54 protein-coding genes are annotated in these 56,080 nt (G+C 63.9%); 27 read left to right on the forward strand and 27 right to left on the reverse strand.

Annotated elements, in window-relative coordinates; genetic code table 11:
• Positions 1–312 precede the first annotated feature (312 nt).
• Positions 313–750 carry an FxsA family protein gene (locus tag ACODRW_RS09705; RefSeq protein ID WP_488905644.1) on the forward strand — a complete coding sequence of 146 codons (438 nt, stop codon included), beginning with the start codon at positions 313–315 and terminating at the stop codon, positions 748–750.
• Here ACODRW_RS09705 and ACODRW_RS09710 read toward each other — a convergent pair.
• A complete protein-coding gene (locus tag ACODRW_RS09710; protein ID WP_107797880.1) occupies positions 744–1,040 on the reverse strand; it encodes a DUF167 domain-containing protein in 297 nt (98 codons plus the stop codon). The two genes, ACODRW_RS09705 and ACODRW_RS09710, sit on opposite strands and share 7 nt — an antisense overlap.
• Before the next feature lie 101 nt (positions 1,041–1,141).
• Between ACODRW_RS09710 and ACODRW_RS09715 the strand changes: the two genes are divergently transcribed.
• The 5 genes from ACODRW_RS09715 to ACODRW_RS09735 all read left to right on the forward strand — a co-directional run bounded on the left by ACODRW_RS09715 (position 1,142) and on the right by ACODRW_RS09735 (position 4,024).
• Positions 1,142–1,609, forward strand: a complete 468-nt coding sequence (locus ACODRW_RS09715) for a Dps family protein (protein WP_107797879.1) — start codon at positions 1,142–1,144, stop codon at positions 1,607–1,609.
• A 140-nt stretch (positions 1,610–1,749) separates the two neighbouring features.
• Positions 1,750–2,610, forward strand: a complete 861-nt coding sequence (locus ACODRW_RS09720; protein ID WP_486636411.1) for an energy transducer TonB — start codon at positions 1,750–1,752, stop codon at positions 2,608–2,610.
• 20 nt (positions 2,611–2,630) lie between these two features.
• The gene (locus tag ACODRW_RS09725) at positions 2,631–2,999 is read left to right on the forward strand and encodes a VacJ (protein WP_107797877.1); all 369 of its coding nucleotides are present in this window, start codon (positions 2,631–2,633) and stop codon (positions 2,997–2,999) included.
• 70 nt (positions 3,000–3,069) lie between these two features.
• On the forward strand, positions 3,070–3,483 hold the full coding sequence (locus tag ACODRW_RS09730; RefSeq protein ID WP_253313577.1) for an acyl-CoA thioesterase: 414 nt from the start codon (positions 3,070–3,072) through the stop codon (positions 3,481–3,483).
• A gap of 55 nt (positions 3,484–3,538) precedes the next feature.
• On the forward strand, positions 3,539–4,024 hold the full coding sequence (locus tag ACODRW_RS09735) for a TlpA disulfide reductase family protein (protein ID WP_107797876.1): 486 nt from the start codon (positions 3,539–3,541) through the stop codon (positions 4,022–4,024).
• A gap of 49 nt (positions 4,025–4,073) precedes the next feature.
• Here the strand turns inward: ACODRW_RS09735 and ACODRW_RS09740 are convergent, their stop codons facing one another.
• The 8 genes from ACODRW_RS09740 to def form a co-directional block, all read right to left on the reverse strand.
• Entirely contained in the window at positions 4,074–4,829 is a 756-nt protein-coding gene (locus ACODRW_RS09740) for a HesA/MoeB/ThiF family protein (RefSeq protein ID WP_488905645.1), read from the reverse strand.
• Between the two features lie 227 nt (positions 4,830–5,056).
• Positions 5,057–6,325, reverse strand: coding sequence for a sigma-54-dependent transcriptional regulator (locus ACODRW_RS09745; RefSeq protein ID WP_019100015.1), 1,269 nt, complete (start codon positions 6,323–6,325; stop codon positions 5,057–5,059).
• On the reverse strand, positions 6,325–8,433 hold the full coding sequence (locus ACODRW_RS09750; protein WP_107797874.1) for a sensor histidine kinase: 2,109 nt from the start codon (positions 8,431–8,433) through the stop codon (positions 6,325–6,327). The genes ACODRW_RS09745 and ACODRW_RS09750 overlap by 1 nt, the downstream gene beginning before the upstream one ends.
• Positions 8,433–9,005 (reverse strand): DUF4390 domain-containing protein, encoded by a 573-nt coding sequence (locus tag ACODRW_RS09755; protein WP_233246632.1) that lies wholly within the window; start codon positions 9,003–9,005, stop codon positions 8,433–8,435. Before ACODRW_RS09755 ends, ACODRW_RS09750 begins: the two co-directional genes overlap by 1 nt.
• Positions 8,992–10,242 (reverse strand): 16S rRNA (cytosine(967)-C(5))-methyltransferase RsmB, encoded by a 1,251-nt coding sequence (rsmB, locus tag ACODRW_RS09760; protein ID WP_227106520.1) that lies wholly within the window; start codon positions 10,240–10,242, stop codon positions 8,992–8,994. The genes ACODRW_RS09755 and rsmB overlap by 14 nt, the downstream gene beginning before the upstream one ends.
• A 95-nt stretch (positions 10,243–10,337) precedes the next feature.
• Entirely contained in the window at positions 10,338–11,195 is an 858-nt protein-coding gene (gene htpX / locus ACODRW_RS09765; RefSeq protein WP_227106518.1) for a zinc metalloprotease HtpX, read from the reverse strand.
• A gap of 35 nt (positions 11,196–11,230) precedes the next feature.
• The gene (gene fmt, locus ACODRW_RS09770; protein WP_486636407.1) at positions 11,231–12,151 is read right to left on the reverse strand and encodes a methionyl-tRNA formyltransferase; all 921 of its coding nucleotides are present in this window, start codon (positions 12,149–12,151) and stop codon (positions 11,231–11,233) included.
• 37 nt (positions 12,152–12,188) lie between these two features.
• Positions 12,189–12,692, reverse strand: coding sequence for a peptide deformylase (gene def / locus ACODRW_RS09775; protein ID WP_107797869.1), 504 nt, complete (start codon positions 12,690–12,692; stop codon positions 12,189–12,191).
• A gap of 149 nt (positions 12,693–12,841) precedes the next feature.
• On the opposite strand from def, the gene ACODRW_RS09780 reads away from it, so the two are divergent.
• The 4 genes from ACODRW_RS09780 (at position 12,842) to topA (ending at position 18,011) form a co-directional block, all read left to right on the forward strand.
• Positions 12,842–13,876, forward strand: coding sequence for a LysM peptidoglycan-binding domain-containing protein (locus tag ACODRW_RS09780; protein WP_488905646.1), 1,035 nt, complete (start codon positions 12,842–12,844; stop codon positions 13,874–13,876).
• Complete coding sequence (gene dprA / locus ACODRW_RS09785) at positions 13,873–14,952, forward strand: DNA-processing protein DprA (RefSeq protein ID WP_486636406.1); 1,080 nt, start codon at positions 13,873–13,875, stop codon at positions 14,950–14,952. Before ACODRW_RS09780 ends, dprA begins: the two co-directional genes overlap by 4 nt.
• 34 nt (positions 14,953–14,986) lie before the next feature.
• Positions 14,987–15,445, forward strand: a complete 459-nt coding sequence (locus ACODRW_RS09790; protein WP_048413521.1) for a Smg family protein — start codon at positions 14,987–14,989, stop codon at positions 15,443–15,445.
• Between the two features lie 265 nt (positions 15,446–15,710).
• The gene (gene topA, locus ACODRW_RS09795) at positions 15,711–18,011 is read left to right on the forward strand and encodes a type I DNA topoisomerase (RefSeq protein WP_253313495.1); all 2,301 of its coding nucleotides are present in this window, start codon (positions 15,711–15,713) and stop codon (positions 18,009–18,011) included.
• A 68-nt stretch (positions 18,012–18,079) separates the two neighbouring features.
• On the opposite strand, the gene ACODRW_RS09800 is transcribed toward topA, so the two are convergent.
• The 7 genes from ACODRW_RS09800 to ACODRW_RS09830 all read right to left on the reverse strand — a co-directional run bounded on the left by ACODRW_RS09800 (position 18,080) and on the right by ACODRW_RS09830 (position 24,520).
• Positions 18,080–19,366, reverse strand: a complete 1,287-nt coding sequence (locus tag ACODRW_RS09800; protein WP_235084902.1) for a hypothetical protein — start codon at positions 19,364–19,366, stop codon at positions 18,080–18,082.
• A gap of 262 nt (positions 19,367–19,628) precedes the next feature.
• A complete protein-coding gene (locus ACODRW_RS09805; RefSeq protein ID WP_235084904.1) occupies positions 19,629–20,009 on the reverse strand; it encodes a DUF1622 domain-containing protein in 381 nt (126 codons plus the stop codon).
• 44 nt (positions 20,010–20,053) lie between these two features.
• Positions 20,054–20,425, reverse strand: a complete 372-nt coding sequence (locus ACODRW_RS09810; RefSeq protein ID WP_043635597.1) for a diacylglycerol kinase — start codon at positions 20,423–20,425, stop codon at positions 20,054–20,056.
• A 142-nt stretch (positions 20,426–20,567) separates the two neighbouring features.
• Positions 20,568–21,527 carry a glutathione synthase gene (gene gshB / locus ACODRW_RS09815; RefSeq protein ID WP_107797863.1) on the reverse strand — a complete coding sequence of 320 codons (960 nt, stop codon included), beginning with the start codon at positions 21,525–21,527 and terminating at the stop codon, positions 20,568–20,570.
• A gap of 2 nt (positions 21,528–21,529) precedes the next feature.
• Entirely contained in the window at positions 21,530–22,150 is a 621-nt protein-coding gene (locus tag ACODRW_RS09820) for a hypothetical protein (RefSeq protein WP_107797862.1), read from the reverse strand.
• Positions 22,147–23,436: a glutamate--cysteine ligase gene (gene gshA / locus ACODRW_RS09825; RefSeq protein WP_107797861.1), complete on the reverse strand. Its 1,290-nt coding sequence runs from the start codon at positions 23,434–23,436 to the stop codon at positions 22,147–22,149. The genes ACODRW_RS09820 and gshA overlap by 4 nt, the downstream gene beginning before the upstream one ends.
• A 139-nt stretch (positions 23,437–23,575) precedes the next feature.
• Positions 23,576–24,520, reverse strand: coding sequence for a carbohydrate kinase family protein (locus ACODRW_RS09830; protein ID WP_488905647.1), 945 nt, complete (start codon positions 24,518–24,520; stop codon positions 23,576–23,578).
• Between the two features lie 122 nt (positions 24,521–24,642).
• On the opposite strand from ACODRW_RS09830, the gene ACODRW_RS09835 reads away from it, so the two are divergent.
• Positions 24,643–25,119 carry a TlpA family protein disulfide reductase gene (locus ACODRW_RS09835; RefSeq protein WP_107801581.1) on the forward strand — a complete coding sequence of 159 codons (477 nt, stop codon included), beginning with the start codon at positions 24,643–24,645 and terminating at the stop codon, positions 25,117–25,119.
• A 45-nt stretch (positions 25,120–25,164) separates the two neighbouring features.
• Here ACODRW_RS09835 and ACODRW_RS09840 read toward each other — a convergent pair whose 3' ends face one another.
• A complete protein-coding gene (locus tag ACODRW_RS09840) occupies positions 25,165–25,689 on the reverse strand; it encodes a DUF2087 domain-containing protein (RefSeq protein WP_107797859.1) in 525 nt (174 codons plus the stop codon).
• A 247-nt stretch (positions 25,690–25,936) separates the two neighbouring features.
• On the reverse strand, positions 25,937–28,648 hold the full coding sequence (gene secA / locus ACODRW_RS09845) for a preprotein translocase subunit SecA (RefSeq protein ID WP_227106503.1): 2,712 nt from the start codon (positions 28,646–28,648) through the stop codon (positions 25,937–25,939).
• 436 nt (positions 28,649–29,084) lie between these two features.
• Here secA and ACODRW_RS09850 point away from each other — a divergent pair, with 436 nt between their 5' ends.
• The 5 genes from ACODRW_RS09850 to ACODRW_RS09870 all read left to right on the forward strand — a co-directional run bounded on the left by ACODRW_RS09850 (position 29,085) and on the right by ACODRW_RS09870 (position 35,516).
• A complete protein-coding gene (locus ACODRW_RS09850) occupies positions 29,085–31,124 on the forward strand; it encodes an alkaline phosphatase D family protein (protein ID WP_488905648.1) in 2,040 nt (679 codons plus the stop codon).
• 357 nt (positions 31,125–31,481) lie between these two features.
• Complete coding sequence (locus tag ACODRW_RS09855; protein ID WP_235084911.1) at positions 31,482–33,221, forward strand: ABC transporter permease; 1,740 nt, start codon at positions 31,482–31,484, stop codon at positions 33,219–33,221.
• 10 nt (positions 33,222–33,231) lie between these two features.
• Positions 33,232–34,545 (forward strand): ABC transporter ATP-binding protein, encoded by a 1,314-nt coding sequence (locus tag ACODRW_RS09860; RefSeq protein WP_253313501.1) that lies wholly within the window; start codon positions 33,232–33,234, stop codon positions 34,543–34,545.
• 83 nt (positions 34,546–34,628) lie between these two features.
• The gene (locus ACODRW_RS09865; RefSeq protein WP_048413534.1) at positions 34,629–35,054 is read left to right on the forward strand and encodes a DciA family protein; all 426 of its coding nucleotides are present in this window, start codon (positions 34,629–34,631) and stop codon (positions 35,052–35,054) included.
• A 57-nt stretch (positions 35,055–35,111) separates the two neighbouring features.
• Complete coding sequence (locus ACODRW_RS09870) at positions 35,112–35,516, forward strand: hypothetical protein (protein WP_107797854.1); 405 nt, start codon at positions 35,112–35,114, stop codon at positions 35,514–35,516.
• Between the two features lie 2 nt (positions 35,517–35,518).
• Here ACODRW_RS09870 and ACODRW_RS09875 read toward each other — a convergent pair whose 3' ends face one another.
• Positions 35,519–37,129 (reverse strand): FMN-binding glutamate synthase family protein, encoded by a 1,611-nt coding sequence (locus tag ACODRW_RS09875; RefSeq protein ID WP_486636403.1) that lies wholly within the window; start codon positions 37,127–37,129, stop codon positions 35,519–35,521.
• Positions 37,130–37,367: 238 nt separating this feature from the next.
• Between ACODRW_RS09875 and ACODRW_RS09880 the strand changes: the two genes are divergently transcribed.
• From ACODRW_RS09880 to ACODRW_RS09890, 3 genes are all read left to right on the forward strand, one after another.
• Positions 37,368–38,255 (forward strand): phytanoyl-CoA dioxygenase family protein, encoded by an 888-nt coding sequence (locus tag ACODRW_RS09880; RefSeq protein ID WP_488905649.1) that lies wholly within the window; start codon positions 37,368–37,370, stop codon positions 38,253–38,255.
• 72 nt (positions 38,256–38,327) lie between these two features.
• A complete protein-coding gene (locus ACODRW_RS09885; protein WP_488905650.1) occupies positions 38,328–39,989 on the forward strand; it encodes an acid phosphatase in 1,662 nt (553 codons plus the stop codon).
• Between the two features lie 562 nt (positions 39,990–40,551).
• The gene (locus tag ACODRW_RS09890; RefSeq protein WP_227106494.1) at positions 40,552–40,986 is read left to right on the forward strand and encodes a hypothetical protein; all 435 of its coding nucleotides are present in this window, start codon (positions 40,552–40,554) and stop codon (positions 40,984–40,986) included.
• A gap of 107 nt (positions 40,987–41,093) precedes the next feature.
• Here the strand turns inward: ACODRW_RS09890 and ACODRW_RS09895 are convergent, their stop codons facing one another.
• The 6 genes from ACODRW_RS09895 to ACODRW_RS09920 all read right to left on the reverse strand — a co-directional run bounded on the left by ACODRW_RS09895 (position 41,094) and on the right by ACODRW_RS09920 (position 45,862).
• Positions 41,094–41,381, reverse strand: a complete 288-nt coding sequence (locus ACODRW_RS09895; protein WP_081546910.1) for an XRE family transcriptional regulator — start codon at positions 41,379–41,381, stop codon at positions 41,094–41,096.
• Positions 41,381–41,725, reverse strand: a complete 345-nt coding sequence (locus ACODRW_RS09900; protein ID WP_107797849.1) for a type II toxin-antitoxin system RelE/ParE family toxin — start codon at positions 41,723–41,725, stop codon at positions 41,381–41,383. The genes ACODRW_RS09895 and ACODRW_RS09900 overlap by 1 nt, the downstream gene beginning before the upstream one ends.
• A 311-nt stretch (positions 41,726–42,036) precedes the next feature.
• Complete coding sequence (locus ACODRW_RS09905; protein ID WP_486636399.1) at positions 42,037–43,113, reverse strand: sulfate/molybdate ABC transporter ATP-binding protein; 1,077 nt, start codon at positions 43,111–43,113, stop codon at positions 42,037–42,039.
• Positions 43,110–44,006 carry a sulfate ABC transporter permease subunit CysW gene (gene cysW / locus ACODRW_RS09910; protein ID WP_048408326.1) on the reverse strand — a complete coding sequence of 299 codons (897 nt, stop codon included), beginning with the start codon at positions 44,004–44,006 and terminating at the stop codon, positions 43,110–43,112. Before cysW ends, ACODRW_RS09905 begins: the two co-directional genes overlap by 4 nt.
• 1 nt (position 44,007) lies before the next feature.
• Positions 44,008–44,862 carry a sulfate ABC transporter permease subunit CysT gene (cysT, locus tag ACODRW_RS09915; RefSeq protein WP_048408327.1) on the reverse strand — a complete coding sequence of 285 codons (855 nt, stop codon included), beginning with the start codon at positions 44,860–44,862 and terminating at the stop codon, positions 44,008–44,010.
• 7 nt (positions 44,863–44,869) lie between these two features.
• Positions 44,870–45,862, reverse strand: coding sequence for a sulfate ABC transporter substrate-binding protein (locus ACODRW_RS09920; RefSeq protein ID WP_488905651.1), 993 nt, complete (start codon positions 45,860–45,862; stop codon positions 44,870–44,872).
• 244 nt (positions 45,863–46,106) lie between these two features.
• Here ACODRW_RS09920 and ACODRW_RS09925 point away from each other — a divergent pair, with 244 nt between their 5' ends.
• From ACODRW_RS09925 to ACODRW_RS09955, 7 genes are all read left to right on the forward strand, one after another.
• Complete coding sequence (locus tag ACODRW_RS09925; RefSeq protein ID WP_107797846.1) at positions 46,107–47,366, forward strand: glutamate-5-semialdehyde dehydrogenase; 1,260 nt, start codon at positions 46,107–46,109, stop codon at positions 47,364–47,366.
• A gap of 112 nt (positions 47,367–47,478) precedes the next feature.
• On the forward strand, positions 47,479–47,955 hold the full coding sequence (locus ACODRW_RS09930) for a WbuC family cupin fold metalloprotein (protein ID WP_488905652.1): 477 nt from the start codon (positions 47,479–47,481) through the stop codon (positions 47,953–47,955).
• A 95-nt stretch (positions 47,956–48,050) separates the two neighbouring features.
• The gene (locus tag ACODRW_RS09935; RefSeq protein ID WP_235084933.1) at positions 48,051–48,473 is read left to right on the forward strand and encodes a DUF2214 family protein; all 423 of its coding nucleotides are present in this window, start codon (positions 48,051–48,053) and stop codon (positions 48,471–48,473) included.
• Positions 48,474–48,600: 127 nt separating this feature from the next.
• Positions 48,601–48,984, forward strand: coding sequence for a hypothetical protein (locus tag ACODRW_RS09940; RefSeq protein WP_227106488.1), 384 nt, complete (start codon positions 48,601–48,603; stop codon positions 48,982–48,984).
• A 304-nt stretch (positions 48,985–49,288) separates the two neighbouring features.
• A complete protein-coding gene (locus ACODRW_RS09945) occupies positions 49,289–50,680 on the forward strand; it encodes a DUF2252 domain-containing protein (RefSeq protein WP_107797842.1) in 1,392 nt (463 codons plus the stop codon).
• A 188-nt stretch (positions 50,681–50,868) separates the two neighbouring features.
• Positions 50,869–52,476 (forward strand): methyl-accepting chemotaxis protein, encoded by a 1,608-nt coding sequence (locus tag ACODRW_RS09950; RefSeq protein WP_107797841.1) that lies wholly within the window; start codon positions 50,869–50,871, stop codon positions 52,474–52,476.
• 303 nt (positions 52,477–52,779) lie between these two features.
• Positions 52,780–54,129 carry a glutamine synthetase family protein gene (locus ACODRW_RS09955; protein ID WP_488905653.1) on the forward strand — a complete coding sequence of 450 codons (1,350 nt, stop codon included), beginning with the start codon at positions 52,780–52,782 and terminating at the stop codon, positions 54,127–54,129.
• Positions 54,130–54,197: 68 nt separating this feature from the next.
• Here the strand turns inward: ACODRW_RS09955 and ACODRW_RS09960 are convergent, their stop codons facing one another.
• Positions 54,198–54,518 (reverse strand): hypothetical protein, encoded by a 321-nt coding sequence (locus ACODRW_RS09960; RefSeq protein WP_146176546.1) that lies wholly within the window; start codon positions 54,516–54,518, stop codon positions 54,198–54,200.
• Between the two features lie 169 nt (positions 54,519–54,687).
• Here ACODRW_RS09960 and ACODRW_RS09965 point away from each other — a divergent pair, with 169 nt between their 5' ends.
• Positions 54,688–55,164 (forward strand): universal stress protein, encoded by a 477-nt coding sequence (locus ACODRW_RS09965; RefSeq protein ID WP_107797838.1) that lies wholly within the window; start codon positions 54,688–54,690, stop codon positions 55,162–55,164.
• Between the two features lie 60 nt (positions 55,165–55,224).
• On the opposite strand, the gene ACODRW_RS09970 is transcribed toward ACODRW_RS09965, so the two are convergent.
• Positions 55,225–55,971: a TlyA family RNA methyltransferase gene (locus ACODRW_RS09970; protein ID WP_488905654.1), complete on the reverse strand. Its 747-nt coding sequence runs from the start codon at positions 55,969–55,971 to the stop codon at positions 55,225–55,227.
• Positions 55,972–56,080 lie beyond the last annotated feature (109 nt).

Here is a 56,080-nt window from a genome sequence, read left to right on the forward strand (position 1 = left end):
AACCTGCGACCAACGGATTAAAAGTCCGCTGCTCTACCAGCTGAGCTAACGACCCAAGAGAGAGCGCAACTATAATGAAACAGTTCAGGGTCGTCAACGGGTTTTTGCATTTTTTTTCATGACAATGACAGCGGCACGGACGGAAAAGCCCGCTTGAAACGGGAACCGAAGCGCCGCGATATCATCTAAGCCCGAACGATAATTCCAGACCGGCCTTGAAAGCCGCCAAGCCATACCCATGTGTACAACAAGGGATCAGGTTTACGCGTCCGCCGCCTGATCGCGAAACCCACTTACCGGATTCAGTTGCCCATGCGCACCTTCCTCATCCTGCTGTTGCTGTACCCCTTCGCTGAAATCGCCGCCCTGGTGGCGCTGGCGGACCACTTCGGCGGGCTCGCCGTCTTCGTTTTCGTCGTGCTGTCTTCGCTGCTGGGCTTGTGGATGTTGCGCAACCAGCAGATCGGCGCCTTGTTCACCCTGGGCAGCGTGATGCGCCAGGGCGACCGCGTATCGCTGTATTCCTTGCTCTGGCCGCTGCGTTATTTGCTGGCCGGCGTGCTGTTCCTGATACCAGGCGTCATCAGCGACCTGGCCGCCGTACTATTGCTGCTGCCTTTCAAAGGCCCCAGCATTGCCGTCAACGCTCGCGCGGCGACCGGACCCGGATCCGCCGCCGACCCCGACATCATCGATGGAGAATATACCCGGGTGGACAAAACCACGCCGCCCGACCGGCGCCTTCACTGAAAGTCCAGCCGCCGCAGCGCGTCTTCCTCGGTGATCTCGCACTGAAGCAAGACCACCTTGTGCCGGCTCTTGTCGCCGGACAGCAGTTGAACGTCGCGCTTGGCCACGGCGAAGCGCTGCGCCAGCCAGGCCAACAGCGCGGCATTGGCCTTGCCGTCCACCGGCGGCGCCGCCAAACGTATTTTCAGGCAGTCGCCGTGTTCGCCCGCCGCCTCGGTTTTCCTGGCGCCGGGCTGCACATGCAGCGTCAGACGGACAGCGCCGTTGCGGCAGTCCAGCCAAGGTTTCATGATTTTTTCCCGCAAAACGGGAGAGTGTAGTCCAAAAGCCGCCGCGCCGGCGTCAGCCGACGGGAGGCTTCCGCTCTCCCTTCACTTATGAGGATATCGCGATGGATATTGGAATCAACGAACAAGACCGCCAGGAAATCGCTCATGGCTTGTCCCGCCTGCTGGCCGACACCTACACCCTGTATCTGAAAACCCACAACTTCCACTGGAACGTCACCGGGCCGATGTTCAACACCCTGCACCTGATGTTCGAAACCCAGTACAACGAACTGGCGCTGGCGGTGGACGCCGTGGCTGAACGCATCCGCGCGCTGGGCCACCACGCGCCGGGCAGTTATGCCGACTACGCCAAGCTGACCGCGATCCAGGAAGCCGCCGGCGCCCCGCCCAAGGCCGAGGAGATGATCCGCCAGCTGGTGGACGGCCATGAAACCGTATGTCGCACCGCGCGCAGCATTTTCGCCGTGGTGGAACGCGCCGCCGACGAGCCCAGCGCCGACCTGCTGACCCAGCGTCTGCAAGTTCACGAGAAAACCGCCTGGATGCTGCGCAGCCTGCTGGAAAAATAATACGCCCGCACGCTTGATGCATCGCCACGCCGCGCTCAGCGCGGCGTTTTTACTGGCCGCCGTGCTACACTTTCAGCTGCGCCCGGTTCCGCCTGCGGCGAACTCCGCTTACCCGGTGAAAGCCAACACAACAGCCATCCATGTCCACTAGTCCGCTCTCGCCCTCGACTTCCAGCGCCACCATGCTGCCGCTGGGCTTGACGCTGCTCGCTTCGCTGCTGGTCCATGCGCTGTTGTTCAGCCTGGAGATTCGTCCACGCTCCAGCCCGCCCGCGCCCGTCTCCGCCCAGATCATCAATGTGCAGTTGAACCAGACGCCCAGCCGCCAGACGCCCAAAACCCGCCGGCTGGCGGAGCAGAACAATCTGGGGGCCGGCAATAGCGCTCAGACCGACAAGCTGGCCAGCCATCGCGCGAAGCCGGTCGCCGCGCCGGCGGAGCCCGGCACGCCCGAACCCGCCGACGCATCGCCGCGGCAACAAACCATGGCCCGGCCGCCTGACGCCGGCAAAAAACCGGCGCTGCCGGCCGCGCAGTCCGGCACGGTCGGACATGTCAGCGCCGGCAGCCTGCTGGCCCAGGTCGGCGACTTGAGCCGGCAGCTGGGCGACAGCGGCCTGACCGACAAGGAGCAGGAAAGCGGTGGCAAACAGGGCAAGCTGGCCGAAAGCGCCCGCGGCTACCCCTGGGCCCGCTACCAGGAAGACTGGCGGCTGAAAGTGGAGCGCATCGGCAACCTCAATTACCCGGAAGCCGCCCGCCGCCAGAACATTCACGGCGCCGTGACGCTGGAAGTGCTGATTGCAGCCGACGGCGGCCTGCGCGACGTGCGCGTGCTGCGCAGCTCCGGCTTCGACGTGCTGGACGAAGCCGCCCGCCGCATCGTGGAACTGGCCGCGCCCTACGCGCCGTTCCCGGCCTCGCTCGCGGAGCAATCCAGCTCGCAACGCATCCGCCAGAAATTCGTTTTCACTCGCGACAATCAACTGTCCAGTCGCTGACACATCATCAAGGAATCTCCATGTACGAAGTCAATCGCAGCATCGCCCTGATCCGCCCCCTCGCCCCCTTCCACGCCTGGCTGCAATCCTTGCCCGGCGGCTTGGACGAGGAAATCTCGCTGCAGCACCTGGGCCAGGACTGCAACGCGCTGCTGATCCCGGCGGCGGAAGATTACGCCGACGCCCAAGCCTTTGTTTTCGAGCGTTACCAGCAATTATTCGCAGCCGAGCTGTCCGACTGGTGCGACGACGACAGCCTGTGGCCGGAAGAGCTGTCGCTGGAACTGTTCCAGCAATGGTTCTCGCTGGAAATCCATTCCATCGTCACCGACCTGGTGGACGAGGCGCTGGAGCGCGAGGCCTTCGTGCCGCTGGAACTGGGCGAATAACATGGGCGCCGCGGCGTCGCCGTCCATGGCGGCGCAGCGCGCCATCACGAGCAAAGGGGAAAACACCATCATGCAGCACAATACCAAGATCAAAGTGCGCGGCTATCATCTGGACCTGTACGGCCATGTCAACAACGCCCGCTATCTGGAGTTTCTGGAGGAGGCGCGCTGGAACTACTTCGAGAGCCGCGGCGACCTGCCTTGGTTCCTGCAGTCCGGCCTGGCGCTGGTGGTCGTCAACATCAATATCGATTACCGCTACCCGGCCACCATGGGCGACGAGCTGCAAATCGACACCGGCGTCAAATCGATAGGCACCCGCAGCGCGGTGATGCATCAACGCGTCACCCTGGTCGGCAACGGCAAGCTGGTGGCCGAGGCCGACGTCACTTTCGCAGTGTTTGACGCCAAACAAGGCAAGGCGGTGGCGCTGGACGGCAAGCTGAAGGAACTACTGGAACAAATGCTGGCCGAACAGGCTTGATCGCCATGGCATGAACCGTCCGGGCCGCGCCCGGACCTTACCGCAGGATAAGGAAATGAAGAAAGGTCTGCTCGCGCTGCTGGGCATCGCGCTGGTCGCCGTCGTCGCCTATATGACGCTGTTCGCCGGCTCGCCGGCACCCCAGGTCAACTACACCTCGCTCAGCGGCCAGACCGCCAGCACCGAATCGCTGAAGGGCAAGGTGGTGCTGGTCAATTTCTGGGCCACCAGCTGCCCGGGCTGCGTTGAGGAAATGCCGGAAATCAAGAAAATGCATCAGGAGTTCGCCGGCAAGGGCTATGAAACCATCGCGGTGGCGCTGAGCTACGATCCGCCCAATTACGTGAAGAGCTTCGTGGACAAATACCAGCTGCCCTTCTTCGTCGCGCTGGACGGCAATGGCGAGATCGCCAAGGCCTTCGGCGACATCCAATTGGCGCCGACCACCTTCCTGATCGACAAACAGGGCAAGATCATCAAGCGCTACGTCGGCGTAATGGACTTCAAGGAAGTACGCAAGCTGGTGCAGCAGCATCTGTGATGCCCGCTCGCCCCGGCAAAACCAACGCCCCGGTCAAACGGGGCGTTTTTCATCCTGCGGCGCACACCGCGCAAGCGGGATCCCGCGGCACCTTGATCTGGCGGAACTCTCCGCTCAGCCCGTCGTACAGAGTCAGCCGGCCCAAACGCGGCGCAATGCCGGCCAAGAGCTTGACCGCCTCCACTGCCTGCAAGCTGCCTATCACCCCCACCAGCGGCGACAGCACGCCGAAAGTCGCGCACGGCCCGTCCCCGGCCTCGCCCTCGTCCGGAAACAGACAGTGATAGCAGGGCGACGCGGCATCGCGCGGATCGAACACCACCAGCTGGCCGGCGAAACGCACCGCGGCGCCGGACACCAGCGGTGTGCCGGCGGTGACGCAGGCGCGGTTCACCGCGTGGCGGGTGGCGAAATTGTCGCTGCAGTCCAGCACCAGATCATGGTCGGCCGCCAATCCCTCAAGGGCCGCCTGGTCCAGCCGCCGCGCCAGCGGCCGCGCATCCACCTCCGGGTTGATGCGGCGCATTCTCTCGACGGCGGACTCGGCCTTCAAATGCCCCAGGCTATCGCTGTCGTGAACGATCTGACGCTGCAGATTGGACAGCTCCACCACATCGTCGTCGGCGATGCTGATATGCCCTACTCCGGCGCTGGCCAGGTACAGCGCCACCGGCGAGCCCAATCCGCCGGCGCCGACGATCAGCGCGCGCGCCCGGTTTAGCCGCTGTTGGCCGGCAATGTCGATTTCCGGCAGCAGAATGTGCCGGCTATAGCGCAATAGCGCCTCGTCGTTGAGTTCAATCATGATTGCTAGCCTAATCCGAACGCCGCCGCCGCGCCATCGCCCAAAGCATAAGGCCAGCCGTATCCGGGCTGGCCTTATGCTCAAAGTCTGCTGCGCTTCAGCTATACGGCGTTGAAAATACCTTCAGAATGCTCATGTACCGTATGTACATTCCGCTACTTCAGCCATTTTCGCCTTGTCTCGCTCTTGCTCGCGAGACTTTGAACGGTTCTAACGGAAACGCGGACTTATTCTTCCACCGTCTTGCGGGCGAACTTGATGCCCAGTTGCTTGAGCTTGCGGTACAGATGGGTGCGCTCCAGGCCCACCTTCTGCGCTACCCGGCTCATATTGCCGTTCTCCAGCGAGATATGGTACTCGAAGTAGCGCCGCTCCAACTGCTCGCGCAGTTCGCGCAGCGGCATATTGAAGTCGAAACCGGACTCCTCCACCGGCTTCTCATGGCGGAACTGCGCCAGCACTTTGTTGACCTCGCCCGCGTCCACCTCGTCCGACTCCGACGTCAGCGCCAGGCTCTTGATGATGCTGCGCAGCTGCTCCAGATTACCCGGCCAATCGTACTGCCTCAAGGCGTTGAGCGCCGCCGTGGTCAGCTTGCGGGCCGGCACCTGCTTGGACTCCACCAGCTCGGTCAGGATCTGCTCGGCGATGAAGATGATGTCTTCGGAATGCTCGCGCAGCGGCGGAATCGGCACAATCACGCTGGACAAGGCCGTCAGCAGGCGGTTGTCGCACTCGGGATCCACCAGCAGTTCCTGCAACGGGCGGCTGCAGGAACACAGCAGCCGCACATTGAAGCGGTCCAGCTTGGACAGCAGGAACAGCAGCCCTTGTTGCACGCGGCGGCCGTACTGGCCGATCTCCGGCAGGAACAAGACGCCGTTATTGGCTTTTTGCAGCAGCTCCAGCGGGGCGTCCGCCAATTGCTCCTGCTTGGCCGGCGTCACCCACGGGGTGTTGCCCTGATGGAAGAAGCGCGCCACCAGTTCGAAGCCGGAGCCCGGTTCGCCGGTCAGCAGCACCGGCGACTTGACCTTGGCCACGCGTTCCAGCTGCCGCTTCAGCTCCTGGATCGGCTCGCTGCGGCCGAGCTTGTCCAGATTGAGCGAGGTGTTGGCCTGCATATCGCCGTATTTCAGCGCCCGCTGCACCGTGGTCAGCAGCTTTTGCAGCGCGATCGGCTTCTCCAGGAAGTCGAAAGCGCCGATGCGAGTCGCCTCTACCGCGGTGTCTATGCTGGCGTGACCGGACATCATCACCACCGGCATGTTCAGCTGACCGGACTTGGCCCATTCCTTGAGCAAAGTCACGCCGTCGCAATCCGGCATCCAAATGTCCAGCAACACCAACGCCGGACGCGTCTGGTTGCGCAACTGTCTGGCTACCTCGGCGTTTTCCGCCAGCGCGACGGTGTACCCCTCATCCTGCAGTATCTCGGAGAGCAATTCACGGATACCGATCTCGTCGTCAACAATCAAAATATCGCTGCTACGCATTAGGCCTCCAGCAATGGCAGGGAGAGAAGGATGCGCGCGCCATTCGGTTCGAGATTACCCACTTTGATCTGCCCGTGATGGTCTTCAAGAATCTTCTTGACCACCGCCAGGCCAAGACCGGTACCTTTGGTCTTGCTGGTCACATAGGGTTCGAACACGCGTTGCAGGATCTCCGGAGCAAAGCCCGGACCGTTATCCTCCACGCAAACGAGCGCATAGCCTTCTTCTTTTCGGCTGCTAATTTGAATCATCGGGATGTCAACGTCAAGGACCGCATCTTGCGCGTTCTGAATCAGGTTATGTAAAACCTGCCGCAACAATGCCGCATCCGCCATGATCATCAACGGCCTTTCATCAAGCGCCATCTTAACAGCAGAGTTGGATTCGTAAAGAGCCATCACCTCCCGCACCACTTGATTCAGGTCCAATTCGGTCAACTTGGTGCGCGGTGCGCGCGCGTAATCGCGGAAGGCGTCCACCATGGCCTTGAGCGCGCCCACCTGCTTGATGATAGTGTCGGTGGAGCGTCGCAGCATGTCGGCGTCGGCGCCGGCCAGCTTGTCCTGCAGCTTCATCGCCAGCCGTTCCGCCGATAGCTGGATAGGCGTCAACGGGTTGCGGATCTCATGCGCCAGCCGCTTGGCCACCTCGCCCCAGGCCGCGTCGCGCTGGGCGCGCGCCAGTTCGGTGATATCGTCGAACACCACCACATAGCCCACCGCAGACGCCTCAGGCAGATGGGCGCCGCGCACCAGCAAGGTGCGCTCGCCCTGCACCGTCAAATAGTTAAGCTGGGTTTTCCAGTCGCTGTCGCTGTTCTTGGACGCGTACTCCAGCACGCACTCCACCAGCGGCGCCACCGCTGGAATCGAGGTGGCCCAGTGCGGGAAATCCTGATCCGACACCTCGGCGAAATCCACGCCCAGAATGCGCGAGGCGCTGGTATTGGCGGCGCGCAGCTGCCAATCGGCGCCGAAGGCGATCACCCCGGCGCTCAGGTTGGCCAGAATGCTTTCCAGGTAAAGTTTGCTGCTTTCCAGTTCGCTGCGGCTGAGGTCCGCGGCGTGGCGCGCGTCCTCAAGCTGCTGCGTCATCCGGTTGAACAAGGTGGTCAGCATGCCCAGCTCGTCGCGCCGGTATACCGGGTGGCGCTTGGAAAAGTCGCCCTGCGCCACGGCCCGGGTGCCGGCGGCCAGCTCGGACAAGGGCGCCGACAGGCGCTCTGACAGGAATAAGGCGAAGGCCAGCGCCGCGGTCAGCGCCAGCAGCGCGGACAGCGCCAGCGTCAGCATGTAGAAGGTGGTCAGGCCCTCGCGGCCCAAGAGCAGCTGGCGGTACTCCGCGCGCGCGGTCTCGATCTGCTCCGCGTCCTGGGCGATGCGGCCGGGAGCGGATTGCAGGGCCTGCAACACGCGTTGCTGGCTGTCCAGATTGCGGTAAATCAGCAGCGACTTCAGCACCAGACCGCTGCCGCCGTCGTTCTCGAAGCTGTCCAGCGTCTGGCGCGGTTTGAGCTTGCCTATGCTCTCGCGCGACAGCGGAGGAGGCACTCGCTCGCTGAGTCCGCCGGCGAAGGCCAGCAGCTGACCGCTGCGGCTATAGACAGCAAGCTCGCGCAATCCCAGTTGCTCGCGCAAGCGCTCCAGCCGCGCCGGCAGCAGGCCTTCCGGCAAGGACTCGATATCGTCCTGCACCGAACGCGTGCGGCGCCCCAGGTCTTCCTGCACGTACTGCAGCGAGTTGCGCGCCAAGCCCAGGCTGCGGTCCAGCGCCGACTCGACGCGGACGTCGAACCAGCTTTCGATGCTGCGGGTCAGGAACTGGGCGGAAACGGTGAACACCAGGATGCCCGGCACCAGGGCCACCACCGCGAACATCATCACCAGCTTCTGGGTCAGCTTGGCGCCGAACACCCGTTGCCGCACCCGCTGACGCAGGCGCAGCAGTTGCCGCGCCACCACGCCCAGCAGCGTGGCGAGCAGGAGGCCGTTCAGGCCGAACACCCACCAGTAGTATTCGTTGAGTTTGGATGCGTTGCCGGTGGCCAAAGCCAGCAGATAAAGCAGGATGGCGCCCAGCGTCGCCAGCGCAATCACCGCGTAACGCATCAGCCGCCGTCCTTCACGTCCAGCTTGACCCAGTCGGACGACAGCGACCAGTCCGACGAGCCCAGCGCGTTCAATTGAAAGGGCTTGGGCAGTTCGCCGATGTCCAGCAACAGCCGCACCTGGCCGGCCACGCGCCCCGAGGCCCGCGGGTCCAGGGTGCCGGAATTGAGCACGCGCCAGCCCTGGATCGCGCCCACCGCGCCAAGCGCTTCGCGCAGGGTGGGGTAGTAGTTGGAGAGATTGCCGATGGTGACGCGGTAGCGATTGGTCAAGGACTGATAGGACAGCTTGAAGCCCAACTGGGCGTGCGGATCGAACCACTCGCTGAAATTCAGATAGTAAGCGGTCAAACGCGGCTTGGTCAGCTGGAACTCCAGCCGGAACGGCAGCACCACGCCCTGTTCCAGCGCATCGCTGAGACTGGGCGTCAAGCGCGTCTGAAAGCGGGTGCTGACGGACAACTGGCCGTCCGCCGTCACCTCGGCCTCAGCCCGACGCGAGCTGATGGTTTCGGCCTGCGCCGCCATGGCGAGACCGGCCAGCAAGCACAGCAGCAGGCTAACGTTTTTCAAGCAACGCGTAATAAAAGCCGTCATGACGCTCACAAGGAAGCAACTGCTCCTGTCTCAGGCACGCGGCATCCGCATGGCGATTCAGAAAGGAGTCTAGCTGTTGCTGATTCTCTTCGGGGAAAATGGAGCACGTAGCGTAAAGCATTTTGCCGCCCGAGGCGAGCAAAGGCCACAGCGCGTCGGCCATGGCGGCCTGCTGCACGCCCAGCGCGGCGAAATCGCCGGGGCGGCGCAGCCACTTGATGTCCGGATGGCGACGCACCACGCCGCTGGCGGAACAGGGCACGTCGGCGAGGATGCGGTCGAAGGGCCGGCCGTCCCACCAGCCGTCCGGCTGGCCGGCGTCGGCCGCATGCAGCCGCGCGGTCGCGCCGATGCGTTCCAGATTGTCGGCCACGCGCTGCAGCCGCTGTTCGTCGATGTCCAGCGCGGTCACTTCGACATCGGCGCTCTCCAGGATATGGCCGGTCTTGCCGCCCGGCGCCGCGCAAGCGTCCAGCACCCTTTGGCCGGCGCGCAGGTCCAGCCAGTGCGCGGCCTGCTGCGCGCCCCAATCCTGCACCGAGACTTCGCCGTCGGCGAAGCCCGGCAAGTCTCGCACATTGACCGGCCGCGCCAGCGTGATCGAGCCGCCGTCCAAAGCCTCGCCGTCCAGCCCGGCGGCTCGCAGCCGCTCCAGATAGGCCGCGGCGTCGCCATGGCGGCGATTGACGCGCAAAGTCATCGGCGGATGGCCGTTGTCGGCGTCCAGCACGGCTTGCCAGGCGTCCGGATAGGCGCGCTGCAAGCCCTTGATCCACCATAGCGGGTGGTTGAAGCTGGCCTCGATGTCCTTTTCCGCCGCGCGTTCCAAGGCGGCGCGCTGGCGCAGGAAGTTGCGCAGCACCCCGTTGACCAGGCCCTTGAAATTGCCCTTGGCCAGCCGGCTGGCCAGGGTCACCGCCTCGTTCACCACCGCGTACTCGGCGGCGCGGGTGTGCGAGAGCTGATAGAAGGCCACGATCAGCACCCGCTCCAGCACCGGCTCGGGCAAGGGCTTGGCCACCAGTTGGCGCAAGTAGAAACGCAGCCGCGCCAAGTGGCGCAGGCTGCCGTAGGCCAGATCCTGCAAAGCGCCGCGCTCGGACGGCGTCAACTCCGGCGCCTTGCGTTGAGCCTCGGCCAAGGCCTCGGTCAGATTGGTTCCGGATTCGACGCGCAACAGAATATTGGCGGCCAATTGCTGAATATGATGCATGGGTGCTTTCTATCAAACCATAACAAACAGGCCAATGCCCTCCGGCATTGGCCTTGCGCGATCAAGGCGGCGCGCGGCCGCCCGACGCTCTTCAATTAATATACGCCGCGCGCCATCGCTTGCAGCCGTTCGATGCGGTCCGCGGTCTGCGGATGGGTGCGGAACAGATCGCCCATCCCGCCGCCGCCGGACAAGGGATTGATGATCATCATCTGCGCGGTTTCCGGGTGCGCCTCGGCGGTGGGCATCACAATGCCCTGCGCATAGTACTCGATCTTCTGCAAGGCGGAGGCCAAGGCCAGCGGGTCGCCGGAAATCTCGGCGCCGCCGCGGTCGGCCTCGAATTCACGCGCGCGGGAAATCGCCATCTGTATCAGGCTGGCCGCCAGCGGCGCTAGCAGGGCGATGGCCAGACGCGGCAGCCAGCCCACCGGCTGGCCGTTTTCGTCGCGGCCGCCAAAGAACATGGCGAAGTTGGCCAGCGCGGATATCGCGCCGGCCATGGTGGCGGAAATAGTGGAGATCAAGGTGTCGCGGTGCTGGACGTGGGCCAGTTCGTGCGCCATCACCCCGCGCAGCTCGCGATAGTCCAGCATGCGCATGATGCCGCTGGTGGCGGCCACCGCCGCGTGCTCGGGACTACGGCCGGTGGCGAAGGCGTTGGGCTGCTCTTCGTGAATCACGTAGACGCGCGGCATAGGCAGGCCGGCGCGCTGCGCCAGTTCCGCCACCATGCCGTAGAATTCCGGCGCGCTCTGGGCGTCCACCTCCTGCGCGTTGTACATGCGCAGCACCATCTGGTCGGAATTCCACCAAGCGTACACATTCATCGCCCCGCCGAACAGCAAGGCCAGAATCATGCCGCTTTTGCCGCCTATCATGCCGCCGATCACGGCGAACAGCGCCAGAATCGCCGCCATCAGCAAGGTGGTCTTGAACCAGTTGTCCGTCATTGCAGCCCCCTTTCCTCTCGCCTCAGTCTATCCGCTCACACGCCCAGCCGCGTGCCCGCCAGCTGGCTCCTGCCGGCGACGAAGTCCCGCGCGGCCAGCCGCTTGCCGCCGGCCGCCTGCAGCACGCTCAAGCGCACCAGGCCGGAGCCGCAGCCCACCAGCACGCCGTCCGCGTCCGCGGCGACGATCACGCCCGGCTCGGCCTGACCGGCTTCCGCGCCGGCCATCCACAGTTTCAGCGCTTCGCCGGCCAGCAAGGTATGCGCACCCGGCGCCGGGTTGTAGGCGCGGATGGCCCGGGCCACTTCTTCCGCCGGCAGGCTCCAGTCCACCAAGGCCTCGGCCTTGCTTAGCTTCTGCGCGTAAGTGACGCCCGCTTCCGGCTGCTTGAGCGGGGCGATCCCGTCCAGTCCGGCCAGCGTGGAGACGATGGCGCGCGCGCCTTCCACGGCCAGCTTGTCGTGCAGCGTGGCGGCGGTTTCGTCGTCGGCGATGGCCACAGGATGGATGGACAGCATGTCGCCGGTGTCCAGGCCCACGTCCATCTGCATGATGGTGATGCCGGTTTCGGCGTCGCCGGCCAGGATGGCGCGCTGTATCGGCGCCGCGCCGCGCCAGCGCGGCAGCAGCGAGGCGTGGATGTTCAGACAGCCGCGCGCCGGGATATCCAGCACCGCCTGCGGCAGGATCAGCCCGTAGGCGGCCACCACCATCAAGTCGGCGCCGATGTCGCGCAGCATCTGCTGCGCTTCGTCGTTGCGCAAGGATGCCGGCTGCTCCACACGCAGGCCGTGCTCCAGCGCGACCGCCTTGACCGGGCTGGGCTTCAATTTCATGCCGCGGCCGGCCGGACGGTCCGGCTGGGTCAGCACCAGGGCGATTTCATGGCCGGCGGCGATCAACTCGCGCAGCGCGGCGGCGGCAAACTCCGGCGTACCGGCAAAGATCAATTTCATTCAAACCATTCCGGACGGGGCGCCCACGGCGCCACGGTCACATATTCTGTTTTTCACGCTTTTTCAGCTTGGTCTTGATGCGGGTCTGCTTCATCTGCGACAGGTATTCAACGAATACCTTGCCGTCCAGATGGTCGATCTCGTGCTGGATGCAGATCGCCAGCAGGCCGTCGGCCTCCAGTTCGAACGGCTTGCCGTTGCGGTCCAGCGCGCGCACCTTGACGCGCTCGGCGCGAGTCACTTTGTCGTAAATGCCGGGCACGGACAGACAGCCTTCTTCATACTCCGTCTCGCCGTCCTTGCTCAGGATTTCCGGGTTGATGAACACGCGGCGTTCGTTCCGTTCCTCGGAAATGTCCATCACCACCAGACGGTGGTGGAAATCGACCTGAGTCGCGGCCAGGCCGATGCCTTTGGCCTCGTACATGGTCTCGAACATATTATCGATCTGGATCTGCAAGGCCTCGTCGAAGACCTCCACCGGCTTGGCCACGGTGTGCAGCCGTTCATCCGGGTAATGCAAAATATTCAACAATGCCATCGGATTTAATGACTCCCCGTCGTTTCATTCACTCATCAAGTTGTCGTATCGCGATCGGCACGCCGATAATAGACATGTTCGAAACGCGATTCCTTGTATGCGGGCCACCCCCGCAGGTGTCCGTCCACCTTCATATTGGGGCATTTCCCATGCGTAAAAGCATTATATCCTTCGCCTTGGCCCTCGGGCTCGCCGCGCCCGCCTTCGCCGCCGATCTCCAGTTGAAGGCTGACGCGCCCAGCCGCTACACCGTGAAGCGCGGCGACACGCTGTGGAGCATTTCCGGACGCTATCTGAGCAGCCCCTGGAAATGGCCGCGTCTGTGGCGGATGAACCAGGGCGAAATCAAGAATCCGCACTGGATCTACCCGGGCGACGTGCTGGCGCTGGACTATGTGGACGGCCTGCCGCGGCTGTCGCTGGCGCGAGGCGCGCAGCGCGAAGTCAAACTCTCGCCGCAGGCCCGCGTCGAGACGCTGGATCAGGCGGTGGCCAGCATTCCGGCCTCGGCGATCGAGCCCTTCCTCAAACGGCCGCTGGTGGTGGACATGGCGCAGTTCCTGCAATCGCCCAAGCTGATCGCCGGACCGGAAGAACACCTCACCGTCGCCACCGGGGACCGCGTCTACGCCACCGGCGTCAACGAGGCCGGCACCTGGCAGGCTTACCGGCTGGGCAAGCCGCTGCTGGACCCGGACACCAAGAAGGTGCTGGGCGTAGAAGCGACCTACAGCGGCGACCTGACCGCAGACAAGCCCCAAGGCGACGTTCAGACGCTGAAAGTCAGAAACGTCAGCGAGGAAATCCTGGTGGGCGACCATCTGATGCGCGCGCCGCAGCAAAACTTCAACAACTACGCCCCGCATCCGGCCGACGCCCATCTGAGCGGCAAGGTGGTCTCGGTCTACAACGGCGTGGACGGTGCGGCCCAATACTCCACTATTGTACTCAATCTGGGCCAGTCGCAGGGCGTCGAAAACGGTCATGTGTTCGGCCTGTTCAAAAAAGGCCGCCCGCTGGAAATCAAAGACGAACAGGGCAAACGCATGGTGACGCTGCCGGCGGAGCGCGCCGGCAACGCCTTCGTCTACCGCGTGTTCGACAAGGTGTCCTACGCGCTGGTGCTGGACAGCCGCGGCCCGATCTACGTGGGCGACGGCGTGGCCAGCCCCGAGCAAGAATGAAGGCTCCGCCGCATGACTGGCTGTTGCTGGCGCTGACCCCCGGCATCGGCCCGGCCGGCTTTTTACGGCTGATCGACGCCTTCGGCGGCGCCGACGCCGCCTTGAACGCCAACAGCCGCCAGACCGAACCCTTGATCGGCAAAGAAGCGGCCGAAGCCTTGCAGCGGCGCGAGGCCGCCGCCTCCGCCGAGGCGGCGCTGGAATGGGCGCAAACGCCGGGCTGCCAATTGCTGTCGCTGCTGGACGACGACTACCCGCCGCAGCTGGCCGAATCCAACTCGCCGCCGCCGCTGCTGTTCGCCCGCGGCCGGCGCGAGCTGCTGACCCAGCCCATGCTCGCCATCGTGGGCAGCCGCGCCGCCACGCCGCAGGGCAGGCAGAACGCGGAAAGCTTTTCCCGCGAACTGGCCGAGCACGGCTATTGCATCGTCAGCGGCCTGGCCAGCGGCATCGACGCCGCCGCCCATCACGGCGCGCTCGGACAGCCGCCCGCCACCATCGCCGTGGTCGGCACCGGCATAGACCGCGTCTACCCGGCCAGCAACCGCCAGCTGGCGCACCGCATCGCCGAGGAAGGCCTGATCCTGTCCGAGTTCGCGCTGGGCATGGGACCGCTGGCCGGCCATTTCCCGCGCCGCAACCGCATCATCGCCGGCCTCAGCCGCGGCTGTCTGGTGGCGGAGGCCAATATCGGCTCCGGCTCGCTGATCACCGCGCGGCTGGCGATGGAGAACAACCGCGAAGTGATGGCCATCCCCGGTTCCATCCACAATCCGCAGTCTCGCGGCTGTCACCGGCTAATCAAGGACGGCGCCAAACTGGTGGAAACCGTGGACGACGTGCTGGACGAAGTGGGCAGGCTGCAACGCAAACGCCCCAGCGCCAAGCCGGCGGCCCCCGCGGCGGAATCGCCGCTGCTTGAAGCCATGGGATTCGACCCCATCAGTATGGATGCGCTTTCGACCACGCTCGGGTTGACTGTGGGGGAGCTTTACGCGATGCTGCTCGAACTTGAGCTGGCCGGCCTGGTGGCCAGCCATCCCGGCGGGCTTTTTCAGCGCCTGAAACCGGGCTGAACCGCGCTAACCCGCACTTTAAGAAGATAGATTGATGTTTGACGTACTCGCCTTCCTGTTTGAACAATTCCGCGATCCGGACGCTTTCGGCGACCGTGGCGCGTTGATGCGCCAATTGGAGGCCGCCGGTTTCGAGGACGAGGAGATCAACGACGCGCTGGATTGGCTGGACGGCATCAGCGGCCTGGACGACAGCGGCTACGTCGGCGCCAACGAAGCCAGCGGCATGCGCGTTTACGCCGAAGACGAGCTGGAGCACCTGCCCGCCGACGTGCGCGGCCTGCTGCAGTTCCTGGAGGATCACGGCGCCTTGACGCCCGCGCAGCGCGAAATGGTCATCGACCGCCTGATGGAACTGCACGGCGACGACATCAACGTCGGCAGCGCCAAGCTGGTGGCCTTGATGGTGTTGTGGGCGCAACAGGCGGAACTGCCCATTCTGCTGGGCGAAGCGCTGTTGGATGCCGTGCATGGCGAACCCACCATGCAATGACTTGTCAGCCTCATGGAGCGGGCTTAACATGCCGCCCTTGGCCGCCGGTTCCGGCGGCCGATCCAAGAGCGCTCTTGCGCTCTTGTTTTATTTGACGAATATATTTTCTGTCGACGCGAAATTTTCAGGGTGAAGCCTTCATCCTCCTTGTCGACGGGAACGCAGCAGCCCACGCACGGGCCTGGCGCCCTTCTGCCGCGCGGCAGAAAAGCCCGGTCCGGACGGATCGGCCGGCATGCCGGCGATTGCACATAGAAAAGATAATATGCCCACCAGTCTCTTGATCGTCGAATCGCCTTCCAAGGCGAAAACGCTGAAGAAATACCTAGGCCCTGACTTTGAAGTCCTGGCCTCCTACGGCCATGTGCGCGATCTGGTGCCCAAGAACGGCGCAGTGGACCCTGAAAAAGGGTTCGCGATGAAATACCAGCTGATCGCGCGCAACAGCAAACACGTCGACGCCATCGTCAAAGCGGTGGGCGACGCCGAACACATCTATCTGGCGACTGACCCGGACCGCGAAGGCGAGGCCATTTCCTGGCATCTGGTGCAGATCCTCAACGGCAAGAAGCTGCTGAAGAACAAGACCGCCCAGCGCGTGGTCTTCCACGAGATCACCAAGAACGCGGTGCTGGAAGCGATCCAGAACCCGCGCGAAATCGCGCAGAACCTGGTGGACGCACAGCAGACCCGCCGCGCGCTGGACTACCTGGTGGGCTTCAACCTGTCGCCGCTGCTGTGGAAGAAGATCCGCCGCGGCCTGTCCGCCGGCCGGGTTCAAAGCCCCGCGCTGCGGCTGATCTGCGAGCGCGAGAACGAAATCCGCGCCTTCGTCGAGCAGGAATACTGGTCTGTGCATCTGGACAGCCACAAGGGCCGCACCAAGTTCGGCGCCAAGCTGACCTCGATGGCCGGCAAGAAGCTGGAACAGTTCGACATCCCCAACGAGGCCGAGCAAGCCAGCATACTGGCGCGGCTGGAAGGCCACCCGGCGGTGGTCAGCAGCATCGAGAAGAAAAAGAAATCTCGCAGCCCCGCCGCCCCGTTCACCACCTCCACGCTGCAGCAGGAAGCCGTGCGCAAGCTGGGCATGACCACCGACCGCACCATGCGCACCGCGCAGCAGCTGTACGAGGGCATAGACATCGGCCAGGGCACCGTCGGTCTGATCACCTATATGCGTACCGACTCGGTGGCGCTGGCGGGCGAGGCGGTGGAGGAGATTCGCGGCTATATCGGACTGAAATTCGACGGCGACTACCTGCCCAAGAACCCGGTGGCCTACAAGAACAAGTCCAAGAACGCTCAGGAAGCGCACGAGGCGATCCGCCCCACGTCCATCCTGCGCACCCCGGACATGGTCAAGCCCTTCCTGACCTCGGATCAGTTCAAGCTCTACGACATGGTCTGGAAGCGGACGCTGGCTTGCCAGATGGCGCCGGCCAAGTTCGACACCACCAGCATAGACATCGCCGTCGGCGAAGGCGTTTTCCGCGCCACCGGCCAGGTGCAGACCTTCGCCGGTTTCCTCGCCGTGTATGAAGAAGACGTGGACGACGCCGAGGACGAGGACAACGCCAAGCTGCCGCTGCTGGACGAGGGCGAGACCCTGCCGGTGGACAAGCTCTACGGCACCCAGCACTTCACCCAGCCGCCGCCGCGTTATTCGGAAGCCTCGCTGGTGAAGGCCCTGGAAGAATTCGGCATCGGCCGGCCGTCCACTTACGCCAGCATCATCTCCACGCTGAAAGACCGCGAATACGTGGTGCTGGACAAGAAGCGCTTCCTGCCCACCGACACCGGCGACATCGTCAACAAATTCCTGACCGAGCACTTCGCGCAATACGTGGACTACAACTTCACCGCCAAGCTGGAAAACCAGCTGGATGAAGTGGCCAACGGCCAGCGCGAATGGGTGCCGGTGATGGACAGCTTCTGGAAGAACTTCTCCAAGCAGATCGCGGAGAAGGAGAGCATCTCCCGCGCCGAGGTCACCACCGAGAGCCTGGACGAAGCCTGTCCAAAATGCAGCAAGCCCTTGTCCATCAAGTTCGGCAAGCGCGGCCGCTTCATCGCCTGCACCGGTTATCCGGACTGCGATTACACCCGCAATATGGGCGAAACCGCCGAACAGGCTGCGGAAGAGGCGGAAGCGCCGACGGTGATCGAAGGCCGCAGCTGCCCGGAGTGCGGCGGCGAGCTGCACATCAAGAAGGGCCGCTACGGCAAGTTCATCGGCTGCGCCAACTACCCGAAGTGCAAGCACATCGAGCCGCTGGAAAAGCCGCGCGAAACCGGCGTGGAATGCCCGGAATGCAAGGCCGGCCAGCTAATCGAGCGCAAGAGCCGCTACGGCAAGCTGTTCTACAGCTGCAACACCTATCCCAAGTGCAAGTACGCCACCTGGAACCCGCCGGTGGCCGAGCCCTGCCCGAAGTGCAATTGGCCGATCCTGACCATCAAGACCACCAAGCGCCGCGGCACCGAGAAAGTCTGCCCGCAGAAGGAATGCGGCTATAGCGAGGTGATCGCGCCGCCGGAAGGCAAGGAAGCCGAGCCGGGCTAACACGCCCCGCGCTTGCGACAACAGCCCTGCACGGTTTTCCATGCAGGGCTGTTGTTTATTGCGCGAGTCTAGTCTCCTGCGCCGACAAACGTGAAGTAGCCCACCGGCAACTGCAGGCTCTGCAAGGTCGGCACTGCCTCCAAGGCCCCCAACATCGCCGCCGCCCGCAGATAATGGGGACTCGAATGCGGCACGCACCAATGCATGCAAATCTGCACCGCAGCGCTGCTGGGCAATGGCTTGCCGTCCGGCCCCTCCAGCTGCACCTTGATGTGACCGGCGTAGTGCGGCGGCAGTTGAACCGCAATATTGAGCTCCTGGCTGCTTCTCAGCACTTTCACGCGCCGGGTGTCGAAAGCGGCGGCGGGGTCGTCGGAATACATCCGCAAGGTGGAGCCTTCCGGCACCCGGCGACACCTCATGCTGAAACTGAACTGCTCAGGCGTGGAATCCTGGTTATGGAACGTCAGGGATTCCTCTCCCCCGCTCTTGGATACAGGTGTCACATTACGCCATGCTCCGGCGCCGTTATAAAGAATCCATTGCACGGAATTCCAGTTGCCCTCGGAAAATTGCAAGGGATTATTTTCAGTGAAGAAGGGATAGGCAACGGTGGCTATCAGGCAAACATGCTGCTGAGATTTCAAATCCAGCATGAAGGCTTCAGAGACTGCGCGCTCGCCCACAGTCAGGAGCGCATTCTTGCCCTCCCGATTCAAAACCTTACCATCCTTGTTCTTGCCATTCACCGTATAGCACTGCATCCAAGAAGACGGCGGCTGGTTGAATCCCCCATTGACGTAGTACATTCTTACCTTGGCATCATTAATCTTGCCGAAAAACGACTTATTCTGACAGCGAGTATAAATATAGTTTTTCCCAACCTTGGGCACTTTCCAGAATTCAGAATTCCAATTATCAATCAACATTGCCGGCGACAACTCCACATCTTGGTTGCAAACAATATCTGGGGAGTCGGTATAAGCTCCGATAGTTGGAATCACACCATTATCGCCAAAGTTCTTACGGCACAAAACACCTCGCCACTGTTGCATCGCTTTATTTGCGTATTGCGTGGATGAAGTCAGGGGAATAGCCAAAGCCTGGGTCATATGCTGAGCAAGAATTAGCGGTTTCTCACGATCAGTTTCCCAATAGGTGTCACAGTAAACACCGCTGAAGACGTTTGCAATTTCCTGAAACCCCAAACTTGCAGGCAGTGCCTCATAGATATTCTCCATCGCCTGAATATCATTGATTCCAGTCAGGCGATAGTGGATCGCCGTCTGCCACAGCGTATCCATATCAACAATTTTGGCGGGAGAAACTATTGCCTCGTTTACTTTATCGTTCATGAGTTAAACTCCTATTCACACGGATTTAAGAGAAAACACTCACCCGATAACAGGCATGGCACGCGGGAAAGTAGATTCACCACGCCAGCCAGCCGCGGCATCCTTGACCTCGCTTTTGTATGGCATAAGCATATACCTTACGCCACATATCACCAGCAAGAATTGACTGCGCTTAGATCAAACTGACCGAACGATCAGGAAAGGCATTAGGGAGAAGCAGAAGCGCCAGGCACGCAGCAGACGCCACCAAACCGGGATTGACTCAGTGGATAGGGAGATCACTAGACTGACGCGCCGCCTCGGCTTCGCGAATTTCCCTGCCCAGAAAGTAATTGAGCGCGGTGCGCAGCACCGCAATGGCGCCCAGCTTGCCGATCTGGTCCCAACTGGGCGCCACCGCTGTGGACAGGATGTCGGCCGCCAATTGCAACTCCAGCGCCAGCGCCAGGAAGCGGGCGAAGCTGAGCCGCACCTGGTTGTAATCGTCATGATTGGCGCTGAGGCAGCGGCGAACATAGCGGACGCCCAGGGCCAGGATGCCGACGCCTATCACCAGCGCGCCCAGCGCTTCCACGCCCAACTTGAGCCAGAGCACGATGTTCAACACCCACTCCTCGACTCCGGATTCCACTGGCGACATCATCGGACGGCTCCCTCTTGGTTCAGGCAGCCGTCACCTTACCCGCTTCAGGCAAACAACACCAGGCACCACACCGCGGTCAGATTGATCAGGCCCAGCAATTGAGCGGCGCTGCCCATGTCCTTGGCGCGCTTGGCCAGCGGATGCCGCTCCAGCGAGGTGTGGTCCACCGCCGCCTCGATCGCGGAGTTCAGCAATTCGATGATTAGCGTCGCCAGCGAGCTGGCCACCAGCAAGGCGCGCTCCAGCGGCTGGGCGTGGATGACGAAGGCCAGCGGGATCAGCACCGCCGCCAGCAGCACCAGCTGGCGGAAAGCGTCCTCATGCCGGAACGCCGCCTTGAGGCCGTCCAGCGAGTAACCGAAGGCGTTGATCAGGCGGGTGATCCCGGTTTTACCTTTGAACGGGCTTTCTTTCATTGCTAGATCCATGCGGTTGGGTCGTCGGAAACGGCATCGGATGGCGGCCGGCGCTCCAGCATGCCAGCTCAAGATGACGACAATAAAAATCAAAACGGCCGACGTTGCCGCCGGCCGTGTCTAAAAGTCGTCGCAAACCGTGTCAGTGCGGCTGGCAGCGCCGCTCCAAGGCGTCGATGTACAGGCCGGCGACCTTGATCTCGGTCTGGTCCATGATTTCGCGGAAGCAGGTGGGGCTGGTGACGTTGACCTCGGTCAGATAGTTGCCGATCACGTCCAGCCCGGCCAACAGGATGCCGCGCTTTTTCAGCTCCGGTCCCACCGTCCTGGCGATTTCGCGATCGCGCTCGGTCAGCGGCCGCGCCTCGCCGCGACCGCCGGCGGCCAGATTGCCCCGGGTCTCCCCCGCCGCCGGAATGCGCGCCAGGCACCACTCCACCGGCTCGCCGTCTATCACCAGAATGCGCTTGTCGCCGTCGCGGATCTCCGGAATGTAGCGCTGCGCCATCACCGTGCGCTTGCCGCGCAGCGTGATGGTTTCAATGATCACAGACAGGTTGGCGTCGTCCGGGCGCAGCCGGAAAATGCTGTCGCCGCCCATGCTGTCCAGCGGCTTCAGGATCACGTCCTGATGCTGATTGATGAAGGCGCGCAGGCGGTGCGCCTCGCCAGTGATCAGCGTGGGCGCGGTCAGCTCCGGGAACTGCAAAATGGCCAGCTTCTCGTTGAAATCGCGCAGCGCCTGGCCGCTGGTGAACACCTTGGCTCCCTGCGCCTCCGCCAGCGTGAACAGCTGAGAGGCGTACAGGTATTCCATGTCGAAGGGCGGATCCTTGCGCATCACAGTGGCGCTGAAGGACTGCAAGGGCTGGCGATGCACTTCGCCCAGCTTGAACCAGGCCGGATGCTCGCCCTCGTACTGGCCGGTCAGGCTCAGATCGCGCGCGTCCACCAGCACGCGGCCGCCCTCCACCGACAATTGATGGGCCTGGGCGAAGCTCAGGGCATGACCGCGCGCGGCGGCCTCCTGCATCATCGCGAAGGTGGTGTCCTTGTAAAGCTTGAAGTGATCCAGCGGATCGGCAATGAACAGGATGCGCATGATTATCGGTCCTCGCTTGGCTTGGCGGCATCGCGCAGCATGCGTTCCATGCCGCTGCGCGCCGTTTGCATCATCTCGTCGGCCTGTGCGGCGACGGAAAGGAAAGTGGGCTCGTCGGCCCCATTATAGGAGCAGCCGAGGTAGCGCAGCGCTTCGCCCTGCTGCGGCGCGCCCAGCAGCGCCGCCAAGGGATTGGCGGACATCTCGTAGACGGACAGCATCGGCCCTTCCGCGCCGACGAAGCGGTAATACTGCTCCGTCGCCCGGATCGGCGCGCGTTTGAGCCGCAGCCGGGACGCGGCTTCGGCCATTGTCCAAGCGGACGGCAGCGGCACCGACACGAACTCCTTGTGCAGCGCCAGCCGCGTCGTCTCCGCGCCGAACACCCGGATCGGCCGTTTCAGATCATAGGCGTAAACGCCCAGCGTGCTGGCCTGCTCGTTCTTGCGTATCCAATCCGGCCCCTTGTCGAACACCACGTCCAGCAAGGCCGGCTGCAAGGCCTGGTAGCGCTCGAACGACGCGCACTGCACCAGTTCCTCCAGCGCCTGCGGCGTCAAGGCCTCGTCGGCGGCCGCCGAGGCCGTCGCCGCCAACAGCGCCAGGCTCAGCCAGGCTTTCATTCGTCCGCGTCCGGATCGGTGGCTTCCAGCTCCAGCGAGGCGGCCAGCAGCGCCAGCCGCGAAATCACGCCGTAGGCGTAGAAACGGTTGGGCGCGCAGTCCGGCGTGCCCTGCTTGTCCGGCAGGCAGGCGGTTTCGAACGACAGCGGCACGAAGTGCATGCCCGGCGCGTTCAGGTTTTCATCGATGCCGCGGCCGGTGTGCACGCGGTAGAAACCGCCGGTCACGTAGCGGTCCATCATGTAGACCACCGGCTCGGCCACCGCGTCCTCCACCGTTTCGAAGGTGTACACGCCCTCTTGCACGATGACCTCGGACACCTCCAGGCCTTCCTTGACCACCGACATCTTGTTGCGCGCCTTGCGGTTGAGACCCAACACCTCGTCCGGGCTCTTCACGCTCATCACGCCCATGCCGTAGGTGCCGGCATCCGCCTTGACGATGACGAAGGGATCGTTGTCTATGCCGTATTCGCGGTATTTGACGCGAATCTTGTCCAGCATCCGCGACACCTCGTCCGCCAATTGCTCCTCGCCGGTGCGGGCGTGGAAATCCAGGCCGCTACAGCTGGCGAAATAGGGATTGATGGTCCAGGGATCGATGGAGATCAAACGCGCGAAGTCCTCGCACACCTTGTCGTAGGCGGCGAAGTGGTTGCTCTTGCGGCGCACCGCCCAGCCGGCGTGCAGCGGCGGCAGCAGGTTCTGCTCCAGGCCTTTGAGCAGGTCGGGAATGCCGCCGGACAAATCGTTGTTGAGCAGAACCACGCAGGGGTTGAAGCCGTCCGCCAGCACCAGGCGGTTGCCGCGGCGTTCGATGGGCTCCAAGCGCACGATGTCGCCGTTGGCCGATTGCAGCTCGGTCGGCTCGGTGATTTCTGGGTTCAGCGAGCCCAGGCGCACCTTGAGGCCGGCCTGCTCGAAAATATGCACCAGCGCGGCGATGTTCTGCAGGTAGAAGGTGTTGCGGGTGTGGTTTTCCGGTATCAGCAGCACGCTGCGCGCTTCCGGACACACTTTTTCCACCGCGCTTTGCGCGGCGTGGACCGCCAGCGGCAGAAAGTCGCGGTTCAGGTTGTTGTGGCCGCCGGGAAACAGGTTCATGTCCACCGGCGCCAGCTTGAAACCGCTGTTGCGCAGGTCCACCGAGCCGTAGAACGGCGCCGCGTGGTTATGCCACTGACTGCGGAACCAGTGTTCGATCTGAGGCTGGGCAGTCAGGATGCGGCTTTCCAGTTCGTAAAGCGGGCCGGTCAGTGCGGTTGCCAGATGCGGAACGGGCGGCATGGAATCCCCTTGGGTTTTCGAATTGAATTCGCTAATGGTGGGGGTGGCGCGGGATGAATTCAAGACTTGTTGTGTTGGGACCGTCAAAAAGCAAAGGACGCTTGCGCGTCCTTGTCGGTTTGGCCCGCGGGCCGCATCGTCACAATGGCCAGGGTTCGCCGTAAGCCTGCAGATACAAGTCCTTCAGCGAGTCCCAGTCGAAGAAGTGATTCTGGCAGCCCGGCGTGGTGACCTTGATCGCGCCGATCACATTGGCCAGACGGCCGGTGATCTTCCAGTCCAGGCCGCGGCTGATGCCGTAGAGCAGGCCGGCGCGGAAAGCGTCGCCGCAGCCCATCGGGTCCACCGGCTTGATCGGCATTTGCACGCGCGGGATCAGGTGCACTGTGTCGCCGACGTAAATCTCCGCGCCCTTGGAGCCGCGGGTGACGATCAGCGCCTCCACCTTTTTGCGCAAGTCCTCCACCGACAGGCCGGCGCGTTCGCGCATCAGCTCGCTCTCGTAGTCGTTGATGGCCACATAGCTGGCCAGTTCGACGATCTCGTGGATCTCGTCGCGCGACAGCAGCGGCAGCTCCTGGCCCGGATCGAAGATGAAGGGAATGCCGGCCGCGGCCAATTCCTTGGAATGCTGCAGGAAGGCGCTGTAGCCGCCGGGCGACAGAATCGCCAGCTCGATCGGCCCCGGAATATCCGATATGTGGTTTTCGGTGGCAAAATCCATGGCGCCGGGATGGAAGGCCATCAATTGATTGCCATCCTTGTCGGCGATGCCGAAGCACTGCGAGGTATACTGCTTGCGGATCAAGCGAATGAAGCGGTCGTCCACGCCGGCGCGTTTCAGATGTTGGCGATACGGCTCGAAATCCTCACCCACCACGCCCATGACGATGGGGGTTTCGCCCAACAGACACAGGCTGTAGGCGATATTGCCGGCCATGCCGCCGAATTCGCGGCGCATGGTCGGGGCCAGGAAGGTCGTGGAAATTTTGTGCAGCTGATCCGGCAGGATCTGGCTGTCAAAACGGCCATGAAACGAGAACAGGGTATCGTATGCGAGGGCCCCGCAGACGAGGATAGACATGCCCACTCCGCAAAAAGGTCAATCGACCATTTTAACATGAAACATTTGTTTGGTTCACGTCGAGAACTTTGACCTTGTCGGATATCCAATACACTTCAAACACCTACCGGAAGCTCAACAAGATGCTGAAACGACTGCTCGCCCCCGCGCTGATCGCGCTGCTGCCGCTCTCCGCCATGGCCGCGCCCACGCTGGAACAAACCCATTTCACCAAGCTGCAAGGCGGCGACGCCACCATCGCCGCCTATAAGGGCAAGGTCACGGTGCTGAATTTCTGGGCCACCTGGTGCGGGCCTTGCCGCGAGGAAATGCCGATGCTGAACCGCCTGCGCGCCAAGCTGGCGCCCAAGGGCGTGGAAGTGGTGGGCGTGGCGCTGGACAATAAAGAAGAAGTCAGCGCCTTCGTCGGCCAGCTGAAGATAAGTTATCCCATCCTGCTGGGCGACAGCGACACGCTGAACCTGATGCGCAGCCTGGGCAACGCCACCGGCGGCCTGCCCTACACCCTGATCCTGGACCGCAAGGGCAAGATCGCCGCCAAGCTCACCGGCCTCTTGGACGAGAAAAAACTGGAAGCGGCGATCAAAGCCCAGTTGTAAACCGCTCGGCGACGGCCATTGACGCCGGCCGCCGCCCAAGCCTCCTCAGCGGCCGGCTCTGCGCCGGCCCACTTCCGCCGCCAAGGCCTCGGCCTCCGCCGGCAAGGCCTGCGCCACATGCCAATAACGCCGGCAATCCGGCGTCCGCCCCAGCAAACCCTGCTCCACCAGCTCGCGCCGCAGCAACACATGGTCGCCAAAGGCTTCTTCGGCGCGGATCAAGGCGTTCGCCTCCGGCTCGGACCACTGCTCCCCGCCCGGCAGGCTGGCCCACAAGACCCACAGGCAGACGCGCTGTTCGCTGAATTTCTTAGGCCAGCGCGTCAAGCGCCCCTCGGCGTCGTAATGACGCAACAGCCGCGTCGTCGCCGCGGACAGGCCGGCCGGCGGCGCCGGACGTTCGCATTCCGCCCGCCAATGCTGGAAGTTCTGGAAGCCGGCGGAACGCGCCAGCATATTGAGGATGTGCACATGGCTGGGCGGAGCGCTTTCCTGCGCCCATTGCTGTTTGAGCGAACGCGCCAGCGCGGAGATGTCGCTGCAATAAAAGGGATAAAGCGTACGAGACATGGTTCGAATCCTGTCGTCGTGCCAAGGTCGGGAGGGACTGCCGCGGTCGCCATTACGGCCTGGCACGGGTTCGAGCCAAGCGGGATGAATCTAGCCAAGACAGGTTTAGCGTGGTGAGGGCACCGGCGACGCCTGGGTGAACTGTTGACCCGCGACGATGCTAACACCGCGCTGTCCACTTGCAAAGCGCGCGGGCATGAAAAAAGCCGACGCTCACGCGTCGGCTTTGGGCCCTGCGGCTACCGGATCACTCCAGGCGGCCGTGGCACTGCTTGTACTTCTTGCCGCTGCCGCATGGGCAGGCGTCGTTGCGGCCGATGCGCAGGCCCTGCGCCGCCAGCGCGTCCGGGGACAGAGGATTGTCCTCGTCCTCGCCCAGCGCCGAACCCGGCGCGGCGTGCTGCATTTCGTACTCGCCCACCTGATGCGGCTCCACCGCGTCCACGTCCTCCTGGCTGCGAATCTGCACCGTCATCAGCACATTAACCACGCTGCGCTTGATGCGCTCCAGCATGTCGGCGAACAGCTCGAAGGCTTCGCGCTTGTATTCCTGCTTGGGGTTCTTCTGCGCGTAACCGCGCAGGTGGATGCCCTGGCGCAGGTGATCCATCGCCGCCAGATGTTCGCGCCAGTGATTGTCCAGCATCTGCAGCACCAGGCTGCGCTCGAACTGGCGCATCACGCCGTCGCCGGCCAGCTCCACCTTGGCCTGATAGGTCTCGGCGGCTTGCTCGATGATGCGTTCGCGGATGCTTTCGATGTCCAGCGCCGGCTCGGCCTTCAGCCATTCGCTGACCTTGATCGGCAGCAGGAATTCGGCTTCCAGCGTTTTCTCCAGGCCCGGCAGATCCCACTGTTCTTCCATGGATTCCGGCGGCAGGTGCAGGTCCACCAGGTCGGACAACACGCCTTCGCGCATATTGACCACCACGTCGGACACATCGCTTTCCACCAGGATTTCATTGCGCTGCTGGTAGATCACCTTGCGCTGGTCGTTGGCGACGTCGTCGTATTCCAGCAATTGCTTGCGGATGTCGAAGTTGCGGCCTTCCACCTTGCGCTGGGCGTTCTCGATGGAGCGGGACACCCACGGGTGCTCGATCGCCTCGCCTTCCGGCATTTTCAGGCGGTCCATGATCGCGGCGACGCGATCGGAGGCGAAAATGCGCAGCAGCGGGTCTTCCAGGCACAGGTAGAAACGGGAGGAGCCCGGGTCGCCCTGACGGCCGGAACGGCCGCGCAGCTGGTTGTCTATACGGCGCGATTCATGGCGCTCGGTGCCCACGATGTGCAGGCCGCCGGCGGCCAGCACCTGATCGTGCACCACTTGCCAATCGGCGCGGATCTTCTCGATGCGCGCGCGCTTCTCCTCGGCGGACAAGCTGTCGTCGGATTCGACGCCCTTGATCTCCGGCTCCGGATTGCCGCCCAGCACGATGTCGGTGCCGCGGCCGGCCATATTGGTGGCCACGGTGATCACGCCGGGGCTGCCGGCCTGCACCACGATGTCGGCTTCGCGCGCGTGTTCCTTGGCGTTCAGCACATTGTGCGGCAGCTTGGCCTTTTGCAGCAGATTGGCGATCAGTTCGGAGTTTTCAATGCTGGTGGTGCCCACCAGCACCGGCTGGCCGCGTTCGTGGCAGTCCTTGATGTCGGCCAGGATGGCGTCGTACTTCTCCTTGGCGGAGCGGTAGACCTTGTCCTGCGCGTCCTTGCGGACCATGGGCCGGTTGGTCGGGATCACCACGGTTTCCAGGCCGTAAATGCTCTGGAATTCGTAAGCTTCGGTGTCGGCGGTGCCGGTCATGCCGGCCAGCTTGCCGTACAGACGGAAGTAGTTCTGGAAGGTGATCGAGGCCAGCGTCTGGTTCTCGCGGTTGATCTCCACGCCTTCCTTGGCTTCCACCGCCTGGTGCAGGCCTTCGGACCAGCGGCGGCCGGACATCAGGCGGCCGGTGAACTCGTCCACGATCACCACTTCGCCGTCCTGCACCACATAGTGCTGGTCCTTGTGAAACAGCGAGTGGGCGCGCAGAGCGGCCATCAGATGGTGCATCAGCGTGATGTTGGTGGCGGAATACAGGCTGTCGCCTTCCTTCAGCAGGCCCAGACGGGTCAGGATTTCTTCGCTGTGCTCGTGGCCCGCTTCGGACATCATTACCGAGTTGGCTTTCTCGTCCACCCAGTAATCGCCCTCGCCCTCTTCGGTTTCCTGGCGCTTCAGCATCGGCGGCACCGCGTTCATTCGCTGGTACATGTCGATATTGTCGTCGGCTGGGCCGGAGATGATCAGCGGGGTGCGCGCTTCGTCGATCAGGATGGAGTCCACCTCGTCGATCACCGCGTAGGCCAGCTTGCGCTGCACCTTCTCTTCCACGCTGAACACCATATTGTCACGCAGATAGTCGAAGCCGAATTCGTTGTTGGTGCCGTAGGTGATGTCGCAGGCGTAGGCGCTCTGCTTCTCGTCGTGCGGCATCTGGGACAGGTTGACGCCCACGGAGAGGCCGAGGAAGTTGTACAGCTTGGCCATGATGCCGGCGTCGCGGCTGGCCAGGTAGTCGTTGACGGTGACGACGTGCACGCCGTCGCCGGTCAGCGCGTTCAGATAGGACGGCAGCGTGGCCACCAGGGTCTTGCCCTCGCCGGTGCGCATCTCGGCGATCTTGCCGTAGTGCAGCACCATGCCGCCGATCAGCTGCACGTCGAAATGGCGCATGCCCAGTACCCGTCGCGAGGCTTCGCGGCACACCGCGAAGGCTTCCGGCAACAGGCCGTCCACCGTCTCACCCTTGGCCAGACGTTGCTTGAACTCATCGGTTTTGGCCGCCAAAGCCTCGTCGGACAACGCTTTCAAGCCCTCTTCCAGAGCATTGATGCGCACCACCGTCTGGTGGAATTGCTTCAGAAGCCGGTCATTGCGGCTGCCGAATACTTTTTTAAGCAAAGAAGAAATCATGTAATCGAATCCAGAGACCAGCGGGCTGTTTAGGTAAGGTGTCCGCAAAAATGCCTGAAAGTGTAGCACATTAGCAGTCTTATTTTATGGGGGCGCGCTTGCGCTGTATCAAGGGGGCAGGCGCTGCGCGCGGCCTTTATTTTCCTCCGCGCCCGGCCGCCGCCGGATGCGCGCGCGAAAACCGCCCGCCGCGGCGCGGCCGCGTCCCAAAGCGCGCGGCCCCGGCGCGGCGCTGGCGGGCGGAAGCGGATCAAACTCAAACAAGTGTTGGTTTTAACCCACGTTTTCCGGGCTAATTCGAGCAAACACTCAATTAAATTGACACCCGCTGTCATGCCACTTTAATAATCCCCTCAAACAATAGCGCCTTTCCGACAAGGGCCGCCCACGGCCCGATTCAGACACAAGCACGCAGGACAATAGAGGGGAGACATCGATGGATCGCAGACAGTTTCTGAAGTGGAGCGGCTTCTTGACCGCCTCCGTCGCCGCCGGCGGCTTGAGCGCATGCGGCGGCGGGGGCGCGGGCAGCCTGCCCGGAGGCTCCGGCGCCGCGATCGGCGTCAACGGCAGCGGCTTTAGCCAGGGCGTGGCCTCCGGCGACCCCAAGCCGGACAGCATCGTGTTGTGGACCCGTGTCGACGGCGGCGACGGCAGCCAGAACGTCAAAGTCACGCTGCAATTGTCCGACCGCGCGGACTTCTCCACCCTGCTGGTGAACGTGGCGCTCAGCGCCCAGCCTGACTGGGACTACACCATACGCCACAAGGTCACCGGCCTTGGCAGCGCCGCCACCTACTACTACCGCTTCCTCACCGGCCCGGCGGTCAGCATGACCGGCCGCACCAAGACCGCGCCGGCCGCCGGCGCGCCGCTGTCCCAGCTCAAGTTCGCCTTCATTTCCTGTCAGGACTGGAGCGTCAACCACTGGGGCGCTTTCGAGGAATTGGCCAATCAGGATCTGGACTTCATCGTCCATCTGGGCGACTACATCTACGAAACCGTCGGCGCCGGCTTCCAGAGCGGCGGCAACGAAACCCGCCACCCGGCGCTGAGCCTGCCCAACGGCACCCTGCGAGCCGACGGCGCCCGCTACGCCACCACGCTGGCGGACTATCGCGCGCTGTACAAGTCCTACCGCAACGACGTTCGCCTGCAAAAGCTGCACGCCAGCTTCCCGATGATTGCGATCTGGGACGACCACGAGTTTTCCGACGACTGCTGGCAGGACCGCCAGGAATACACCGCCACCGACGACAGCTCGCCGCAAACCGCGCGCCGCCGCAGCGCCAGCCAGGCCTGGTTCGAAAACATGCCGGCCGACGTACGGCTGGACTTGAACAACCCCTCGTTCCAGAACATCCAGATCTACCGCAGCTTCACCTTCGGCGATCTGGCCACCCTGGTGATGACCGACGAGCGCCTGTACCGCAGCGACCACATCATCCCGGAGACCCAGGCCGGCGGCGAAATCGGCAGCCGCTACTTCGTGCAGAAAAACACCCTGGCCCAGGTGGAGGCCGCCAAGATGGCCTCCACCGGCGGCAATCTGCTCAATGTCTCCATCCTGGGCGAGACGCAGCGCGCCTGGTGGCAGACTCAGATGAAATCCGCCGCCACCACCTGGAGGCTGTGGGGCAATGAAGTCTCGCTGCTGCGCATGGGCTTTGACGGCACCGTCGCGGTGGCCTCGCTGCTGACCCAGGGCCTGGCGCCGCAGCTGGCCGGCATGGGCCTGACACTGACCCAGCCGCAGATCGCCCAGCTGCAAGGCGCGCTCTATTTGGACCTGGCCGCCGCCAACACCAGCGGCTCCACGCCCGTGGTCAGCTACACCAATACCCAGCCGCTGTTGAACACTCTCAGCGGCGGCGCGATCTCCGCCGGCGTGTTCAACGCCGCCATCAAGCCCGGCCTGGACGCCAGCCTGCCACCGTCGATGTTCTTCGATAAATTCATCCTCAACGCCGATCAATGGGACGGCTACAACGCCGAACGCAAAGCGCTGATGGCCTATCTGAAAGCCCAGGGCATCGCCAATGTGGTGGCGCTCACCGGCGACATCCACGCCTTCTTCGCCGGCCCGGTGATGGACGACTACGACGCCGCCAGCCCCGCACCGGTGATGGTGGACCTGGTCACCGCCGGCGTGTCCAGCAACTCGCTGTTCAGCTATTTCAAAAACGTGGTGGACACCGTGCCGGCCTTCTCCAAGGCCAAACCGCTGATCTACACCACGGTCAGCGGCCAGGTGGTCAACACCTTCACCAACACCCTGCAAAGCTTCAACAGCTGGCTCAAATACGTGGACAGCGACGCCCAGGGTTACGCCTTGGTCACGCTGACGCCGGCCAAACTCAGCTGCGCCTTCCACAAGGTGGGCGCGCTGAACGGCGGCGCGGCACCCAGCCCGGCCACCGCCAGCGTCAAAACCGTGGAAGTGGCGGCCGGCAGCCCCGCCGTCAACGTCTTGTAAGCATTGGCGCCGCCGCCCGCTCGGAACGCCGGGAGCGGGTGGCGAAACGCCACTCAGTTTCAAACAGTACAATCCGTCACAAAAGCCCAACAAATCTGCGGCGCCGGTAACATTCCCGTCCACGCAACTCTGCTAGTATCCAGCGCCTACGCCACGCGCATTTTCCCGCCACAAACCAGCCTCCGCGACAGCCCGCCGTCCCTGATGCTGGCCTATGCTGTGAAGGCAGGCGGGCCGATCCCGGCCGCGCGTCGCGCCGCAACCCCAGATCGTCGGGCCGGCTTTCCGCCGCAACTCCGCCCGGACAAAACAGACTACACACCGCCGGCGTCGGCGGCGATAAACCGGAGAGGCCCGATGACAGCCGTTGTCCGCCATTTCATGCCCGCCACGGCCAAGCGGCTGATTCCCAACCGCTGGGACCTGATCGCGTTTCCGCTCCTGCTCGGCTTCCTGCTGATGGCCACCACCGGCATCCGCGAAACCTGGGCGCCGCTGACCGCGCTGCAAACCGTTCCCATCACACTGGACCCGGCCAATCTGCCGGAATACGCATTGCGCACCACGCTGCGCATGCTGGCCGCCATGGCCGCCGCGCTGGTCTTCACCCTGGTTTACGGCACGCTGGCGGCCAAGAGCCGCCGCGCCGGCCTGCTGCTGGTGCCCATGCTGGACATCCTGCAATCGGTGCCGGTGCTGGGCTATATCTCCTTCACCGTCACCTTCTTCCTGGCGCTGTTCCCCGGCCGGGTGCTGGGCGCCGAGTTCGCCGCCATCTTCGCCATCTTCACCAGTCAGGCCTGGAACATGACCTTCAGCTTCTACCAATCGCTGCGCACCGTGCCGCGCGATCTGGAGGAAGTCTCCGTCAATCTGCGGCTGACGCCGTGGCAGAAGTTCTGGAAGCTGGAAGTGCCGTTCTCCATGCCCGGCATGATCTGGAACATGATGATGAGCATGTCCGGCGGCTGGTTCTTCGTGGTGGCCTCGGAAGCCATCACCGTCGGCGACAAGACCGTCACCCTGCCCGGCGTCGGCTCCTATCTGGCCATGGCCATCCAGCACAAGGATCTGGCCGCGGTGGGCTGGGTAATCCTGACCATGACCGTGGTCATCGTCGTCTACGACCAATTCCTGTTCCGCCCCATGGTGGCCTGGGCCGACAAATTCCGCCTGGAAGACACCTCCAGCCAATCCGCGCCGGAATCCTGGGTGCTCAAGCTGATCCAGCGCACCCGCGCCATCCAGCTGCTGCTCAAGCCCTTTGGCAAACTGCTGCGCAAAACCGCCCGGCTGCGCCTCAACTACAGCCTGCCGCAAGGCCTGCATTCGGAGGCGCAAACGCCGGTGTCGCGCGGCATCGACGTGGTCTGGTGGCTGCTGGTGGCGGCGCTGGGCCTGCTGGCCAGCTGGAAGCTGCTGACCTTCATCCATACCGAAGTGGGCCCGGCCGAAGTGCTGCGCGTGCTGGGCCTGGGCCTGATCACCCTGCTGCGGGTCACCTTGCTGATCCTGCTGGCCTCGCTGATCTGGGTGCCGCTGGGCGTGCACATCGGCCTGCGCCCGGCGCTGGCGGAAAAAATCCAGCCGCTGGCCCAGTTCCTCGCCGCCTTCCCGGCCAATCTGCTGTTCCCGGTGTTCGTGGTCTTCATCGTCCACTTCAAGCTCAATCCGGACATCTGGCTGTCGCCGCTGATCGTGCTGGGCACCCAGTGGTACATCCTGTTCAACGTGGTGGCCGGCGCCAGCGCCTTCCCCAACGATTTTCGCGAAGCCGCGGCCAATTTCCGCATCCGCGGCTGGCAATGGTGGCGGCAAGTGATGCTGCCCGGCATCTTCCCCTACTACGTCACCGGCGCGATAACGGCGTCGGGCGGAGCCTGGAACGCCAGCATCGTGTCCGAATACGTGTCCTGGGGCGACGACAAACTGGCCGCCCACGGCCTGGGCGCCTATATCGCCCAGACCACCGCCGCCGGCGACTACCCCAAGATCCTGCTCGGCATCGCCGTGATGTCCATCTTCGTCGTTCTGTTCAACCGCCTGCTGTGGCGTCCGCTGTACGCCATCGCCGAAAACAAACTCCGTCTCAGCTAAGGGGGCAACCATGACACTAGACACCACCACCCCGGGACGGGAAATCTTCCAGCTGAAAAACGTTTGCCGCGGCTTCAACAAGGGCAATGACGAAATCCAGGTGCTGGACGACGTCAACCTGACGCTGCGCGAAGGCGAGATCGTCGGCCTGCTGGGCCGTTCCGGCTCCGGCAAATCCACCTTGCTGCGCATCATCGCCGGCCTGATCAAGCCCAGCAGCGGCGACGTCCGCTACCACGACAAGCCCTTGACCGGCCCGGCCGAAGGCGTGGCCATGGTGTTCCAGACCTTCGCGCTCTTCCCCTGGCTGACCGTGCTGCAAAACGTGGAGGCCGGCCTGGAAGCGCTGGGCGTGGAAGCCAAGGAACGCCGCCGCCGCGCGTTGGCCGCCATCGACCTGATCGGCCTGGACGGCTTTGAAAACGCCTACCCGCGCGAACTGTCCGGCGGCATGCGCCAGCGCGTCGGCTTCGCCCGCGGCCTGGTGGTCAACCCCACCCTGCTCTTGATGGACGAGCCCTTCTCCGCGCTGGACGTGCTCACCGCCGAAACGCTGCGCACCGATATGCTGGATCTGTGGAGCGAAGGCCAGTTGCCCATCCAGTCCGTGCTCATCGTCACCCACAACATCGAAGAAGCCGTGTTCATGTGCGACCGCATCCTGGTGCTGTCGTCCAATCCCGGCCGCGTAGTGGCGGAAATCAAGGTGCCCTTCCCGCACCGCCGCAACCGGCTGGACCCGGCCTTCCGCAAAATGGTGGACGACATCTACGCGCTGATGACCGCGCGCCGCAGCGCCCATACCCTGCACAAGCTGCCGCTGGAAATCGGCAGCCAGCTGAGCGAGGTCTCCACCAACCTGATGGCCGGCTTGATCGAGGAAGTGGCGCAAGCGCCGTATCACGGCAAGGCGGACATGCCGGAAATCGCGGAAAAGCTGCGGCTGGAAGTGGACGAGTTGTTCCCGGTGGCGGAAATCCTGGAACACCTGGGCTTCGCCGAACTGAAGGACGGCGACATCCTGCTCACCGCCGCCGGCAAGCTGTTCGCCGACTACGGCACCCAGGAACGCAAAGTGCAGTTCGCCGAACACCTGCTGCGCCACGTGCCCATGGCCGCCCACATCCGCAAAGTGCTGCAGGAGCGCCCGGGCCAGCGCGCGCCGCGGCTGCGCTTCGCCCAGGAGCTGGAAGACTCGCTGTCCGACGAAACCGCCGAAGAGACGCTGGACACCGTGATCAGCTGGGGGCGCTACGCGGAAATCTTCTCCTACAACGACCACAGCGAAACCTTCAGTCTGGAGGATGTGGAAGGCGGACAGTAAGACTTGGGGGCGCCGCCGGCCCAAGGCTCCCCAAGCGCCCCCCTCAGCGGCTACAATGAACTGTTTTCACTAGACTGCCCGCCATGTTCGGACGCCAATTCAACGACATCGCCAGCAAAGACAGCACCCTGACCCGGCTCACCGCCGAGGCCAAAGAGCTGATGAAGCTGGACCGCGCCTTTCAGAAACTGCTGCCGCCGCTCTTGGTCGGCAGCTGCCGCGCCGTGCGCATCCGCGACGACGAGCTGGTGATTTACACCGACACCGGCATCATCGCCGCCCGCTTGCGCATGCTGGCCCCCGGCCTGTTGCCGCAATTGGCCAAGCAAGGTTTCATCGCCGGCAAGACCCGGGTCAAGGTGGATGTCCGCCTGGCGCGCAAGCCGCGTGAAAAAAAGCTGAAAATCAGCCAGAACGCGTTGGACGGCATGGAAGAAGCCGCCGCCAGCGTCAGCAATCCGCTGGTCAGCGCCGCGCTGGCCAAGCTGATCGCCCACCACCGCAAGTAAAGACCGGGACCGCCGCCCAGCTTGCCGCCGCCGGCCAAACCGGCTTAAAGTCGCGGCATGAAACAACACATCATCATATTGATCGCCGGTCTCGCCGCCGGCTTCGCCCAGGCCGCGCCGACGGAACAGCCGACGCCGGCCGAGGCGGAAGCCGCTTTCAAGGCCCAGGCGCTCGCCTCATTCGATTCCAAGCCGGAATCCACCCACACCCTGCTGATGCGCTCCATGGTGGAGTCCACGCTCAAAGACCTGCGCGTCACCGCGGTGAACGACTGCCAGAACGACGAGGAAAACGCCACGCTGGACTGCGAAGTCAGTTATCAGGCCCGCAAGCTCACCGGCAAGCCGGTGGAGCGCGAACAACGGATGCGCTTCAGCCGCCAGGACGGCCAATGGCGCATCGTGCCGCCGCCCAAGGACGCGGACGACGAAGAAAGCGGCGCCGCCTCCGCCCCGCAATAGGCTCAGGCCGGCTGGGCCTCAAAGCTGTCCGCCCGCGCCATCTGCCACATGCGGCCGTAAAAGGCCGCCTTGATCTCCGGCTCCAACAACTCGCCCGGCTGCAAAAAGACGTGCAGCTGCGAAAACAGGCGGATCTCGGTATCGCTGACGCGGCGCACCAAGTGGTGCGGCCGCAGCTGCGACGGATGTTCCAGCCCGGCCGAGGCCAGCATCTCCGCCAGCGCCTTCATGGTGTTGCGGTGGAAATGAAACACCCGGTCCGCCTTGTCCGGCACCACCAGCGCGCGCTGGCGCAGCGCGTCCTGCGTCGCCACCCCGGTGGGACAACGGTTGGTGTGGCAGCTCTGGCTCTGGATGCAGCCGATGGCGAACATGAAGCCGCGCGCGGAATTGGCCCAGTCCGCGCCTATGGCGAGCACGCTGGCGATGTCGAAGGCGCTGACCAGCTTGCCGCTGGCGCCTATTTTGATCTTGTCGCGCAGATTCAGCCCCACCAGCACGTTGTGGACAAACAGCAGGCCCTCGCGCAGCGGCACGCCGATGTGGTCGGTGAACTCCAGCGGCGCCGCGCCGGTGCCGCCCTCCTTGCCGTCCACCACGATGAAATCCGGCAGAATCCCCGTTTCCAGCATCGCCTTGGCGATGCCCATGAACTCCCACGGGTGACCCAGGCAGAACTTGAAGCCCACCGGCTTGCCGCCGGACAGCTCGCGCAGCCGGTCGATGAAGCGCATCAGTTCGATCGGCGTGGAAAACGCGCTGTGGCGCGACGGCGACACGCAATCCTGCCCCAGCGGCACGCCGCGGGTGGCGGCGATTTCCGGCGTCACCTTGTGCTTGGGCAGAATGCCGCCGTGGCCGGGCTTGGCGCCCTGGCTCAGCTTGATCTCAATCATTTTCACCTGCGGATTGCGCGCCTGCTCGGCGAAGCGCTCCGCGTCGAAACCACCGGCCGCGTCGCGGCAGCCGAAATAGCCGCTGCCCAGCTCCCACACCAGCGCGCCGCCATGTTCCAAGTGGTAAGGGCTGATGCTGCCCTCGCCGGTGTCGTGATAGAAGTCGCCGCGTTGCGCGCCCTGGTTCAAGGCGCGGATGGCGTTGGCGCTGAGCGCGCCGAAACTCATTGCCGACACATTGAACAGAGACGCCGAATACGGCTGCGCGCACTGCGGGCCGCCGATCTCCACGCGGAAACCGGCCGGATCGCTCAGCGGCGCCGGCCGCATCGAATGGCTGATGAACTCGAAGCCCGGCTGGTACACATCGATCAAGGTGCCGAACGGCTTGTCCGCGCCCTCGTTCTTGGCCCGCGCGTACACCAGGGAGCGCTGCGCGCGCGAAAACGGCAGCTGCTCGCGGTCGGACTCCAGCAAATACTGGCGGATTTCCGGACGGATGCTTTCCACCAGGTAGCGGATATTGCCCAGAATCGGGTAATTGCGCCGCACCGCGTGACGGGTTTGCAGCAGATCGAACACCCCCAGCAGCGTCAGCGCGGCCGCCGCCAGCGTGAACGGCCACAACCACTCGTAATGGACGAAAGGCAGGCTGAACAAGGTGAACAACAGGCAACAGGAGAAGAAAGCGTAACGGCTCAACAAAGACACACTCATGTGGACTCCAAAACTAGGTGGCGGAGAAGGCCCAGGGTAAGGTGACGCTCCGCCGCGCACAAGCTGCGGCAAGCGCCCATTCACATTAATAAATACATTCACTACATAGATAGTCCGCCACCTGATCTAAAGGCCGGCTCCACAAACACGACGACTATCCGGAAGATAACATCGCTCGACATCCACACCGCCGCGGCCCGGCCGCCGGTTCATTAGATAAAACGATGGAATCCACCACATGCCCAGCCTGCAACGCTTCCGCCCGGACACCGCGCCGGAAACCCTGATCGCCGCGTTAGAACAAGACGGCGGCATCGTGATAGAACAGCTGTTGACCCCGGAAAGCCTGGCCCAGTTCCGCGCCCAGCTGCAACCGTTGCTGGACCGCTCCGCCCCCTGTCAGGGCGATTTCTACGGCTACGCCACCCGCAGGATCAGCGGTCTGATCGAACGCGTGCCCGTCACCCGAGAACTCGCCGCCCATCCGCTGATCCTGCAAGTGATGGACGCCTTCCTGCTGCGCGGCTGCCGCGAATACCAGCTCAATCTGACCCAGGCCATCAGCATCGGCCCCGGCGAACCGCGCCAATTCCTGCACAGCGACGATCTGATGTTCCCCGGCACCGCGCCCGGATCGGAAAAAATGATCAACTGCATGTACGCGCTGGACGACTTCACCGAACAGAACGGCGCCACCTGCGTCGTGCCCGGCAGCCACCGCTGGCCCGAGCCGCGCGAAGCCCGTCCGGAAGAAGTCATCAGCGCCGCCATGCCCGCCGGCTCGGTGCTGATCTACCTGGGCTCGCTGACCCACTGCGGCGGCGCCAACCACAGCAACCAAGCGCGCACCGGCGTGGTCATCAGCTACAACCTGGGCTGGCTGCGCCAGGCGGAAAACCAATATCTCGCCGTTTCCCGCGAACTGGCCCGCACGCTGCCGCCGCGGCTGCAAAGGCTGCTGGGCTACTTCGTTCACGCGCCCAACCTTGGCAGCCTGGACGGCCGCGACCCGATAGAACTGCTGCGCGAGGAGCCGCCGGCGGACACGCTGTTCCGCGAATTCCTGCCGGAGGAAATTCGCCAGCCGCTGGCGGAAGCGCGCGCCGCCGCGCTGCGCGCCGGCTAAACGCCGACATCCTGCCGCAACACGGCGGCGGGATGATGGACCACACCGCACGCTCTCAGACAAGGACGCATCATGACCGCCGCCGATGAACAGGACAGCTCGTTGCCAGCCGAAACGGACGCCCCGCAAGACCCCTCCCGCCGCCGCCTGTTCGAAGGCCTGGCCGCCATCGGCGCCAGTTGCGCCTTGCCCGCCGCCGCCGCGCCCAGCAGCCACCCGCGCCGCGGCAGGCTGGACGCCCTGCTCAAGGCCAATATCAAGAACGTGGTGGTGATCTACCTGGAAAACCGCAGTTTCAACAACCTCTACGGCAACTTCCCCGGCGTGGCCCAGCCGCTGAGCGCGGTCAAGCCGGAACAGGCGCAGCAACGCGACCGCGACGGACAGCCGCTGTCCGGCCTGCCCAAGATCTGGGGCGGCCTGGTGCCCACCGGCCAGACCGTGGCCGGCAAGCGCTACTTCATCGAAGAAAAAGACATCCACGGCCTGCCCAACGCGCCCTTCCCGCTAAAGGACGCCGAAGGCCAGCCGCTGCCGGAGGCGGTGATCACCCGCGATCTCTGTCATCTGTTCTATCACAACCAGATGCAGATCAACGACGGCCGCAACGACCAGTTCGTCGCCTGGGCCGATTCCGGCGCGCTGGTGATGGGCCACTACCCGGACACCGCGCGCACGCTCAACCAATGGCAGATCGCCCGTCGCTTCACCCTGTGCGACAACTTCTTCATGGCGGCCTTCGGCGGCTCCTACCTCAACCACCAGTTCCTGATCTCCGCGCGCACTCCGGAATACTTCAACGCCGCCCAGACCCCGGCCAAGAAGAAAATCGCCGTACTGGCCGACGGGCCCACCGGCCACCAGTTGGCGCTGGACCCCAAATCCCCGGCCTCCGCGCTGGACGGCCCGCCCAAATTCGTCAACAACGGCGCCATCACCCCGGACGGCTACGCGGTCAACACCATGGCCCCGCCCTACCAGCCCAGCTTTGTACGGCCGGCGGAAGGCGGCGACAAGCGCTACGCCGACCCGCAAGACCCCAGCACCCTGCCGCCGCAAAGCTACCGCACCATAGGCGACCTCTTGTCCGAGAAGCACATAGACTGGGCCTGGTACGGCGGCAGCTGGCAAGCCGCGCTGGACGGCAAGGGCGGCGGCGACGCGCCCAACTTCCAGTACCACCACCAGCCCTTCAACTACTTCCGCCAGTTCGCGCCCGGCAGCGCCGCCCGCGAGCGCCATCTGCTGGACGGCGGCCTGGGCGACAGCCCGATTTCCAACCGCTTCATCGCCGATGCCGTGGCCGGCAAACTGCCCGCGGTCGCCTTCTACAAGCCGCAGGGCAATCTGAACATGCACGCCGGTTATTCCGACGTGGAGTCCGGCGACCGTCATGTGGCCAATGTGTTGCAGCATTTGATGAGCGGGCCGCAGTGGAAGCATATGCTGGTGGTGATCACCCACGATGAGAACGGCGGCTGGTGGGACCATGTGGCGCCGCCGCAGGGGGACCGCTGGGGGCCGGGCTCGCGGATTCCGGCGATCATCACCTCGCCGTTCGCCAAGCGCGGGCATGTGGATCACACCTTTTACGACACCACGTCCATCATCCGTTTCATCAGCCGGCTGCATGATTTGCCGGAGCTGGAGGGGGTGAGCGCGCGCAATGCGGCCTTCCGCGCGCGCGGCGCGCAGCCGCCGGGGGATTTGACCGGGGCTTTGGCGTTTGCGTGAGGGGGGTTGTTGCATCCGCTTTGCGGGTGATGATTTGGGTGCCGCTTTCCGCGCTGACCAAGCGAGGCAAGCGCAGCGTTGTGAGGGCATAAGACAGGGAGGGGCGGGAAGCCGTAGGCCAGGCTTGCAGGGTGGCCTTTAGGAGTGGAGAGGATATTTGGCCAAGCAAATATCCTCTCCCTGCCCGCCGGGCAGCCCCGGCAATCAAAATCATCATCCGCGCAGCGGATTCAAAATCCAGATCACTCAACAACTAAGCCACGCTCAATCAAAGCAACCACCCCGCCTTGACCCCAAGCACTCCCTCAGGAACAATCCCCCCGTTGCCGCCCACATGCGGCACCGGGATTGGCGTCCCGTTGTGAGCTTTAGCAAACCTACGCAGCATGCTGCGTAGGTTGTTTTTCCATTGCAACGCCATTTGGCAGGTGCGTGGGAGGAGAGTGCTATGCACTCACCGGCTTGAAAGCTCACCCGGTACGCCAATCCGCTCACGCGCCTGCCTAATACCTCAGCCTCACCCGGCAGGTGGTTTATCTTGTGTCACAGCAGGAGAAACACCATGTCTTACACCCTACCTTCCCGCCGCCGCTACAAACTAGCCGCCCGCGAACAGCAGGCAACCCTGCTCCCCTTCGTTCGCTACCTGCCTTCCCGCGACTATCCCCACTACTGGCAAATGCCCGCTGCCTCCGAGAACTACGACATCGCCTGCGCTTACGGCCGCGAATGCGCGGCGCACCTGTTGCAGTGGTTGAAAGACAATCCGGACTACGTCGGCTCCGGCCTGCTCAGCCGCGTCGCCCGCGACATCGATTTCAGCGACCACAGCCAGCGCGGCCACTGGATGGGCTTCTTCAACTATCTGGAACACATGCTGTGGCTGGGCGCGCGCCGGGTTAGGATCTACCAACATCTCGACAGCCAACACCAGCTGCACGACGCGCAAATCCTGCGCACCTGGCTGGAGGCGCGGCACGCGCGACGCCGGCATTAAACCCGGCCGACGGATTTAGCCATCAACACAGCTGCCATCATAAAAAAAGCACCGTTTTCCTGATTAGGGAACGGTGCTTTTTGCTCGTATTGGATCAAAAACACGCTTCAGGCGGGAACGAGCTCCACCTTGATTTTCTTGCCAAGCGCCGTCGCGGCGCCTGCCAGCGTAGCCAGCGTCAAGCTGGTATCCGTGTCATCCAGCAAGCGGTTCAAGGCTGCGCGGCTGGTATGCATTTTCTTTGCCATAGCCGTCTTATTCAGCTTCTGCGCCTTCATTTCCTGCTGAATCTGCCAGGCGATCACCCGCTTCACGGCGATTGCCGTGGCTTCTTCCAGCATGCCCTCTTCGGCGAGGAAGTCATCGAAGCGGCTGCCGATATGCTCTTTGTTCATCATGTATTCCCTAGCTGTTTGAGCCGCGCAAGCGCCAGCCCCAAATCTTCCTTCGCGGTGGCCTGCGACTTCTTGATGAAACCATGCAGCAGAACCATCGCCTCCGCGACCACGGTGAACATCACTCTGGCGATACGCCCAGGCAGATGGATGCGGACCTCCCATAAATCCTTAGCCATTTTCCGCACCAAGGGCATGCCAAGCGGCCAGCCAAACTGGACCGTCTTGATGGCTGCGCCTATGACTTTTCGGTCCGGAGCCTCCAGCGCTTTCAACCAATCACGCACGGGTTCCGTACCGCTTGCCGTCTGGTAGAAACGAACATCCAGGATGGGGGCATTCATACTTGGATGGTACCAATTTTGGTACATTAGTCAAATCGAAAGCCTAGGCTGAAATACCGGCGCCACTTAAGAACCTGTTTACGATCTCGCGAGCTAGGGCGAGACAAGGCGAAAACGAGCGAAAAAGCGGAATGTACTCGTGGTACATGAGCATTTTGAGCTTGGTTTCAACGCCGTATCGCCGACGCGCAGCAGATCGTAAACAGGTTCTTAGCAAAGGCCATGAAAAAACACCGTTCCCCCTTATCTGGACGAACGGTGCTTTTCTCTTTCCAACGAAACGGACTCAGCGCCAACGCTGCCCGCAACACTCAAATCACATAATCCTGACCTTCCTGCTTGGCGAACACCGACAGCTTCTTCGGCGTCACATACAGGTTGTCGCCGGGCAAAACGCCCAACTCGCGATAACGCTCCTTGCTCACCGCCGCCTCAATGCTCCGGCCGTCGGCCTGCACCAGCTCCACCCGCACAATGGGCCCCACCGCGTGGATATGCTCCACCGTGCCCTGCGCCAGCGCGCCGTCGGCCTGGCGCGACAGGTCCAGATCATGCGGGCGCACATAGGCCACCGCCTCGTCGCCGCTGGCCAGGCTCAGCCCTTCCAGCGCATGGGCGTAGCCGCCGATCTGCAGCTGACCGCGCTCGATGCGGCCGTGGAACAAATTCACATCGCCCAGGAACTGGGTGACGAAGGGCGTGGCCGGGTTTTCGTAGATATCGTCCGGACGGCCCACTTGCTCGATGTGGCCGTGGTCCATCACCACCACCCGGTCCGACACTTCCAGCGCTTCTTCCTGATCGTGGGTGACGAACACGCTGGTGATGTGCATATCGTTGTGCAGATCGCGCAGCCAGCGGCGCAGGTCCTTGCGCACCTTGGCGTCCAGCGCACCGAAGGGTTCGTCCAGCAGCAGCACCTTGGGCTCCACCGCCAGCGAGCGCGCCAGCGCGATGCGCTGACGCTGGCCGCCGGACAACTGGCCGGGATAGGCGTCCGCCAGCCAGTCCAGCTGCACCATTTTCAGCAGCTGCATCACTTTGTCGCGGATCTCGTCCTTGCCGGGCCGGCTCTTGCGCGGCTTGACGCTGAGGCCGAAGGCCACGTTGTCGAACACCGTCATGTGGCGGAACAGCGCGTAATGCTGGAACACGAAGCCCACTTCGCGCTCGGCCACATGGGTGTGGGTGGCGTCGGCGCCGGAAAACAGCACCTGCCCGGCGTCCGGCTGTTCCAGGCCGGCGATGATGCGCAGCAAGGTGGTCTTGCCGCAGCCGGACGGCCCCAGCAGCGCCAGCAGTTCGCCGGCTTCCACGTTGAGGCTGACATTGTCCAGCGCGACGAAATCGCCGAACTGTTTGCGGATATTGCGGATTTCTATGCTCATGCGGGCTGGTCCTTGGCTATGGCGCGGCCGGCGGCGGCCAGGCGAGCGGCCGCGCTGCGTTCCGCGGCGGCGTCGCTCTGTCGCGCCATCCGCCACTCCACCAGGCTCTTGACGCCCAGGGTGACCAGGGCGAGGAAGGCCAATAGCGAAGCGCAGGCGAAGGCGCCGACGAAGTTGTACTCGTTGTACAGGATTTCCACATGCAGCGGAATGGTATTGGTTTGGCCGCGGATATGGCCGGACACCACGCTGACCGCGCCGAATTCCCCCATTGCGCGGGCATTGGTCAGGATCACGCCGTAGAGCAGGCCCCATTTGACATTGGGCAGGGTCACGCGCCAGAAGGTCTGCCAACCGGAGGCGCCCAGAACCAGCGCCGCCTGCTCCTCGTCCGCGCCCTGGGCCTGCATCAGCGGGATCAGTTCGCGGGCCACGAAGGGGAAGGTGACGAAGACGGTGGCCAGCACGATGCCGGGCACGGCGAAGATCACTTGCAGGCCGTGCTGCTGCAACCAGCCACCCAGCGCGGTGTTGACGCCGAACAAGAGCACGTACATCAGGCCGGCCACCACCGGCGACACCGCGAACGGCAGATCGATCAGCGTGGTCAGGAAGCTCTTGCCGCGGAATTCGAAACGGGCGATGGCCCAGGCCGCCGCCACGCCGAACACCAGGTTCAGCGGCACGGCGATGACGGCGGCGGTCAGCGTCAGCTTGATGGCCGCCCATGCGTCCGGCTCCACCAGCGCGGCCAGGTACAGGTCCCAGCCCTTGCGGAAGGCTTCCCAAAACACCGCCAGCAACGGCACCAGCAGGAACAGGAACAGGAAGGCCAGTGCCAGGCCGGTCAGCAGATAGCGCACCGTGCGCGATTCAGTGGTCAGGCTTTGCATATCATTTACCCGCGCCGTGGCGGCGCGCGGCCCACCATTGGATGAGGTTGATGGCGAACAGGAACAGGAAGGAGATGGCCAGCATCACCAGCGCCACCGCCACCGCGCCGTTTTGGTCGAACTGGTCCAGCTTGGCGGCGATGATCAGCGGGGCGATCTCCGACACCATCGGGATATTGCCGGCGATGAAGATCACCGAGCCGTATTCGCCGGTGGCGCGGGCGAAGGCCATCGCGCCGCCGGTGATCAAGGCCGGCAACGCCGCCGGGAAGATCACGCGCCGGAAAATGTCCCAGCGTCCGGCGCCCAGACAGGTGGCGGCTTCTTCCAGCTCGCGCTCCAGGTCTTCCAGCACCGGCTGCACCGTGCGCACCACGAAGGGCAGGCCGATGAAGGTCAGCGCCACGATGATGCCCAGCGGGGTGAACGACACTTTCAGGCCCAGCGGCTCCAGGTATTGGCCTATCCAGCCGTTGGGCGCGTACAGCGTGGTCAGCGCGATGCCGGCCACCGCGGTGGGCAGCGCGAACGGCAGGTCCACCAGCGCGTCTATCAGCCGCTTGCCGGGAAAGCGGTAGCGCACCAGCACCCAGGCCACCAGGAAGCCGAACAGCAGATTGATCAGCGCGGCGATGCCGGCGGAAACAAAGGACAGGCGGATGGCGGCGGCCACGCGCTCATGGGCCACCGCGTCGACGAAGGCCGCCCAACCCATGCCGTGCGCCGACCACAGCAGCGCGGCAAAGGGCAGCAGCACGATCAGGCCCAGCCAGAACAGGGTGATGCCGAAGGACAGGCCGAAGCCGGGCAGCACCGAGTGGCGCTTATTGATCAGATTGAAGCCGCTGGCCGCCATCACGCGCTCATTTCTTGCTGAAGATCTGGTCGAAGCTGCCGCCGTCGGCGAAGTGCTTCTGATTGACCGCGGTCCAGGAGCCGAACACGCTGGCCACGGTGAAGGTTTTCACCGCCGGGAAGCGGGAGGCGAACTGCTTGGCCACCACCGGGTCTTGCGGCCGCAGGTAGTTGTCGGCGGCCAGTTTCTGGCCTTCCGGGCTCCACAGGTATTGCAGATAGGCTTCCGCCTGCTTGCGGCTGCCCTTGCGGTCCACCACCTTGTCCACCACGGACACCGGGTTCTCGGCCAGCACGGACACGCTGGGGTAAACCAGTTCAAAGCCGCCGCGGCCGAATTCGCGGGCGATCATTTCCGCCTCGTTTTCAAAGGTCACCAGCACGTCGCCAATCTGGCGCTGCATGAAGGTGGTGGTGGCGGCGCGGCCGCCGCCGTCCAGCACCGGCACGTTCTTGAAGATGCGGCCCACCAGATCCTGGGCCTTGGCCTCGTTGCCGCCCGGCTGTTTCAGCGCATAGCCCCAGGCCGCCAGATAGCTGTAGCGGCCGTTGCCGGAAGTCTTGGGATTGGGGATCACCACTTTCAGGCCCGGCTTGGCCAGATCGCTCCAGTCGCGCACTTGCTGCGGATTGCCCTTGCGCACCAGGAACACGATGGTGGAGGTGAACGGCACCGCGTGGTTGGGCAGGCGGCTGGCCCAGTTGGCCGGCACCAGGCCCTTGCCCGCCAGCAGGTCGATATCGGTGGCCTGGTTCATGGTGATCACGTCGGCGGCCAGGCCGTTGGCCACCGCCAGCGCCTGTTTGCTGGAGCCGCCGTGCGACTGCTGCAGGGTGACGGTTTCGCCGGTCTTGGCCTTATAGGCTTTCTGAAAGGCCGGGTTGTAGTCCTTGTAGAAGTCGCGCATCACGTCGTAGGACACGTTGAGCAATGTGGCGTCGGCCAGCGCGGAGCCTGACGCGGCCAGCAACAGGGCGGCCAGGGCGAGACGGAGCTTCATGGACAGACCTTTTCTGAATGGATGATCGGCGATGTTCCCGAGATGTTCCCGACTATACCCAAGGACTGTTATATCCATAAATAATATTGTGAAATACTCTTATCCCTCAATCATCTAACAAGCCCGCCCCACCCTCTTCGCATTCCCGCACGCTCCAGCGGCGCGCGCACCGCTCTGGCCGCCCTCCCCGCTTTGGTTTACTCTCAGAGTCAATCCTCTATTCTGGCTCTCGGAAGTTTCCACGATGAACGTCAAAGACTATATGCAACAGGCGGGCAAGGCCGCCCGCAAAGCCAGCCGCGAACTGGCCCGCGCCGACACCGCGCAGAAGAACCGCGCGCTGCTGGCGATGGCGGACGCCATCCTGCGCGAGCAGGCGCAGCTGCTGGCCGCCAACGCCCTGGACATGGAGGCTGCGCGCAAGGCCGGCCTGGAGCCGGCGCTGCTGGACCGCCTGGCCTTGAACGAGAATACCGTCGCCGGCATGGCCGAAGGCCTGCGCCAAATCGCCGCGCTGCCGGACCCGGTGGGCGAGGTCAGCGAGATGGCCTACCGTCCGTCCGGCATCCAGTTGGGCAAGATGCGAGTGCCCTTGGGCGTGGTGGGCATCATTTACGAGGCCCGCCCCAACGTCACCGCCGACGCCGCCGGCCTGTGCCTGAAATCCGGCAACGCCGCGCTGCTGCGCGGCGGCTCCGAGGCCTTCCACAGCAATCAGGCCATCGCCGCCTGCGTGCACGAGGGCCTGCGCGAAGCCGGCCTGCCGGCCGAGGCGGTGCAGGTGCTGGCCACCACCGACCGCGCCGCGGTGGGCGAGATGATCACCATGCCGCAATACGTGGACGTGATTGTGCCGCGCGGCGGCAAGGGCCTGATCGCCCGCATCAGCGCCGAGGCGCGGGTGCCGGTGATCAAGCATCTGGACGGCAACTGCCATGTCTACATCGACGACACCGCCAGCCCGGACAAGGCTTTCGACATCGCGCTGAACGCCAAGACCCATCGCTACGGCACGTGCAACACCATGGAAACTCTGTTGGTGCACACCGCCTTCGCGGAATTCATCCTGCCGCGCCTGGCTGCGGCCTATTGGGAAAAAGGCGTGGAGCTGCGCGGCTGCGAACGCACCCGCGCCATCCTGGGCGACAAGGTTCGTCCAGCCGGGGAAGACGACTGGGCCAGCGAATACCTGGCGCCCATCCTGGCCGTCAAGGTGGTCAAGGATCTGGACGAAGCCATCGAACATATCAACCACTGGGGCAGCCACCACACCGACGCCATCGTGTCCGAAGACTACGGCCGCACCCGCCGCTTCCTGCGCGAGGTGGACTCCGCCAGCGTGATGGTCAACGCCTCCACCCGCTTCGCCGACGGCTTTGAATACGGGCTGGGCGCGGAAATCGGCATTTCCACCGACAAGATCCACGCGCGCGGCCCGGTGGGCCTGACCGGTCTGACCAGCCAGAAGTGGATCGTGCTGGGCGACGGCCATATCCGTTCCTGATCCCGCCGCATCGAAGGCCGCTTGCTTGAGCGGCTTTCGCTATGCCGCCGGCCTCGCTGCCGGCGGCGTTTTCATTGATAATCGCTGCTTTGCTTCCATACCGGGCGATTCCATGCTGACCCTGAACCAACAAGACTTGGCCGCGCTGTCGGCCAAAGCCGCCTGTGCGCCGCGCCTGCGCGCCAATCAGAATTTCCACGTCCAGCTGGAAGACCCGATCCAGCGCCTGGCCATCGCCATGGAGCCGGACACCTATGTCCGCCCGCACCGCCACGACCACAGCTGGGAAATGCTGATCGCGCTCAGCGGCGCCTTTGAGGTGATAATTTTCGATGAGGCTGGCGTGGTGCAAGGCCGCCATCGCTTGGGCGCGGACGGCGCGCGCGTCTTCGAAATGCCGGCCAACACCTGGCACTCGGTGGTGTCGCTGCAACCGGGCAGCGTGGTGTTCGAAGTCAAGCACGGCCCGTATCTGCCGCTGCAGGACCAGAACCTGGCCGCCTGGTCCCCGGTCGAGGGTTCCGAGCGCGTGCCGGCGATGCTGGATTTCCTGCGCCGCGCTCAAGCCGGCCAGCGCTTCGACGGCTGAGCCCCGCGCCGGTCAAACGGCTAGCCGAATAAGCTTGCCAGCCGCCTCGCCCCTGTTTACCGTGTAGGGCATCTCTTGGGGGCGGGAGTCGGACCATGTTGTGGCATTGGTTGCTGGCAAGCTTGCATCTACTGGCTCTGGGCGCCGGCCTGGCCGCCCTCTGGAGCCGAGCCGGCCTGCTGCGCCAGCAGCAATTCCCCAATCAGACCCCGCAGCTGTTTCGCTGCCACCGCTGGTGGCTGCTGGCGCTGACGCTGTGGACCGTCAGCGGCCTGGGCCTGCTCTCGCTGGACCCCGCCCGGCTGCAACAACCGCTGTTCATGCTCAAACTGCTGACCCTGGCCCCGCTGCTGCTGCTGGAAGTCCGCGCTTCGCGCGGCCTGATGCGCTGGCAAAGCCAGCTGCGCATCCAGCGCAGTCTGGAACTGCGCGGCGCCGACTCGCTGGCGCGCAGCAGTTATTGGCAAATCTGGCTGCTGCTCGCCATCGTCGGCGAATCCGCCGCGCTGCATGGCTGAATAAACGGCGCCCAGTCCGCCGCGGCTCCGCCGTCTCAAACTCCTTAACACCTGCAACCGGCCTAACTCGAACTTGCGCGCGGCGCTGGGCTTCCAACCCCATATCCCGTCCCGACGCAAGAACGCCATGCCCATTCTGATCGAACACTGCAAATCCCTATTGCTTCAAGCCGCGCTGGGCGTCGCCCTGAGCTGCGCGGTCATGCCTGCGCTCGCCAACCTGAGCGACCCCGTCGCCACGCTGAAGGCCAAGGCCTCGCCGCCCGCCGTGGCCAGCTGCCTGGACGAACGCATGCGCAAGCTGCGCATTCCCAGCGAATACATCGAACGCGAACGCGGCCGAGACGGCGGCGAAACCGTGCGTCTGACCAATCCGGCCACCCAGAAAGACGGGCTGGAAATCCTCATCCGCCCGGACGGCGACGCCAGCAAGCTGACGGTGAACACCCATGGCCTCAGTTACAGCAAGGCATGGCGCAAGCTGGTCACGGACTGCGCCCAGCGCGCCTGAGTCCCTCCCCCGGCCGGGCTGTGGACAGCGCCGGCCGCGGCCCCGCGGCTGTGGAAAGTGTGCGCAAACTGTGCACAAAACTGTGGATAACATTAAAAAGCCTCCGGCAGACCCCCGGTTTGATTGCGTCCGCTTGCCTTTTCCGCTTGTGCACAACTTTTGAAACCCACGGCGCGCTGTGTGTAATGTGGATGAAACGGGGACAAGCTTGTGGATAAGCGGAGCCGGCGTTTGACAGCCAGTCCCGCTGACAAAAATTCTCCAGCGGTTACACTGGACAAGAGATCTTCGTCCAGGAGCCCGCATGTCCAATTACCACGCCAAGTACGAACTGCACTACGCCGCCGGCAAGGCGCTGCGCCAAGCCTGCTCCCGCACGCTGCAAGCCGAAAACCGGCTCAGCGCGCCGCGCGACATCCTCGCCATGGTGGAACACACCTCGCAGGGCCGGGTGCAGGGCTTGATTCCGCTGCGCTACAGCCGGATGCAGGTTTCGCCCTTCACCTTTTTCCGCGGCTTCGCCATGATCCAGGCCGCCGATCTGGCCGCCAATCCCTCCAGCGGCCTGAAGCTGCAGATCTGCGGCGACGCCCACCTGATGAACTACGGCTTCTTCGCCTCCCCTGAACGGCAGCTGATCTTCGACATCAACGACTTCGACGAAACCCACCACGGTCCGTGGGAATGGGATCTGAAACGGTTGGCGGTCAGCCTGGTGCTGGCCGCGCGCGGCCAGGGCTTCAGCGAAAGCCAGGCGCGGGACATGGTGTGCCGCGCCAGCGAGGTCTACCGCCGCCGCGTCAACGAATACGCCCGCATGGGACAACTGGAGCTGTGGTACACCAAGGTGGGCTTCGAACAATTGCTGGAGCGCGCGCCCACCGACGCCATCCGCCAGCAAATGCTCAAGCTGTCCGACAAGGCCAGACACCAGACCCAGGAAAAACTGCTGCCCAAGATGACGGAGCTGGAGGACGGCACCCTGCGGCTGCGCGACAACCCGCCGGTGATCTTCCATCTGCACGACAAGAACACCCTGCTGGACAACGACGACAGCTGGCTGTCCGCCGACGACGCCGAGGCCCTGGTCAAGCCGATGCTGGACAACTACATCGACACCTTGAAGGAAGACCGTCGTCAGTTGCTGGAGCGCTTCCGGCTGGTGGATTGCGCGTTCAAGGTGGTGGGCGTGGGCAGCGTGGGCACCCGCTGTCTGGTGATGCTGTTGCAGGACAACTTCGACCAGCCGCTGTTCCTGCAATTGAAGGAGGCGCGCCCCTCGGTGCTGGAGCCTTACACCCAGGCCTGCGTGCACGGCCACCAGGGCAAGCGGGTGGTGTTCGGCCAGCGCCTGATGCAGGCGGCCAGCGATCTGTTCCTGGGCTGGACCACCGGCCCGGCCGGCCGTCACTTCTACGTGCGCCAGTTGCGCGACATGAAGGCGGCGCCGTCGCTGGAAGCCTTCGCCACGCCGGAAGCGCTGACCGCCTACGGCCAGGCCTGCGCCTGGGCGCTGGCGCGCGCGCACTCCAAATCCGGCGGCCAAGCCGCCCAACTGGCCGGCTATGTGGGCGACAGCGACAAGCTGGACCAGGCCATCGCCGGCTACGCGCTGGCCTACGCCGACCAGGTGGAAGCCGATTACCAGGTGTTCAAGGCCGCCATCGCCAGCGGCCGGCTGCAAGTCCACGACTGAAAACCCCGTCGCAACGCCGCCGCCGGCGGCGTTCATCCTTCCGTATTAATACCAAACCCTTGATCTTGTTGCTTGTAATGTCATAAAACCATACTAGAACAGGCGATAATCCCGGCCCTGTCCTTGCCGCCGGCAAAGACAGGGCCGACAGCCCACAATCAGACATCCACCTTCGAAAAGCGAACATCATGCGGGTCAATACCAGACTGTTCATCATCATGGCGGCCAGCCTGCTGGCGCTGCTCAGCATCGCGGCCGTGGCGCTGCTCTCCACCCGCGCCACACTGGGCCAGGAAAAGCGCGAGCAAATCACCCACCTGCTGCGCATGGCAGAAGGCACCATGAGCCACTTCCAGAAACTGGAGGAAAAAGGCCTGCCGCGCGCCGACGCCCAAAAACAAGCCATCGCCGCCCTCAACGCGCTCAAGGTGGACGACATCTACTTCTTCGGCCGCAATCCGCAAAACGTGGTGATGTTCCACCCCAACAAAGACCGGGTGGGCAAGGTGGACATGGGCAGCACGCTGCCGGACGGCCGCACCACGGTGGCGGTCTATGAAGAGGCCTTGCAGAAAGAGCATTACGGCCTGGTGACCATCCAGACCTCGCGCAAGGGCAGCAAGGGGGAGTTTCCCAAACTCAACGGCGTGGTGCGCTTCGAGCCCTGGGGCTGGATGGTGGGCACCGGCATCTTCATCGACGACATCGACCAGCTGTTCTGGAGCCAGGCACGCACGCTGCTGATCATCGCCGCCATCGGCGTGATCACGCTGGCCGGCCTGATCCTGCTGGTCTCGCGCAGCATCATGCAGTCTCTGGGCGGCGATCCCAACTACGCGGCTCAGGTGGTCAAGGCCATCGCCGACGGCGATCTGGGCACCGACATCGTGGTGCAGGGCCCGCCGCACAGCCTGCTGGCGGCAATGCGCGAAATGCAGCTGAAACTGCGCCAGATGATCGAGGAGATTAGCCTCGCCGCCACCAATATCAACCAGGCCAGCCGTCAGCTGTCCAGCGATATGGACAAGGTGCACGACGTTTCCGGCGTGGCCAGCTCCTCCACCAGTTCCGCCGCCGCCGCCATCGAGCAGCTGTCGGTGAGCATAGACCACGTCACCGCCAGCGCCCGCGACACCGAATCCGGCTCGCGCGACACCGTGGAGCTGGCGCGCCAGGGCGAAGCGCTGGCGGCGCGGGCCGCCGAGGGCATCCGCAATATCGCCGGCCAAGTGCATAGCGCCAGCGATATGGTGGGCAAGCTGGCCGAACGCACCCGCAACATCAGCGGCATCGCCGAAACCATCCGCGACATCGCCAACCAGACCAATCTGCTGGCGCTGAACGCGGCGATCGAAGCGGCGCGCGCCGGCGAGATGGGCCGCGGCTTCGCGGTGGTGGCGGACGAAGTGCGCAAGCTGGCCGAGCGCACCGCCTCCGCCACCGACGAGATCTCCACCATTGTGCAGGCGGTGGTCAGCGAAACCGGCAGCGTGTCCAGCCAGATGGACGACATCCGCCCGGCGGTGGAAGGCGGCGTGGAGCAGGTGCAGCAGGCTGCTCAGACCCTGGACGCCATCAGCAAGCAGGCCAGCCAGGCGCTGGAGCATGTGCACAATGTGGTGGTGGCGATGGGCGAGCAGAGCCAGGCCGGCACCAATATCGCCGGCAACGTCGAGCAGGTGGCCGGCGTGGTGGAGGAAACCCAGAATTCGGTCAGCAACGCGGTGGGGGCGGTTCGCGCCATCGATCAGCAGGCGGACACCCTGCAACAGACCGTGGGCCGTTTCCGCCTCTAAGAGCCTGTTGGCGGCGATACGGCGTTGAAAATAAAGTCGAAGTACGCATGCGCCACGAATACGTTCCGCTTTCTCGGCCGCAACGCCTTGTCTCGCCCTAGCTCGCGATCGTAAACCCCTTCCCAGCCTTCCCCAAGCCCCGCTCCGCCGGGGCTTTTTGCCGCCTTCATTCCGGGCTTGCCCTCCCGCCCCTGCCTGATGGCATAATGTGCGCAGAGCAAACGCTCCAAAAATAAAACAAAGCCACGGACAGACAGACCCAAACATGCAAACAATAATGCGCAAGCGCATCGGGAGAGATTCATGTCCCAGGCCACCATCCCGGCGGACTTGGCCGAATGGCTGATTCAACAGAATGTTCGTGACGTAGAACTGGCTTTCGCCGACGTGCACGGTTTTGCCCGCGGCAAAACTTTGCCGGCCAAGGCCTTCATCAAGGGGCAGCCGCTGCGCATCGCGCGGGCGGTGCCCATCCAAAGTTGTATCGGCGAATTCCCGGACTACCGCTACTACGGCGAGCACGATCCGGACGTCACCCTGGTTCCGGATTTCGCCACTCTGCGCCAGGTGCCGTGGGCCAAGACCCCGCGCGCCAGCGTGATCTGCGACTGCGTGGACCACGACGGCAGCCTGGCGCCGCTGGCGCCGCGCTCGGCGCTGAAAGCGGTGCTGGCGCGCTACGCGGCGCTCGGCTGGACGCCGGTGGTGGCGCCGGAGCTGGAGTTCTACGTCTTCGCCGCCCACGGCGACCCGCAGCAGCCGTTTCAGCCGCCCACGCTGCGCAGCGGCCGCCGCGAAGCCGGCTTCGACTCCTTCAGCTTCTCCTCCCTCAACGATCTGGAAGCCTATTTCGACGATCTCTACCGCGCCTGCGAAATGCTGGGCATCGCCACCGACACCTTCGTCCACGAAATGGGCCCCAGCCAGTTTGAAATCAACCTCAAACACGGCGACGCGCTGGCGCTGGCCGACCAAACCTTCCTGTTCAAGACCGCGCTTAAGGAGATAGGCAACCGCCACGGCCTCAGCGTGGTGTGCATGGCCAAGCCGCTGCCGGGCCAGCCGGGCAGTTCGATGCACTTGCACCAAAGCGTGGTGGACCAGCATGGCGACAATGTCTTCAGCCGCGCCGACGGCGAAGCCTCGGAAACCTTCTACGGCTTCATCGCCGGCCTGCAGCGTTATCTGCCGGAACTGATGCCCTTGTTCTGCCCCAGCCCCAATTCCTACCGCCGCTTCGTCAAAGGCATGGCCGCGCCGGTCAATCTGAGCTGGGGCCTGGACAACCGTTCGGTGGGGCTGCGGGTGCCGGTGTCCGGCCCGGAAGGCCGCCGCGTGGAAAACCGGCTGCCCGGCTGCGACGCCAACCCCTATCTGTCGCTGGCGGCCAGCCTGGGCGCCGGCCTGCTGGGCATAGAAGGCCGCTTGCAGCCCAGCGAGCCCGCCACCGGCAATGTGTTCAAGAGCGAACGCGCCAGCCTGCCCAATACCCTGGACGCCGCCTGCGAGGCGATGGCCGGCGGCGACGCCGCCGCGCAGCTGTTCGGCGCGGAGTTCAGCGCCGCCTATCTGGCGGTGAAGGAGGTGGAACTGACTCACTACCACAGCCAGATCACGCCGTGGGAGCGTCAATACCTGGGTCTGCTGGCCTGAGAACCCATTGACCAATGCAAACAGGCCCGCTGATGCGGGCCTGTTTGCATTGTCTCGCGCCAAGCGCCTCAGTTGCGGCTCAACAGCAGCCTCCGCGCCAGCAGTTCGATCGCCTCCTCGCGGCTGACCGGCACGCTGCCGCGGTATTGCTCGGCCACGATCCACTTTTCCACCGCGGCGCGGTCGCCGCGCGCGGCCTTGAGCAACACGCCGAAGGCCGCTCCGGTGGAATGCTCAGGCGGCTCCACGCTGCGGATCTGGGTATTCAAGGCGTACACCTTGTCCTCGGCGCGCGTCCTCGTGACCTGGCGCGGCGCGCGGCGCGAGTACACAATCCACCCCAGCAAAGCCAGCAAACACGCGCCCACGATCAATAGAAAAACAAACATTTCAAATCAAACCTTTAACTGAGGATGTCATTGTAAAACACCGCCTCGCCCCGCCGTCAACGCCTTGCGCCAGGTCAAACCCGGTCCATGCCGGCTTGGCCTGGGCCGCCCGCCGCGATATGCTGTCACGATAATCCTCCTGTCTCACCAGCCATAAAGGACATCGGACATGTACCAACACATCATCGCCGCGCTGGACGGCAGCAGCAATTCGGACAAGGCGCTGCTGGAAGCCATCCGCGTCGCCAAGTTCTGCAAAGCCAGCCTGACCCTGTTCCACATCGCCAGCCTGCGCGATCTGGCGGTGGAAGGCGTCGGCCTGCTCGGCACCCACGAACTGCACGATCAAGCCTTCCGCGACGGCAACCGCGTGCTGGAACAGGCGCGCAAACAGGCGGTGGAAGCCGGCGTGGAACAGGTGCAGATCCACATGGCGGAAAGCTGGGACGGCGGCGCCGACATGGCGGAACTGCTGGTGCGCTACGCGGACAGCCACAAAGCCGGCCTGGTCGTGCTCGGCACCCATGGCCGCAGCGGCATCGCCCATCTGCTGTTGGGCAGCTTCGCCCAGAACCTGCTGCGCCGCGCCAACTGTCCCGTCATGGTTCTGCGCAGCGAGCAAAGCGAGTTCGGCCAAGCGGAATAATAACCGCGACGCGCGGCCCTGGCGATGCCTTCATCATAACAAGGCGTCGCCTCGCGCCGCTCAGCGCTTGCGCGCGTAGATGAAGAACTCGCGGTTGCCGTCGCCGCCGGTGATCGGACTGTCGAACCACTTCAGCAGCTCAAAGCCCTGCTCCCGCACCGCCTCGCTGATCTTGTCCCGCACGCGCGGGTACAGGCTCTCGTCGCGTACGATGCCGCCCCTGGCCAAACCTTCGCGCCCCACCTCGAACTGCGGCTTCACCAGGCTGAGCAGGTGACCGCCGGGACGGATCAAGGGCAGCGCCGAGGGCAGCACCAAGGTCAGCGAAATGAAGGACACGTCGCACACCATCAGGTCGAAAGGCAAACCCTCGTTGGCCGCCAACAGGGCCGCGTGGTCCAGCGCCCTGGCGTTCACCCCTTCGAAATAACGCAGGCGCGCGTCCGTCCGCAGCCGCGGATGCAATTGATCGTGCCCCACGTCCACGCCCACCACTCGCCGCGCGCCCTGCTGCAGCAGGCAATCGCTGAAACCGCCGGTGGACTGGCCCACGTCCAGCGCCAGCGCGTCGTGCGGGTCCAGGCCGGACGACTCCAGCGCGCCCAGCATTTTCAAGCCGCCGCGCGACACGAAACGATCGGATGGATCGGCGGCGATCTCGAAGCGGCTGCCCGGCGCGCATTTCTGGCTGGGCTTGCTCACCGGCGCGCCGTCGCAACGGACGCGCCCCGCGGCGATCAGATTCTGCGCCGCCGTGCGCGAAGCCGCCAGGCCCAGTTCCACCAGCAACACGTCCACTCGCGTCATCGCACCCTCCCCACCATCGACAAAAACCGCACAGCGTGGCAAGCGCGCCGGCCGCTGTCAAGCCAAGACCATGATCTCACCGTGCGTAGGGCCCGCCAACCGCGCTAGA

The sequence above is a fragment of the Chromobacterium sp. FG89 genome (genome assembly GCF_057808735.1).

Coding starts and splice junctions, on each gene's coding strand:
- ACODRW_RS09705 (WP_488905644.1), top strand. CDS start 313: ATGCGCACCTTCCTCATCCTGCTGTTGCTGTACCCCTTCGCTGAAATC.
- ACODRW_RS09710 (WP_107797880.1), bottom strand. CDS start 1,040: ATGAAACCTTGGCTGGACTGCCGCAACGGCGCTGTCCGTCTGACGCTG.
- ACODRW_RS09715 (WP_107797879.1), top strand. CDS start 1,142: ATGGATATTGGAATCAACGAACAAGACCGCCAGGAAATCGCTCATGGC.
- ACODRW_RS09720 (WP_486636411.1), top strand. CDS start 1,750: ATGTCCACTAGTCCGCTCTCGCCCTCGACTTCCAGCGCCACCATGCTG.
- ACODRW_RS09725 (WP_107797877.1), top strand. CDS start 2,631: ATGTACGAAGTCAATCGCAGCATCGCCCTGATCCGCCCCCTCGCCCCC.
- ACODRW_RS09730 (WP_253313577.1), top strand. CDS start 3,070: ATGCAGCACAATACCAAGATCAAAGTGCGCGGCTATCATCTGGACCTG.
- ACODRW_RS09735 (WP_107797876.1), top strand. CDS start 3,539: ATGAAGAAAGGTCTGCTCGCGCTGCTGGGCATCGCGCTGGTCGCCGTC.
- ACODRW_RS09740 (WP_488905645.1), bottom strand. CDS start 4,829: ATGATTGAACTCAACGACGAGGCGCTATTGCGCTATAGCCGGCACATT.
- ACODRW_RS09745 (WP_019100015.1), bottom strand. CDS start 6,325: ATGCGTAGCAGCGATATTTTGATTGTTGACGACGAGATCGGTATCCGT.
- ACODRW_RS09750 (WP_107797874.1), bottom strand. CDS start 8,433: ATGCGTTACGCGGTGATTGCGCTGGCGACGCTGGGCGCCATCCTGCTT.
- rsmB (WP_227106520.1), bottom strand. CDS start 10,242: ATGCATCATATTCAGCAATTGGCCGCCAATATTCTGTTGCGCGTCGAA.
- htpX (WP_227106518.1), bottom strand. CDS start 11,195: ATGACGGACAACTGGTTCAAGACCACCTTGCTGATGGCGGCGATTCTG.
- fmt (WP_486636407.1), bottom strand. CDS start 12,151: ATGAAATTGATCTTTGCCGGTACGCCGGAGTTTGCCGCCGCCGCGCTG.
- def (WP_107797869.1), bottom strand. CDS start 12,692: ATGGCATTGTTGAATATTTTGCATTACCCGGATGAACGGCTGCACACC.
- ACODRW_RS09780 (WP_488905646.1), top strand. CDS start 12,842: ATGCGTAAAAGCATTATATCCTTCGCCTTGGCCCTCGGGCTCGCCGCG.
- dprA (WP_486636406.1), top strand. CDS start 13,873: ATGAAGGCTCCGCCGCATGACTGGCTGTTGCTGGCGCTGACCCCCGGC.
- ACODRW_RS09790 (WP_048413521.1), top strand. CDS start 14,987: ATGTTTGACGTACTCGCCTTCCTGTTTGAACAATTCCGCGATCCGGAC.
- topA (WP_253313495.1), top strand. CDS start 15,711: ATGCCCACCAGTCTCTTGATCGTCGAATCGCCTTCCAAGGCGAAAACG.
- ACODRW_RS09800 (WP_235084902.1), bottom strand. CDS start 19,366: ATGAACGATAAAGTAAACGAGGCAATAGTTTCTCCCGCCAAAATTGTT.
- ACODRW_RS09805 (WP_235084904.1), bottom strand. CDS start 20,009: ATGATGTCGCCAGTGGAATCCGGAGTCGAGGAGTGGGTGTTGAACATC.
- ACODRW_RS09810 (WP_043635597.1), bottom strand. CDS start 20,425: ATGAAAGAAAGCCCGTTCAAAGGTAAAACCGGGATCACCCGCCTGATC.
- gshB (WP_107797863.1), bottom strand. CDS start 21,527: ATGCGCATCCTGTTCATTGCCGATCCGCTGGATCACTTCAAGCTTTAC.
- ACODRW_RS09820 (WP_107797862.1), bottom strand. CDS start 22,150: ATGAAAGCCTGGCTGAGCCTGGCGCTGTTGGCGGCGACGGCCTCGGCG.
- gshA (WP_107797861.1), bottom strand. CDS start 23,436: ATGCCGCCCGTTCCGCATCTGGCAACCGCACTGACCGGCCCGCTTTAC.
- ACODRW_RS09830 (WP_488905647.1), bottom strand. CDS start 24,520: ATGTCTATCCTCGTCTGCGGGGCCCTCGCATACGATACCCTGTTCTCG.
- ACODRW_RS09835 (WP_107801581.1), top strand. CDS start 24,643: ATGCTGAAACGACTGCTCGCCCCCGCGCTGATCGCGCTGCTGCCGCTC.
- ACODRW_RS09840 (WP_107797859.1), bottom strand. CDS start 25,689: ATGTCTCGTACGCTTTATCCCTTTTATTGCAGCGACATCTCCGCGCTG.
- secA (WP_227106503.1), bottom strand. CDS start 28,648: ATGATTTCTTCTTTGCTTAAAAAAGTATTCGGCAGCCGCAATGACCGG.
- ACODRW_RS09850 (WP_488905648.1), top strand. CDS start 29,085: ATGGATCGCAGACAGTTTCTGAAGTGGAGCGGCTTCTTGACCGCCTCC.
- ACODRW_RS09855 (WP_235084911.1), top strand. CDS start 31,482: ATGACAGCCGTTGTCCGCCATTTCATGCCCGCCACGGCCAAGCGGCTG.
- ACODRW_RS09860 (WP_253313501.1), top strand. CDS start 33,232: ATGACACTAGACACCACCACCCCGGGACGGGAAATCTTCCAGCTGAAA.
- ACODRW_RS09865 (WP_048413534.1), top strand. CDS start 34,629: ATGTTCGGACGCCAATTCAACGACATCGCCAGCAAAGACAGCACCCTG.
- ACODRW_RS09870 (WP_107797854.1), top strand. CDS start 35,112: ATGAAACAACACATCATCATATTGATCGCCGGTCTCGCCGCCGGCTTC.
- ACODRW_RS09875 (WP_486636403.1), bottom strand. CDS start 37,129: ATGAGTGTGTCTTTGTTGAGCCGTTACGCTTTCTTCTCCTGTTGCCTG.
- ACODRW_RS09880 (WP_488905649.1), top strand. CDS start 37,368: ATGCCCAGCCTGCAACGCTTCCGCCCGGACACCGCGCCGGAAACCCTG.
- ACODRW_RS09885 (WP_488905650.1), top strand. CDS start 38,328: ATGACCGCCGCCGATGAACAGGACAGCTCGTTGCCAGCCGAAACGGAC.
- ACODRW_RS09890 (WP_227106494.1), top strand. CDS start 40,552: ATGTCTTACACCCTACCTTCCCGCCGCCGCTACAAACTAGCCGCCCGC.
- ACODRW_RS09895 (WP_081546910.1), bottom strand. CDS start 41,381: ATGAACAAAGAGCATATCGGCAGCCGCTTCGATGACTTCCTCGCCGAA.
- ACODRW_RS09900 (WP_107797849.1), bottom strand. CDS start 41,725: ATGAATGCCCCCATCCTGGATGTTCGTTTCTACCAGACGGCAAGCGGT.
- ACODRW_RS09905 (WP_486636399.1), bottom strand. CDS start 43,113: ATGAGCATAGAAATCCGCAATATCCGCAAACAGTTCGGCGATTTCGTC.
- cysW (WP_048408326.1), bottom strand. CDS start 44,006: ATGCAAAGCCTGACCACTGAATCGCGCACGGTGCGCTATCTGCTGACC.
- cysT (WP_048408327.1), bottom strand. CDS start 44,862: ATGGCGGCCAGCGGCTTCAATCTGATCAATAAGCGCCACTCGGTGCTG.
- ACODRW_RS09920 (WP_488905651.1), bottom strand. CDS start 45,862: ATGAAGCTCCGTCTCGCCCTGGCCGCCCTGTTGCTGGCCGCGTCAGGC.
- ACODRW_RS09925 (WP_107797846.1), top strand. CDS start 46,107: ATGAACGTCAAAGACTATATGCAACAGGCGGGCAAGGCCGCCCGCAAA.
- ACODRW_RS09930 (WP_488905652.1), top strand. CDS start 47,479: ATGCTGACCCTGAACCAACAAGACTTGGCCGCGCTGTCGGCCAAAGCC.
- ACODRW_RS09935 (WP_235084933.1), top strand. CDS start 48,051: ATGTTGTGGCATTGGTTGCTGGCAAGCTTGCATCTACTGGCTCTGGGC.
- ACODRW_RS09940 (WP_227106488.1), top strand. CDS start 48,601: ATGCCCATTCTGATCGAACACTGCAAATCCCTATTGCTTCAAGCCGCG.
- ACODRW_RS09945 (WP_107797842.1), top strand. CDS start 49,289: ATGTCCAATTACCACGCCAAGTACGAACTGCACTACGCCGCCGGCAAG.
- ACODRW_RS09950 (WP_107797841.1), top strand. CDS start 50,869: ATGCGGGTCAATACCAGACTGTTCATCATCATGGCGGCCAGCCTGCTG.
- ACODRW_RS09955 (WP_488905653.1), top strand. CDS start 52,780: ATGTCCCAGGCCACCATCCCGGCGGACTTGGCCGAATGGCTGATTCAA.
- ACODRW_RS09960 (WP_146176546.1), bottom strand. CDS start 54,518: ATGTTTGTTTTTCTATTGATCGTGGGCGCGTGTTTGCTGGCTTTGCTG.
- ACODRW_RS09965 (WP_107797838.1), top strand. CDS start 54,688: ATGTACCAACACATCATCGCCGCGCTGGACGGCAGCAGCAATTCGGAC.
- ACODRW_RS09970 (WP_488905654.1), bottom strand. CDS start 55,971: ATGACGCGAGTGGACGTGTTGCTGGTGGAACTGGGCCTGGCGGCTTCG.